The organism is Microbulbifer maximicatervae (SeqCode), assembly GCF_052467065.1.
Genome location: NZ_CP174299.1, coordinates 2,450,001 through 2,507,671 on the forward strand (window position 1 = coordinate 2,450,001; position 57,671 = coordinate 2,507,671).

Consider the following 57,671-nt stretch of genomic DNA (forward strand, 5'->3'; position numbering starts at 1 on the left):
TGGGACTTGCTCCCTAAGCTGAGGCCGGTCGAAGTGACCAGGTGGCTGCGACTGTTTATTAAAAACATAGCACTCTGCAAACTCGTAAGAGGACGTATAGGGTGTGACGCCTGCCCGGTGCCGGAAGGTTAATTGATGGGGTTAGCTTCGGCGAAGCTCTTGATCGAAGCCCCGGTAAACGGCGGCCGTAACTATAACGGTCCTAAGGTAGCGAAATTCCTTGTCGGGTAAGTTCCGACCTGCACGAATGGCGTAACGATGGCCACGCTGTCTCCACCAGAGACTCAGTGAAATTGAAATCGCTGTTAAGATGCAGTGTACCCGCGGCTAGACGGAAAGACCCCGTGAACCTTTACTACAGCTTTGCACTGAACTTTGAGCCTATTTGTGTAGGATAGGTGGGAGGCTTTGAAGCAATGACGCTAGTTGTTGTGGAGCCGTCCTTGAAATACCACCCTGGTATGTTTGAGGTTCTAACTCTGGTCCGTTATCCGGATCGAGGACAGTGTATGGTGGGTAGTTTGACTGGGGCGGTCTCCTCCCAAAGAGTAACGGAGGAGTACGAAGGTGCACTCAGCATGGTCGGAAATCATGCAATGAGCATAATGGTATAAGTGCGCTTGACTGCGAGACAGACATGTCGAGCAGGTACGAAAGTAGGTCATAGTGATCCGGTGGTTCTGTATGGAAGGGCCATCGCTCAACGGATAAAAGGTACTCCGGGGATAACAGGCTGATACCGCCCAAGAGTTCACATCGACGGCGGTGTTTGGCACCTCGATGTCGGCTCATCACATCCTGGGGCTGAAGCCGGTCCCAAGGGTATGGCTGTTCGCCATTTAAAGTGGTACGCGAGCTGGGTTTAGAACGTCGTGAGACAGTTCGGTCCCTATCTGCCGTGGGCGTTGGAGATTTGAGAAGAGTTGCTCCTAGTACGAGAGGACCGGAGTGAACGAACCTCTGGTGTTCCGGTTGTCACGCCAGTGGCATTGCCGGGTAGCTATGTTCGGACGGGATAACCGCTGAAAGCATCTAAGCGGGAAGCCTCCTTCAAGATAAGATCTCCCTGAGGCCTTGAGCCTCCTGAAGGGCCGTGGAAGACTACCACGTTGATAGGCTGGGTGTGGAAGCGTTGTGAGGCGTTGAGCTAACCAGTACTAATTGCCCGTGCGGCTTGACCATACAACAGAGATGGTTACTAACGACTAGCTAAGCTAGCGGATTGTGAGTTAGAGACATACGATCGCTTGCGGTGTATTACTACAGATTATTTTACCGACTTATTTGGGGTTATCGCCGGTCAACAACATGACCGAGGCAAACAGCGATAACGCGGCAGGCCAAGCACATTGCTTATAAGACCAACGCCAACCCAAGCCAGTTTGCCTGACGACCATAGAGTTGTGGAACCACCTGATCCCTTGCCGAACTCAGAAGTGAAACGCAACATCGCCGATGGTAGTGTGGGGCTTCCCCATGTGAGAGTAGGTCATCGTCAGGCTTCTAATCCGAAAAGGGCCACCCAACAGGGTGGCCCTTTTTTTATGGCTGAAAAAATATTTAAAAAAACAAAAAAAACAAAAGACAAAAATAAGAAAGAGAAAGCAGAAAATATTTAGCAAAAATTAAATAGAAAAAATAAAAGTAACTCTGAAAAAATTTAATGCTTAACTTTCTATTTAAAAAATCAGTCAGTAAACAAAAAATAAAAACCTAAAATTACTTGAGCACCTTAAACAGACACTCTCCTAAAAAGCCTATAAAAATAGGTCTTTACCGATCTTCTCTCCAAACGCCTTTGCACTCACTCAAAAAATAATCCAACAAAAATAACCCGCGTAAAAACCAGAAAAGTACCCATACCACTCCCGCCAAAAATTAAAATTAGCCCATAAAAATATCGGTGATTTTTTAGTCTCTGCAGTAATCCCCTGTAACCACGGGGCCTGCAGCCCGTTTATTAAAGTTATGCACAACTCTATCCAGACTTTCTGTTAGTAACCGCTGGCTGTGGAAATCTGCGCAAAAAGTGCTGCTTTTTTACCCGCCTTCAATAGAGCCAAGCAATCACGGGGCTGGCCGGGGATATCCCGGAGTTATACACAGCTCTATCCATGGTTTCTGTTGGTAACAAAGACGCCATAAAACGGACATCAGTTATTAACAGTGTTATGAGCGATAAATCTGTGGATTACTGCGACTGATTGGTACGCCAGTATTCGAGAGAAGAAAAATTTGGGGATAAAAAAAGCCCCACCAGGTGGGGCTTTAAAAATATCGTCTGTATCTTTTATTTATTCAGAGGCAGTAGGAACTCGGCCCAAGTCTCCTTCCATTTCTGTGGTCAGGAAAGACATTACAACCCAGGCCGCTACATTCTGGCGAAGATTCTCAGGGTCGACTTTATCCAGGGTATCGTTGGGTGTGTGGTGATAATCGAAGTAGTCGGTGCCGTCCTGGTATAGACCAAAGGCTGGTACACCGCGCGCAACAAACACACTGCTATCTGGGCCACCGTAAGATTCATTATTTCCGCGCTCAATACCCAGGGGGGCGAGGAGTTGCATCATTTGATCTGCAATATCAAATTTGCTCTCAGGGAGACGGGTATCGAAACGCCAGACTTTCCCTGCTCCAAAGTCTGATTCGGAGACGGCAATAATATTGTCCAGTTCTTTTACGTGTGCCTCAACATATTGCTTAGCACCTACCAATCCGATTTCCTCTGCACCAAACAGCACGACTCGCAAGGTACGACGGGGGCGCTGTGGCAGCTCAGCAATTAGACGTGCAGTTTCCATAACAATGGCAACCCCAGCTCCGTCGTCCAAGGCCCCGGTGCCTTCATCCCAGGAATCCAGGTGCGCACCGATAATCATGACTTCTTCAGGTTGCTCACGGCCAGTAATCTCACCGATGACATTAAAAGAGGGGCCGTCACTCAGTCGCTCAGTTTCAACATCAAGTTTTACCTGGACTGGCTTGCCGCGTTGGAGCATAGCCTCGAGCAGGTTTGCATCAGGAGCGGAAAGTGCGAGTGCAGGAACTGGGTTTTCCACATCATCAACCGACATCATACCGGTGTGGGCAAATCGGTCTGAGTCGGTTCCTACGGAGCGCAACAGCATGGCAGCAGCCCCTTTTTCAGCGGCAGCGCGCATTCCCAACTTGCGGCCTTGCGCCGCAGGGCCGTAGCCTTCTCCCGTGCGCGCTCTCTCCATACGCTTATTGATAAAAGCAATTTTGCCTTTCACTTGGCTGGCTGGGGCCTTCAGCAGGGCCTGCACATCGGGAAACTCGATAATTTCCGCTGTTAACCCTCCCGCAGGAGTGGCGGCGCCATAGCCGAGGGAGGAGACAACTAGTGGCTGGGGGAAAGGGGATATGACTTCGGCGTGAGCATGGCCACGAATCCAGCGGGGTACCTCAATTTGCTCGGTATAGACGCGATCAAAGCCAAATGCCTTCATTTTGTCTTGTGCCCAGGCAACGGCTCTTTCATCGCCCTCAGTGCCTGTCCGTCGTGGTCCAACCTCGACGGTCAAAGACTCTACAATACTGTAGGCGTCGGAGCTTTCCAGTGCCCGGTCACGTAATACTTCCGCCACAGATACATCTTCCTGAGACAGAGGGGCTGCCTGGGCTATTCCCAGTGCCATGGTAGTGATCAGTCCCCCGGTAAGGGAAAGCAGTGGTTTCAACATCGGTCTATCCTTTGTTAATACTCTTCAGTCTTAAGCTTTTGGCTCGTTATTTGATGAGGCCGCGATCAGTTGCTCACGAATTTCACGTAACTTACGCAGGCCTTTTTCTGTAAATAAGTAGGGCGGTTCGCCAGTATATTCGCTGTCTTCAATATTGAGGCAACGTTGTCGCATCTCTTCAAGCTTTGGGTCGTGTCGCATTGGGCAGGCGAGGAGTGCTCGCCATTCAGTATCGCTGGCTTGCCCGGTGATTACATCTTCAAGGCCCTTAACAAAACTGCCTCGGTCCATTCGAAATCTGGGTCTGCGCAGGTGCATAAGAACCCAAACCACAATAACAAAGGCAATGAAAGAAAGAATAAGCGTTGCCAGCCAGGTCACGATATCAATCCTCCACTAATAGTTTTATTGCCACAGCAATGGTGGCAATAATGATTACCGGTTTGATAATACTGGCACCTCTTGCAATCACGAGGTTGGAGCCGAGACGAGCTCCTACAACCTGGGCAAAAGACATAGCGATAGCGAGCAATAGAAAAATATGGCCTCCAGCGATAAAAATTAGCATAGAGGTCACATTGGTAGCGAGCACAATAGGTTTTGTTGATGCCGTAGCCGCACGCATATTGTAGCCGAGTAGCGCTGCGAAGGCGGCTGCACAGATAGACCCCATCCCAGGGCCAAAGAAGCCCCCGTAAAAGCCGAGCCCACCGCCAACAACTAGATTAAAAGTAACGTTACTGATTCTGGGTTTTGAGTCAATGTCGGAAATGCGGGGGGACAGAATAAAGTAGAGGGCAATAGCAATGAGCAGGATGGGAAGTAAGGTATTGAGGCCAGCCTCTCCAAGTGAAGCGACTGTTAAGGTGCCTAGGCAGGAACCGATAATTGCAGCAAGTAGTCCTGGCCAGAGGGGGCGTAAATTCAACTGGCCTTTTTGCAGGAAGTTAATGGTGGATGATAGGGTGCCAAAGACGCTTTGAAACTTATTGGTACCGAGAGCATCGAGTGGGGGAATGCCGGCCCAGAGTAAAGCGGGGAGGGTGATTATTCCCCCTCCCCCGGCGATCGCACTGACAAAGCCTGCGGTAAAGGCGATTACTGTCAGTATCAGGTAGGTATAAGTAGAAAGCTCACTACTTAACTGTATCACGAGTGGACTGGTTACCCCTTTTCAAGAGTACTTTCATTATCGTGGTAATACCCCTGATACTTGCTAAAGCGCTTTTGGATCTCTGCCATATCCTGTTCCAGATCACCGATAGGCTGGTACAGGGAGTCAATGCAAATACGCTTATTGGGAAAGTCCCAGGCAACAAGCAAAATAGGAACTTGAGCGGTATAGGAAATCCTTAAAAAACCGTTCTTCCAGCGCCCTACTTTTTTGCGGGTCCCCTCGGGAGTAATCCCCACCCACATTTTTTCATTTTCCCGGTAACTCGATGCAACTTGTAGAGCGATATTACCTGCGGCGCGCCTATCGGTAGGAACACCTCCAAGCCACATAAATAGTCCTTTAAACGGGAAGAAAAAAGCTTCCTTTTTCATGAGCCAGGAAATTTTAATACCCAATGCCATAATAAATGGCATGGCAACCACAAAATCCCAATTGGATGTGTGGGGAGCCAAAGCCACCATGACTTTTCTTTCTGGAGGGATTTCCCCATCCATTCGCCAGCCGAGCACCTTGATTATCAACTTGCCAATAGCTTTGGTGATGCGATTGCCCAGCCGAGGTACTTCATTGGGTACTTCAGTAGGTATTTCTACAAACTGACTCATTATTTGCCTCTTTCTTACTGCTGTCACACTAAGGTTTCAGCAAAGGTACTTAGCCTTGCTGCTTTAGTGTTCCCGCGTGGCATAAAAGCGAACTTCCGGATAGCGCTCTTCAGCCAATTGTAAATTAACGCGCGTCGGTGCCAGGTAGGTCAGGTGTCCGCTGCCATCGAGTGCCAGGTTGGTACTGGCCTTGCGCTTGAAATTCTCTAGTTCTTTGGCACTTTCACTATCTACCCAGCGCGCAGTGTTCACGTTGACGTTTTCGTAGATGGCTTCAACTTTGTATTCGTCTTTTAATCGGTAAGCGACTACTTCGAACTGTAGTACACCAACTGCGCCCACGATAATGTCGTTGTTATCCAGCGGGAAAAATACCTGGGTGGACCCCTCTTCAGAAAGCTGCTGAAGCCCTTTTTGTAATTGCTTTAATTTGAGAGGGTCTTTTAAACGTATGCGACGGAATAGCTCCGGGGCGAAATTGGGAATGCCGGTAAATTTCAGTGCTTCGCCTTCGGTAAAGGTATCGCCGATCTGGATAGTACCGTGGTTGTGCAAACCAATAATATCGCCGGCAATGGCCTCTTCTACGTGGGTTCGATCGCCAGCCATAAATGTCACCGCATCGGCAATTTTTACATCCTTGCCAATGCGCACATGCTTCATTTTCATACCGCGATTGTAGGTGCCGGAGCAGACACGCATAAAGGCAATTCTATCGCGGTGTTTGGGGTCCATATTCGCTTGGATCTTAAAAACAAAGCCGGAGAATTTATCTTCGCTGGGCTCTACTTTTCTCTCTTTGGTTTCCCGGGATTGGGGTGAGGGCGCCCATTCAACGAAACCATCGAGCATTTCCCTTACGCCAAAGTTACCCAAGGCCGTACCGAAAAATACCGGGGTCAGTTCACCGGCAAGATAAGCTTCCTGGTTAAACTCATGAGTGGCTCCACGAACCAATTCAATCTCTTCCCGAATATCCTCGGCGTACTCGCCAAGTAGTGCGTCAGCCTCAGCGGAGTCCAGACCCTTAATTTGAATATCATCGGGAATTCTGTGGCCCTGACCCTGGGAGAATACATGGATGGTATCGGTGTAGAGGTTATAGACCCCCTTGAAACCTTTTCCTGAACTCAAAGGCCAATTGATAGGGGCAGCCTGGATATTCAGAACTTCTTCAATCTCATCCATTACCTCGATCGGGTCGCGAATATCCCGGTCGAGTTTGTTGATAAATGAGAGAATCGGCGTTGTTCGCAAGCGGCACACATTCATCAACTTGATGGTGCGGTCTTCCACACCTTTGGCCCCGTCAATCACCATCAGTGCGGAGTCGACGGCGGTGAGTACCCGGTAGGTATCTTCAGAGAAGTCTTCGTGTCCCGGTGTATCCAGTAGGTTTACAGTCCTCTCTTTGTAGGGGAACTGCATAACGGAAGAGGTAACAGAAATACCGCGTTCCTGTTCCATCGTCATCCAATCAGAGCGTGCGTGGGGACCTTTTTTCCCCTTAACGGAGCCCGCTTGCTGGATTGCATTCCCGAACAAAAGAAGCTTTTCGGTCACGGTTGTTTTACCGGCGTCCGGGTGGGAAATAATGGCGAAGGTGCGGCGGCCGGCAAAGCCTGCCAGGGAAGAACTTTGACCCATACTTTAAGATTCGATCACTGGATATTCGAAAAAAATAGGGGCGTATTATACACGCAGGCGTTGCTCCGAGGGTGGGGTATACTGCGAAATTAGACTTGTCAGTTTACCAGCTCGGCGAATGGGGTCATGTCAATGGGCTGAGTTGCCAGCGGGACTGGCACACCTGGACAATTTGCTCAAATCCATTTGGATTAACACTGTACTCTGTTGTGGCCAACAGTCATCGAGGGGCTTTTAGCGGTGCAGTGGCAAACTCAGTTATTGAAGGGGAGAGGTTATGAGCCGGGAGCGTTTACAGGCATTGCGGGAAGAGTTGCAGCGGCAGGGTGTCGATGCTTTCTTGGTACCCCGGGCTGATGAGTACCAAAATGAAAGTGTTCCTGCGGCAGATGAGCGACTGCCCTGGCTGACAGGTTTCACTGGTTCCGCAGGAATGGCTGCGGTAGGCAGTCGAGAAGCGGCATTATTTGTTGATGGTCGCTATACCTTGCAGGCGCAGCAACAACTTGGTGATCAACCCATTGAGTTAATGAGCCTCAGTCAAGTCGCGATCATTGAGTGGCTGTGTAGTCAGCTGGATGCCGGTCAGTCTCTGGGGTATGACCCGCGACTGCACACGGAGCCGGGATTGGCCTTGATCAAGAAGCGATTGGCTGAAAGGGATATCCAACTGCAGCCGATGGAACAGAGCCCGATTGATGCCATCTGGAATGACCGCCCCGCATCTCCCTGTGGGCCTGCGCGCCCACACCCCTTCATCTTTACTGGTGAGCATTCCAAAGAGAAACGGCAGAGGATTGCCCGACGTCTCGCAGAAAAACGAGCCGATGCTTTATGGCTACCAAATCCTGAAAGCTGTGCTTGGCTTTTTAATATCCGTGGAGAGGATATTCCGCACTTACCAGTGGCCTTGGCCAATGCAGTCCTTTATCGGGATGGCAGTGCAACTCTTTATTTGGGGGAGGGCGCTGTAGGGGATGCGTTGATTGAGCACTTGGATAAAGATGTAAGTCTAGTCGTGGCCAAAGGGGAATTATTTGAAAATATTAAGCGCCGCCACGTCAATAAAATATGGATAGATCCCCTGATTAGCAACAGTTGGACTTTACAGCAATTGCGGGCACTGGATATTGAACTAATGCTGGAAGGTGACCCGGTCACGGAAGCCAAGGCCTGTAAGAATGCGATTGAACTGGCAGGCAGCCAGGCTGCACACGAAAGGGATGGTGCTGCGGTGTGTGAATTCCTGGCGGAAATACCTGAACAGGTTGCGACAGGCCATTTTGACGAATTGTCCGCAGTAAAGCTTTTACGGAGTAAAAGGGAGGCTCGCGAAGGCTTTCAGGGCAACAGTTTTGAGACAATTTCCGGCTATGGTCCGAATGGGGCCATTGTGCACTATCGGGTGAGCCCTGAATCCAGTTTGGCTATAAAGCCAGAAGGGGTATATCTGTGCGATTCTGGAGGCCAATATCCAGATGGCACCACTGATATTACCCGAACTGTTGCTCTGGGTGAGTTCCCGCCTTCGGCAAAAGAAAATTTTACCCGGGTTTTAAAGGGACATATTGCAATTGCGACTTTGCGATTCCCCAGGGGGACTTGTGGAGAGCAAATTGATGCGCTTGCACGCCGTTCGCTGTGGGAGGTAGGGCTGGATTATGCCCATGGTACCGGTCACGGTGTTGGTAGTTTCTTAAGTGTTCACGAGGGGCCACAGCGGATAGGTAAGGCTGTAACAGGTGTTGCTCTTCAGCCGGGGATGATCGTTTCCAACGAACCGGGGTTTTATCTCACAGGGCAGTACGGCATCCGTATTGAAAATTTGGTGTTTGTGAAAAAGAGCGAAAATTATCCAGATTTTCTAGAATTTGAAGAACTTACGTTAGCTCCGATCGACCGTAATTTGATTGACGTGGCACTACTCACTGAGACTGAACGGGAATGGCTGAATCGTTACCACCAGAGGGTGCGGGATGTGATTACCCCGCTGGTTACTGAAAAAACTGCTGAATGGTTAAAATTGGCTACTGAAGCTTTGTAGTGTGAATCTGGGGGCTGCGTGCCCCCAGGCATAATTAATTTATCTCAAACTTATAGCCAGCACCGTAGACAGAGTGAATTAACTCTTTTTCAGGCATAAGCACTGATATTTTCTTGCGCACTTTTTTGATGTGGCTATCAATAGTTCGGTCGCTGATTACGCGGTAATCGGAATAGATACGGTCCATGATTTGTTCGCGGGAAAAAATTCGACCGGGCTCACTGTAAAGTAGGTCAAATAGGTGGAACTCCAGCGCAGTAAGATTGGCGTCTTTACCTCCGATTCGCAGTTGCCCGGTATTTCTATCTAGTTCGATGCCACCATTTCCGACTTCGCCCTTTTGTGGTCGACGGCGCAACACCGCTTTCACCCGTGCGACGAGTTCCCTGGGGCTGTAGGGTTTACAAACATAGTCGTCGGCACCGGATTCCAGGCCGCGCAAACGATCGGGTTCCTCAATTTGCGCAGTCATTATAATAATTGGAACGTCGTTGCCTTTTTGGCGAATCTCTTCGCAAATCTCCATCCCATGCCGCCCAGGTAGCATCAGGTCGAGAAGGATCAAATCCGGTTTCATAGTTTCCACTTTGGGGACAACCTGATTACCATCAGAAATGATCTCGGCTTGATAGTCGGCGGCATGAAGATAATCCAGTAGTAGGTGCGCAAGTTCGGTTTCATCTTCGACTATTAATATTTTGGCGCTCATAACTTCCTACCATTTAATCCTTTGGCTTAGGGGTAAAAAAATACTTATTTCAAGACCGCCCATAGTGGACGGAGTTGCAGAAATGCTACCCTCGTGTGCTGTAACAATATTTTGGCAAATTGATAGCCCCAAACCCGCACCGCCGGTTTCCCGGCTGCGTGAACTATCTGCTCTATACAGGCGCTCGAACAGGTGTGGTATATCAGCACTGGCAACACCGGGGGCGGAGTCGGCGAAAGTGATAATGGCTGTTCGGGCTTCACAGCGCGCAGTTACTTTGAGTTGTCCCCCACTATCGGTGTAGCGCAGGCTGTTGGTTAACAGGTTGCTAAATAACTGATTGAGGCGTGCTTCATCTGCGTAGACTAACTTATCTTCCGATAGTTGGAGGTCACTGCTTAAGCGAATACCTTTCTGGTCGAATGGAATTTCAAAGTCTTCGATAACACTTCGTAGGATATTCTCCAGGGAGATGTCGGACTTGCAGTAACTTAGTGCCCCCGCGTCGGAGAGAGACAACTCATAGAGATCATCTATCAGGCGGCTCAATTGTTGAATTTTGCTGTGCAGTATGCGCAGGTTCTCTGGTGTGGCTGATCTGATACCGTCTTGAATGGCTTCAATCTGCCCTTTTAATACTGCGAGAGGTGTGCGCAGCTCATGCGAAATATCTGCCATCCATCGGTTTCGGGCATGTTCATTTGCTTCCAGCGTTGCGGCGAGCCGATTAAAGTCAGCACTTAATTGGCCCAGCTCATCTCGCTGCTCTATATCAATACGGGTTTTGAAGTTGCCGGATGTAAGATGGGATGTCGCTTCGGTCAGCTTACGGATGGGCCTTACCAGCTGCCAGGCAAGGGGGATGGCAATGGCTAGTGCCAGAATGAAGGTGGCAACAGAGATAAGAGCGAAAGTCCGCGATTGCTCTTTAACAAACCCTACGGCCAAATCATCATCTAACACGGGTAGTGGATTGATAGCCAGGTAACCAACGGTTTCTCCGTTCACAACCAGAGGCTGCATTACCATGTTCTCAGATCCTGAATAACGACCTATCAGAGGTCTTTTCTCTTTGTTCAACAGGACCAGGCGGGCATTAAGCGACTTGCCCACTGCGTGTTCAGGTGGGGGCTCAGGCGGGCGGCGGGGCCCCCTCGTACCCGGAGGTGGACGATGTGGGGGTGGCATATCCTCAAAGTGACTGGACATCACGCGTCTGTGGAGTCTTTGCCAGCGCCTGCTATTGCCGTCGATAGATTGCCAGCTCCCTTCGCTGGCGTAGATTTCTTGTAACTCATCTACTAAATCGCCGACCTCGCGAAGCTCCTGAGACTGGATATAGGTCATAAAACCATGCTTAAAGCTCCACTGAAAGAATACGAACATTCCGCCAACAGTAATTGCTGTAGTCAATAAGAAAGCGAGGCTTAGTTTATAGCGAATATTTAACGACATAGCCGGTAGCTTGGATTTCAGTAGCCTGTGTTCACAGTGAGCTCAGGTGCATTTTACTCTGTTTCCACTGAGGAAACGCGGCTCAGAAGATCAAGCCTACACTTACTGTAAATATCAGGGCAATCTTTTAACACTCCGAGAGTCTCACGATAAGAGCCCAAGCTAAGGAGCCTCTGAATAACTCCGTAATACCTCTGCGGGTCTTGAAGTCTGCAGATGTTAGGCGCAGCTCGCCGCGAATGGCCTTAGCCCTTTGCAAGAGCTGCAACGCAGCAGATGCGGCCTTCAAGGCCCGCCCTTCGGGGCTTGCAGAGCGATTCACACTCCGCGTTGCGACTTCTTGAAAGGTCTAGACATTCCTGCGAAGCCGCGCCTTGATTGTGAACCGTTCTGCATGCCAGAGGCATCACGGAGTTATTCAGAGGCTCCCTAAGTGCCAATAAGCTTAGCTTGGTTATCCAAAGCTGTTCTTGGGGCCTCCATGCCCTGAGTCGGTAGGAGAGATTGAGTCCTTACTGGTAGTTACTTCTATTATTATCCCGGTTTGCCTGTGCTTACTCCCGGCTTTATTGGAGATGTAGAAAAACGATGCAATATCAGATCGGGCTTATCGAGCCGGATAAATAGAGTTGCAAGAATTCTCTTCCCTCCCCGGCTCCAGGTACTGTGGTCATGGGCGTTAAGAGTGACAGTAATTTGGTTGAAGCCCGATTTAAACAGCTTGTCGGGAAGGTGTAAGTCTGGACCATAGATTCGCTGTATTTTCTTACCGTTGATATAGAGATGGGCATGACCTTCCAGATATTGCTTTGAGGCATCATTGGCGTGGCGAGGGGATTCAAATTCGAACCGGTCGTAGTCTATATGTAGGTTATATCCGGACATTTTATCGCGACTAATGTCCAGTTCGATGCGCGGTGCAGCATTGTGTAAAGGGATCTCGACTACTGGGTGTTGGTCGCCGTTATGGCCCGTGTGTGAGTCTGGCTGTGCTGTAGCAAGGTTGGTTATTCCCCAGATAAAAGACCCGATAAGAACGGCTCGAAGAATTTTCATTATTGTCTCACTCCCAGGTTTGGCGATGGGGCAACATACTTCATTCAAACTGCTGTTGCTGTGAATACTTCTGGTTACCAGTGCTTTTAGTCTATCGGGTGCTATTGCTCCAGTTACTTCCATTACCTGGGGTGTCGGTCCCCGTAAAAACAAGGGACCGCAAAGCTTACACTTACTGCGACTCCAGGGAGATTTCCGGCGTATTAGGAAAGTGGCTTGGCCTTCAATGTTAGTGCACCGCTGAACTACTGTGTTGAGCACTCATTGACAATAGTTTGATCATCTAGCTTGCCGTAAAAGCGGGGGCCAAAAGTATATGGGAAGGCGGGGACAAGCTCACCATCATCATCGACAGTGACAGTCAGGTGGTAATGGTATCCCCTTTCGTCATCTGAGTGACCGTTATGCTGGTCCAAATATACTCCGCCTTCATTAGTCAGGTCTTCGTCCCAGTAATAGTCCTCGTAGAAAAAGCCCGCCGCCGTAGTGAACTCATTGCCTGACAGGGAGGTATAAGAGCCACTTGTCGTGGGACCGGTATTCGATGTTGTTTCGACTCCTTGGGAGAGGTCGTATTCATCCACCAAGAGACAGCTTCTCTCGCCTGCTACGCCGCAACCGCTCTCGGAGCTGGGGTCGTCATAATCTCGTACAGCCCAGCTGCTTTCTGCGAGTTCTCCTTCACTCTGCCAGGGGCCATAGATTGCATAGCCGTCGGCGGTATAGCCGTAGATAGGGGAGTGGTCGTCACCTATATCGCCAACAAGATCGGCTAGGCAATTGCTATAAAAGTGATGGTGGTAATCTCCGTTTGCGGCGTGTCCACCACAGATATCCACATCGTAGACCTCAGCAACCGGTGCCAGGGTTTGCCAGGTGCCATCCACTGATTGACCATCACCCCAATCATAAATAGAGACGCCATTTACCCAGTAGCCCTGTACGCCGAGCCCCGTTGTGCACTCCTCCGTTGCGGGCTCGGGTTCGACAGGGATGTATCCGACATGAGAGACATTCTCTGGGCAAACGAGCCCTGGTGGCCAAAATCCATAGCCGGCATCTACATCACAGGTGCCAATACCCGTATAGCCAATATCCTGCCCAAAGCTGACAATATCTCCAACGCTGACAGTGGGGCTGCCGGTTTCGAAATCAGAGGAGGCTAATGGACGTTCAAGTAGTCCGTCTAGAATACTTTGAGTAATTTCAATCTCGTAGTCGGGAACACCGGTTGCTGAGACAACGGTGTATTCCCGGCCATCTACGGTTTCTGATGCTACGCTCTGGACGTTGACCAGAACCTGCTCATTGCTGTTACTTTCATAAATGTAAGGCGCGCGTTCGTCATCAGTATTCATAATCCAGACACCAGTATCAGTGCTGGAATCTGACTCTTCAGAGGAGGTCTCAGAAGAATCATCGCCATCCTCATCTGAAGAAGAGCCACTATCGCATCCCTGAAGAACTCCGAGAGATATTATCAACGCTAGTGTATAAGAGAGTGTAGGCTGGCCATTCCGGTCAAAAATTTTAATTATTTTCATATCACACCGTGGCATATGGAGGAGTTGCTCCCCGAACCTAGCGCACAAAAGTGAATGAAATGTGGATGGCCTGCTAGCTACATTTTATATCCTCTTTATCGTCTTAATTTTTTTCAGATTTGTGCACTGCGTTCAAAAGCGATACTCCGTGAGTCAGGCAAAAATATCTTATTGCTTTATTGTAAATAGCCTAAGTAGCCTTTAATTAGTGGGCCGGCTATTAATTAAATATTTTTTGGGGTATTAGCTCCAATTCTCTCTTTGAAAAATTCCAGGTCTTAATCTAATTATCAGGTCGGCTGACTTTGGCTATTTGTTTGTTGCCCCCGATAGGTGATGTTGAAAAGCGGTGTAATACCAGCTCTTTCTTATCGAGGTGAACAAATAAGGTTGCCAGTATTCGCTTTCCACCGCGGCTCCAAGTGCTGTGGTCGTGTGCATTGAGAGTCACGGTGACTTGGTTAAAACCGGGTTTTAGTAATTTTCCGGGAATATGTAAATCTGAGCCATAAAGACGTTGGATTTTTTCCCCATTGATGTAAAGGTGGGCGTGCCCCTCCAGAAACTGCTCAGAATCGTCATTGGCAAAGCGAGGGGATTCCAGCTCAAACCGATCGTAGTCAATATGCAGGTTATAGCCGGACATATCGTCGCGGCTCATGTCCAGTTCGATTCTGGGAGCGGCAACATGCAGAGGTATCTCTATCACCGGATGCTGATCGCCATTGTGGCCCGCGTGAGGATTTGGTTGTGCCGCATACGCGGTCATAGAGGCTGAAACAATCCAGGCCAAAGACCCAGCGATAAAGAACCTGTGCATTTTCATTTAACTCTTACTCCCAAGCTTGAATATGAGTTAGCGGCCAACGGTGGTTGAGCAGCGATTGACGATAGTTTGGTCATCCAGTTTGCCGGCAAAGCGCGGGCCGAAGGTAAATGGGAAAGCTGGAATTAGTTGGCCATTGTTATCCTGCGTAACTGTCAGGTGGTAGTGATAACCTCTTTCACTGTCAGTGTGTCCATTGAATTGATCCAAGTATTCGCCACCTCGCGCTGTCAGGCCTTCATCCCAGTAATAATCCTCGTAGAAAAAACCTGCCGGAGTTTCAAATTCGTTTCCGGATTGAGAGGTGTAGCTACCGCTGGTAGTGGGGCCGGTGTTATTTGTATTGGATACGCCGCGATCAATATCATATTCATCGACTAGCAGACAGCTGCGTTGCCCGGCAACGCCACAGCCGGTGTCTGAACGGGGATCGTCGTAATCCCGTATTGCCCAGCTGCTTTTAGCTAGCACACCTGCGTCTTCCCATGGACCGTAAATTGCGTAGCCATCGGCGGTATAGCCGTAGATAGGGGAGTGTCCATCGGCGGTGTCCCCGGCAATTTCAGCCAGGCAATTACTGTAAAAGTGATGGTGGTAATCGCCGTTAGCTGCATGGCCGCCACAGATATCTACGTCATAGACTTCTGCCATGGGAGCCAGGGTATGCCAAGTGTTATTTACTGACTGTCCGTCACTCCACTGGTAAATTGAGGTTCCATTTACCCAGTAACCCTGTACACCGAGCCCAGTTTCACAGCTGTCAGTGGATGCCTCAGGCTCAGCAGGAATATAGCCTACATGGTCGACGTTTTCGGGGCACACGGGACCTGGGGGCCAGAAGCCATAACCGGCTTCTGAGCCGCAGCTGGAATTACTGCGATAGCCGATGTCCTGGCCGAAGCTAACAACCTCACCAGTTTGTACCAAGGGGTAGCCATTGACGAAGTCTGTAGAGGCTTTTGGACGGCTGATGAGTGCGTCTAGTATTTCCTGGGTTATTTCAATCTGGTAGTCCGGGATACCGGTAGCAGATACGCGGGTATATTCCTTTCCGGCAACGGTTACAGATTCAATACTTTGCACATTAACCAGAACCTGCTGATTACTGTTACTTTCGTAAATATAGGGGGCGCGTTCGTTAGTTGAATTGATAATCCAGGTAGTACCAGAGCTCTCTGTTACCGAGCTTTCCTCGTTACCTGAAATTGTCGAATTATCTGAGGAGCCGGAATTCTCTTCGTTAACGTCCGAAGAAGTGTCCTCGTTATTATTCGATGTATTGCTTGTTTCGTCGGTAGTTGTTTCTGTTGGATTATCTACCGTAGTATCTGTTGGACTTTCCTCTTCAACTGTATTGCTGTTTGAGTCGGTGGAGGAATCTGCAGTGTTATTTCTAGTGTTTTCTGAATTTATAGAATTGTTGTTTTGCCAGTTTCTTCCATTGCTATTGCGAACAGGTACTTCCCTAACCGAACGTTGATCGTTGTTATGCCCAGAGTTGGGATTAGGTTGAGCCACAACACTGGCTGCAGTTAGCCAGGCTAATGAGCCGGCAAGAAAGTACCCGTTAATTTTCACGAGAAAGTTACCTCAATTTATCTTTATTGGTTACCGCCCCACGGTTGTTGAGCATCGGCTGACAACAGTTTGATCATCTAATTTTCCGTAAAAGCGCGGTCCAAAAGTGAAGGGAAAGGCGGGGATTAATTGTCCATCGCTATCGACAGTGACGGTAAGATGATAATGGTATCCTCGCTCATCATCCGAATGGCCATTGTACTGATCTAAATAGACTCCACCTTGAGCTGTAAGTTCTTCGTCCCAATAATAATCTTCGTAGAAAAAACCAGCAGCTGTTTCAAATTCATTTCCGGACGCGGAGGTATATGAATCACTTGTAGTTGGGCCAGTATTAGAAGTAGTTTCCACGCCCTGGGAAATATCATATTCATCGATTAATAAGCAGCTGCGCTCGCCGGCGACACCACAGCCACTTTCGGATGAGGCATCATCGTAATCTCGAACAGCCCAACTACTTTCCGCTAATTCACCCTCACTTTCCCAAGGGCCATAAATTGCATAGCCGTCGGCGGTGTAGCCATAAATTGGAGAGTGGTCGTCACCAATATCGCCGACCATCTCTGCGAGGCATTCACTGTAAAAATGGTGGTGATAATCACCGTTTGCCGCGTGACCACCGCAAATATCAACGTCGTAGACTTCAGCTAGGGGGGCGAGTGTATGCCATGTATTATCAACACTCATCCCGTCACTCCATTGATAAATAGAGGTTCCATTTACCCAGTAGCCCTGTACCCCTAAACCAGTTTCACAACTGTCAGTTGCAGGTTCAGGTTCAACGGGAAAATAGCCAACATGGGAAACATTTTCAGGACAGACAGGCCCCGGTGGCCAAAAGCCATAACCAGCTTCTGCACCACAGGACGAATTACTTTTATATCCAATGTCCTGCCCAAAACTGACAATATCACCAACGCTGACATAGGGGCTGCCGGTTAAAAAGTCAGAGGATGCTTTTGGACGTTCCAGGAGTGCATCGAGAACAGTTTGTGTAATTTCGATAGTGTAATTTGGAATACCGGTTGCTGATACAACAGTGTATTCTTTACCGTCGACAGTTTCAGATTCAACGCTCTGAACATTTACTAGTACTTGTTCATTGCTGTTACTTTCATAGATATAGGGTGCGCGCTCCTCATCAGTATTTAGAATCCAAACCCCGCTATCGGTGCTCGAGCCTGAGCTGTCACTATCATCTGATGAATCGTCATCGCCATTATCGTCACCGGAATCTGAGCCGCTGTCGCTAGTATCTTCAGATGACGAATCTGAATCAGATGAAGAGCTGCCGCCTCCACCGCATGCCTGGAGTACGCCGGAAAGTAATACCAGAGATATTACATAAGGCAAAATGGACTTTCGGTCCGTGTCAAAAATTTCCGTTAATTTCATAGCACACCGTGAACTAGATGGGGGTTAGTCCAGAAATTAGCGGATAAAAGTGGAGAAAATGTGGATAAATATTAACCTAATTTGCAAAGGGTTAAATTGGCTCTATATTTCTGCCTAGTTTGTGCGTAAGTTCAAAAGGATGGCTTTTCTTTCGGTATCAACAGTTAAAAAGTTATTTGCTGGAAAATTACTTATCTCGTTAATGACTTTCTTTGTATTTAATTTAAATAAAATATTATTCTTTCGATATTTTTTTGACTAAAAGGTCTAGGGAGCCTCTGAATAACTCCGTAATGCCTCTGCGGGTCTTGAAGGCTGCAGATGTTAGGCGCAGCTCGCCGCGAATGGCCGTAGCCCTTGGCAAGAGCTGCAACGCAGCAGCTGTGGCCTTCAAGGCCCGCCCTTCGGGGCTTGCAGAGCGATTCACACTCCGCGTTGCGACTTCTTGAAAGGTCTAGACATTCCTGCGAAGCCGCGCCTTGATTGTGAACCGCTCTGCATGCCAGAGGTATCACGGAGTTATTCAGAGGCTCCCTAGTAGTTGGCTGGCTGTATCTAGTGAAGCCAGCTACTGAAAGCAGAGACCTGGATTCTGAGACTGTATTTGGGAGAGTCGCCAGTCTGGAAGCTTTAACCGGTTCCAGGCTGGCGTGGGGCTTTATCAATGATTTATAGGTGATATAGGTAAGCTGTTTTCTGCTGGCCTAGTTACATGGGCGGTGGGCCAGGGGGAAAACCTCCGCCGACTTCATCGGAGCAAACATTCACAATTGTCTGGTCATCGAGTTTGCCGTAAAAGCGGGGCCCAAAGGTATAGGGGAATGATGGGGTCAGCTGCCCTTCATCATTCAGTTCTACCGTTAGGTGGTAGTGATAACCCCGCTCGCTGTCACTGTGCCCATTGTATTGATCCAGATAAGTGCCCTCCTGGTCGGTCAAATTGGAGTCCCAGTAATAGTCTTCGTAAAAAAAACCGCTGGTGGTTTGAAAAAGGTTGCCTGATAGGGACGTAAATGTATCGCTGGTACTGGGGCCGGATTCGGCAAGTGAACTTGTGCCTTGTGACAAATCGTATTCATCTGCCAATAAGCAACTGCGCTCGCCGGCAATCCCGCAGCCGCTAGTAGAGTCGGCATCGTCATAGTCTCTAGTGACCCAACTACTTATTGCAAGAACACCCTCGGCCTCCCAAGGGCCATAAATGGGATAGCCATCGGCGGTGAACCCGTAGACGGGAGAGTGGCTATCTCCAGTATCTCCAACCAAGTCTGCCAGGCAATCGCTGTAGAAGTGGTGGTGATAGTCTCCCCGGGCAGCGTGTCCACCACAAATATCAACATCGTACATCTCAGCGACAGGTGCCAAAGTGTGCCAGGTGCCATTCACAGACTGTCCATCGCTCCACTGGTAGATAGAGGTTCCGTTGACCCAATAACCCTGAGGTCCGAGTCCACTCTCACAGTCTTCTTCCGAGACCTCTGGCTCAGTTGGAAAATAGCTGTTGTGGGAAACATTTTCTGGGCAGACCGGGCCCGGCGGCCAGAATCCAAAACCCGCTTCGGCGTAGCAGGTATGTGGATTGCTGCTAAAGCCGATATCCTGACCAAAACTCACGATATCGCCAATTTGTACCGTGGGGCTGCCGTAGACAAAGTCGGTGCTCGCTTTGGGGCGATTGATTAGCTCGTCGTAGATAGCAGTGGTGATTTCAATTTCATAATCCGGGATGCCGGATGCTGTGACTTGAGTGTATTCCCTGCCGTCGACAGTGACAGTTTCGATGCTTTGTACATTGACCAGGACCTGCTCATTACTATTGCTTTCGTAGATGTAAGGCGCCCGTTCATCGTCGATATTTAGCACCCAGGGGCTGCTGTCATCGCCAGTATCGTCATCTGATGGGGGTGGATCTGAATCGTCATTGTCGCACCCTGTTAAAGGTGCACAGACCAGAAGTATTGTCAGTGCGCTGATTAATTGGGTGCGGGTTTGAAGGGGGGAAATCTCCTGAAGCCTCATCGAATCACCATCCATGTTTCGCAGTAAGAAGAAGGCGGGCTATGCTGCTGTCTGCCGGGGTTTGGAGGAGTTTGAAGTTATCGGCAAAAATGGGAAGTAATGTGTACGCTGCCCGTTAAGGCACTGATTTCCTTTTGTTGTGTTTTTGGGGGTGGTGGATAGATGTGGGCCGAATCAGGAGTGGTTCGGCCCACAGATCGATCAGTTGGTTGACAGCTCGGGGCTGGATGTTGTCTCTGCTGTGCGCTGGTGCGTATCGCGGCGCAGCCACCACCAGGAAACAAAGCCGAGAATCAGGTTGGATGCTGCTGTAGCGACAAACAGGCCGGTCATGCCCCACAGGCTGTTTCCAATCCAGGCCAGGGGTAGGTATAGGCCCAGTACCCGCAGGAAAGAAATGACAGTTGCAGGCAGCGGTTTCCCGAGTCCATTGAATGCGGCATTGGCAGACATCACAAAGCCGTAGCCGGCATAGCTGAGAGGTACCAGGGTCAGGTAGGCAACAGCGACGGCGAGAACCTCAGTGGAATCACTGAACAGACTTACGATAGGTTCTGCAACAAAGTAGAGAAGCACCGCCAGTCCCGCTCCAAATACCAGGCAGAACCTTGCCAGTACGCTCACGGTTTCCCGCAGGCGGTCGGTCTTTTCCGCCCCGGCATTCTGTCCCATAAAAGGGCCGACCACAGAGGAAAGTGCGTAAAACACAATAAGTGCCAGGGGTTCTACTCTGAGTGCGACTCCCAGGCCCGCGACGGCATCTTCGCCGTGCACGGCAACGAGTGCAACGACAACTCCTCCCGATACAGGAATAATGACATTGGTGAGCACAGCGGGAAGCCCGACAGCCAACACTTTGCGCCAGGATTCGAGCAGGCCGCTCAGCCGCCATTGTGGGGCTGTCATTAGGTGTTCTTTTTTGATGATGAAGTAAAGTGCAGCAATAAAGCTCAGGGCGCGCACGATAATCGTAGCGATAGCTGCTCCCTGGAGCTCAAGTCGGGGAAAGCCGAAAAGCCCAAAAATCAAAATGGGGTCGAGAATCAGGTTCAGTAGGGCTACCGCCACCATAATACGGCCGGTTACCGCGCTGTTACCAATGGCGCGAAGAGCAGCGAGCGCGACGGTCGGGACAATGACAAAGATGGTTCCCAGGTACCAGGGGATCATGTAATCGGCAATAAGCGGAAGCATATCGGGGCCGGCGCCCAGCAGCTCAAATAGAGGGCGCATGGTGGCCAGGCCGACTGCAGTAATCACAATAGCAATCAGCAGTGCCAGTACAGATGCGTCAGTTACCAGGCGGCGAACGTTCTTTATATCTCCAGCGCCGTAAACCCGGGCTACTGCCGAAGAAGTACCTGCGCCGAGACCGATAGCAAAGCTGTTTATGGCCATCACTACCGGGAAGGTGAAACTCATCGCCGCCAGGGGGCCATCGCCCAGCTGGGAGACAAAATAGGTATCGGCGATATTAAAGGACATGGCGGCGAGAATTCCCCAGACCATGGGTAGTGCCAGTCTCTGTAAGTGACTGGAAACTGAACCTTCCAGCAGTGATGGGCTGCTTTTTGATAGAGACATGTATAACTCTTGTCAATCCAACGAGGGGGTTGGGAAGTCGGGAATAGTGTTACAGAGCAGGAGTGGCTGCCTGCCGTTCAAGGCCTTGTCGGTAAGGCGGGAATTCCGAACGATGGGCTCATTCTACGACTGGGTGTCATTCAGAGCGAGACTCATGAGTACAGCGTCCTCGCGCATGCCATTTTGCGCGGGGTAATAATTTTTGCGTATCCCGTCTTCAGAGAAACCCAGTTTGCGATAGAGGGAGCGCGCAGCGAGATTGGATACCCGCACCTCGAGCAAAACTCGTTCAATTTCGCTGGGCAATTCCGTTTTCACGCTGTTTAGTAGTGCCTCGGCGAGGCCCTGTCGGCGTCGCGCTGGGGATACGGCAATGTCCAGGATTTCTGCCTGGTCAAACAGGCTACTGATCACGCAACAGGCGATAATGTCATCGCCTTGGATCAGGACCCAGCAGTGGTGGCCGGCGCTGAGACTCTGCTGGTATTGGGCTTCACTCCACGGATGACTGTGGGCACTTTTTGCCAACTGGGCCAGAGATGCACAGTCGTCGGCAATGGCGGAGCGCAACTGTAGCTCAGTGTAATTTAAATAGGTCATTCTGCGCGGGTTTCAGTCGGATAACTAGTGCGCAACAGATTCCACAGGGGGCGTTTTAGTTCGGGGGCTCGGAGCAGTTGTGAGAGGCTGGGCGTACTAATTAAGCGGGCCTTCTGCCATTCGACAACCTGGCTTTCCAATGGGGTCGGAGTGCAAAAATCTTGAGCCTCACTGCCCATCAGCCAGATGGATTTAACCGGCATGCGAGAATAAGAGGCCTCTAACCAGCTGGAGAATGTATCCCGAGCCTGTGAGGCGTCTTCGGCTGGACCAAAGCGATTTTCTGTTAAAGGCCATTGCAGGCGCTCCTGTTGTCGGGGGAGCTGGTGCCAGTGCAAGGCGCGGAGAATATTGTTGAACAGGGCTTCCAGGGGAAGCGCTGCACCGGGCTCGTGGCTGTCCACGGCCAGGAGTTCCTCCCCAATACGCCAGCAGTTCAAAACAAAAGGTTTAACACTTTGCTGGGGGGGGGCAACAGGAGCCGGTGTCACTGACACCGTCTCTTGTGGGCGTTTTGTCTGGTCGGTGAGAGCGCTTATTTCATCTAGCACACGGGCGTTGCGCTCCGGATTCTGCACCGGCTGGGTAATTATCTGATCTGCTGAGTGGGGCAGTGGGTTTTGAGCTATTCCACTTGCAACCGGAGGCTGCTGAATCCCAGCAGCCTCTTCGGCGGGAGGCAGTTCGGCCTGGAGAGGATCGGGTGCGAGCGGCAATACGAATCGGGGTACATAGCTTGGAACCCCAAGTACTGATAAATATTCCGCTCGCTGAAGCTCGTTCACTTATACGCCCTGTTTCTTACTCTCACTGCTGGCGAGCAAGTTTAACGCATCCATGTAGGCTTGTGCTGAGGCAATCAGGATATCTGTATCTGCGCCAACGCCGTTGACCAGGCGGCCGTCTTTTTCCAGGCGCACTGTGACGGACCCTTGGGAGTCTGTTCCTTGGGTGACCGCATTTACAGAATAAAGTTTTAAGTCGGCGCCGCTGTTTACCAGCTGTTCAATAGCTTTGAAGGTGGCATCTACGGGGCCGCCACCGCTGGCTTCGGTCTGCCGGAGTTCTCCGTCAATGGTGAGGCTGACAAAGGCCTGTGGGGCTGAGCCGATTTTGGTGCGCACATCCAGGTCGCTCAGTTGGAATCGCTCCACCGGTGACTCACCTCCGCTCACCAGAGAGTGCAGATCTTCGTCAAAGATCTCATGTTTCTTGTCGGCTAGGTCTTTAAAGCGGGCAAATACCTGCTGGAATTCTTCGGTATCGGCGAAATCTACCCCCAGCTCTTCATAGCGGGCGCGGACGGCAGCCCGGCCGGAGTGTTTACCGAGAACCAGACGGTTTTGACCCCAGCCCACATCTTCAGCGCGCATGATTTCGTAGGTCTCGCGGTGTTTCAGAACACCGTCCTGGTGAATACCGGACTCATGGGCAAAGGCATTAGCGCCGACAATGGCCTTGTTGGGCTGTACCGGGAAGCCGGTAATCGACGACACCATTCTCGAAGTGGGCACGATATGGCTGGTATCCAGCCCTGTTTCTACCGGGTAGAGATCCTGGCGGGTTTGTACTGCCATAACGATTTCTTCCAGGGAGGCATTACCGGCGCGCTCTCCCAAGCCATTGATGGTGCATTCCACTTGGCGCACACCGTTCATCACGGCCGACAGGGAGTTGGCAACGGCGAGGCCCAGGTCGTTGTGACAGTGGGTCGAAAAGATGGCTTTGTCGGAGTTGGGAACGTTTTCGATAACACGGCGGAACATAGCCCCATACTCTTCCGGTTCCCCGTAACCAACGGTGTCGGGAATATTGATAGTGCCGGCCCCTGCCGCGATAACCGCTTCGATGATGCGATACATAAATTCCGGCTCGGAGCGGCTGCCATCCTCGAGGGAGAATTCCACATCGTCGGTAAAGTTGCGCGCTGTTTGAACCGCTTTCACTGCCTGCTGCAACACCGCTTCCGGCTCCATTTGCAGCTTGTATTTCATATGGATTGGAGAAGTGGCAATAAATGTGTGGATACGCGAGGCGTTGGCATTCTTCAGGGCTTCGCCAGCGCGCACGATATCGGCATTGACCGCTCGGGCAAGGCTGCAAACCCGTGATTCGGTAACGGCTTCAGCGACGGCCTTGACCGACTCGAAGTCCCCGGGACTGGCAATCGCGAATCCAGCCTCAATGACATCGACACGCATTCTCTCAAGCATGCGGGCGATGCGAATTTTTTCCTCTCTCGTCATAGAGGCGCCAGGACTCTGCTCGCCATCGCGCAGAGTGGTATCAAAAATGACTAACTTATCTTTTTTAGTGCTCATTTTCGTTTGTTCTCCTTATTTGCTTTGAGGCTAAACAGGGGGCCTTGCCGCTGTCTATGCATCGCTCAAATAAAGTTTGGAATTCTGTTGGGGGTGGGGGGGAGAAAAATTATATGCCGCGCAGGGGCAGTCGTAGCGAGAAAGCTAGGGCAAGAAAAGACTGGCGCTGAGTGATAAATGGAGTCTTCATATACAACAGTTTCCGCATTAGGTCGGATTCAGGGCATTATGAAGCGGAATCAATCGGAAGGTCAATGTATATCCTAATATTGGCGTGCTATTTTCTTATTTTGTTATATTGTTTTCGTTGTTGGCTATTTTTTAGTGTTTATATCCTGTTTTTGAAGGGCTGCCCCACTGAGGGTTTCAATGGGGTCCGCTATTAAGGGGTGGCATCGGTCAATTTATGCAGAAACTGCCACAAGTCTCCGTGTAGTTGCTCTACCTCGCTGCGGCTGATACGGCTGTTGTCCAGCTGTGCTGTCACCCACTCTCTGGCTCTTGGTTTAAGGGCAAGGCCTTCCTCTGTCACAGTGATCAGGGTTATCCGTTCATCCTGATTGCTGCGGCGACGCTTGACCAGGCCGTTTTGCTCCATCCGCTTAAGCAGCGGGGTCAAGGTGCCGGAATCCAGCATCAGCCTCTGCCCCAGTGCACTGACGCTCTGCTCTTCTTCCGATGGCGCCTTGGTGTTGGCCCACTCCCACAGAACCATTAAAACCAGATATTGCGGATAGGTGATCCCCAATTCCTTTAGCATCGGCTGGTAGGCGCGGGTCATGGCTCGGGATGCGGCGTAGAGGGCAAAACATAGCTGGCGGTTCAGTGCCAGCTCGCCGGAATCGTCATCACAGATAACCATCAGAGCATGCGCTCGATTTCTGTCTCTAGGGATGCTGGTGCATCCTTCGGCGCGTAGCGTTTAACATTCTCGCCATTCTTGCCGATCAAGAACTTCGTGAAATTCCACTTAATACCCTCGGTTCCCAATAGGCCCGGCGCACGTTTCTTGAGCTCCACAAACAGCGGGTGAGCCTCATCGCCATTGACGTCCAGCTTGGCGTAGACGGGGAAGCTGACTCCAAAGTTAAGTTCACAAAACTCCTGAATTTCCTCATCGCTACCGGGTTCCTGCTTGCCAAATTGATTGCAAGGAAAGCCCAGGACGGTAAATCCACGGTCTTTGTATTTTTTATATAAATCCTCCAGGCCCGCGTATTGCTTGGTGAAGCCACACTTACTGGCCGTGTTAACAACTAGCACCACCTTGTCTTTGTAATCGGCCAGAGTGGTCTTTTGCCCATCAGCGGTTTGCACGGGAATTGAGTAGAGATCGGTCATTGGGAGAGCCTCGATGGTTTGTATTTTGCTAAATTTAGTTGTGCACAATCTTTTTTGCAACCGCTTTATTTGGGAGTAGCCCTTTTGCAGGCTTTATTGTGAGAATGATTACCAATTATATTATGCGCCAGATTGATAAAACCCTTTTGCAATAACAGTAAAGGATTCTCCATGCGCCTCACCTTACACTTGGCCAGCCTGCTAGTGGTGCTACTGGCCATTACGGTTCTACCCGTCCAAGCCCAGGCTCAGGCCTCGGGTCTATCAGAGCAGGAATTGCGCCAGCTGATGCAGATGGCAGAGTACATCGGTGTGGATTATCCGGAAGCGGTGGCAGATGGGGAGATCATTAGTGATGATGAGTTTGCAGAGATGCAGGAGTTCGCCTCGGTACTGATCGATCGCGGCGCACAACTGCAAGAGTCGCCCGAAGCGGCGATGATCCGCACCGAGGCGGATGCGCTGCAAGCGGCGATTCTTCGCAAGGCCAGTGTGCAGGAAGTGCAAGCACATACTGCCAAGTTGCGTCAGGGGCTACTGTCTATCGCCCCCGCGCTATCTTTGCCCACTGCATTGCTGAATGTGGATGAGAGTCGCGCTATCTACCAGGCGCAGTGTGTTACCTGCCATGGTATCGAGGGTAAAGGGGATGGCCCCTTAGCGGCACAGTTGGAGCCGGCGCCGACAAACTTCTACGAGTTGGAGCGCGCTGAAAATCGCTCCCTGCTGGGCCTTTACGATGCTATCAGTAACGGTATCGATGGCACTGCAATGACCGCCTTCAAAAACTTGAATGAGCAGCAGCGCTGGTCCCTGGCATTTTATGTTGGCGGCCTGGCTTTCCAAGGTGAAGCGGAGGAGGGCGAAGGCGTTGAGCCGAGCTTGCAGGATATCGTGATGTACAGCCCCAATGTGCTGCAGAGTGATCGCCCGGAACTGTCCGGCGCGGCAGTTGCTTCCCTGCGTGCCGACCCCACACCCTTCTTTGTTGGTGAGGAAAGCCTCGGTAGCCAGCCGATTGATATAGCCCGTGCGCAACTGGAAAAGTCCCTGGTGGCCTACCAGGAAGGTAACTACGATCACGCTCGCACCCTGGCTATTAGTGCCTACCTGGACGGTTTTGAGATGGCGGAGAGCTCTCTGGATTCCCTCGACGCCGATCTGCGTAAAGCCACTGAACGGGAGCTGCTCGGGCTGCGCAGTCAGCTGAATGCCGATAGTAACCCCGAGCAAGTCGGGGCTCAGGTGCAGGTAATTCTTGAGCAACTGGGGCGTGCCGAATCTTTAATGCAGGAGACAACTCTCTCTGCGGGTGCACTATTTATTGCCAGCTTGGTGATTCTTCTGCGCGAAGGTCTCGAGGCGCTACTGGTAGTGATTGCACTGACAACGATTCTGGTAAAAACCGGTCGTCGCGATGCGTTGAAATTTGTTCACTTCGGTTGGATCAGCGCCGCGGTCGCAGGTGTTGTTACTTGGGTTGCCGCACAGAGTTTGGTTTCCATCAGTGGCGCCAGCCGGGAAGTTATGGAAGGGGTTGCAGCGCTTCTGGCCGCAGTTGTGCTCTTCTATGTGGGTTTCTGGATGCACAGTAAGACCCAGGCGGATCAGTGGCAGCAATATATCCAGAACAGCATTAACCGCAGCCTTAGCGCTGGCGCCCTGTGGGGCATCGCCGGTCTCGCATTTGTCGCTGTGTACCGCGAAATTTTTGAAACCATCCTGTTCTACCAGGCCCTATTGGTGCAAACAGCTTCCAGTCAGTACAGCGCCCTATGGGGTGGCCTCGCTGCCGGTGCTATATTGCTGGTTGTGTTGGGCGTTGCCTTTGTGCGCTTCTCTGCTCGCTTGCCTATAGGCAAGTTCTTCTCCATGACGACCTATTTACTGTTGGCGTTGTCATTTGTTCTTGCGGGCAAGGCTGTCGCGGCGCTGCAAGAAGCGGCGTGGATTGCGATTTCCCCGCTGCCGATAAATCTCAGCTTTGACTGGTTGGGTATCTACCCGACTTGGCAAGGTGTTGCTGTTCAGGGGGCAATACTGGTTGTCGCTCTGTGGTTGCTACTGAAAGGCGGCCGCTCAGATTCCAGTTCCGCTAAAGCGACCTAAATGGCCTTCGGGTACCCGCAACTCTGTGGGTACCCTATTTTTAATAGCCAGCTCCTCTTTATTCAGCACCCTTCAGGTTATCGGATAGCAGCTCTGGAGAAATTTCTGCAAGCGGTATTGGGCTGCCAACCTGTACTATTGTCTTTAGGTTTCGTTTATAGCTAAACGAACCTTGGATCGATAGAGGGATAAGTGGCAATGATGCGCTTTGAAAATTTTCCTTGAGCAGCGTGACAAGCTCTGCAATTTCTTTCCTGCTGTTTTCTTCAATCAGGATGCACAGAAGATCCCTGTTCGCCTCTGCCTTATGAATCGCATTGTGCTTTCTCTTGAGCTCTGAAGCTTCGATTTCATAGTAGTTTTTGGGGAAATAGTCACTTTTGCGTAAAAGTGCGTGAAGCCTAGGGCTGTTAGTAATGGCGTCGCTGGGGATAAAGCGAACCTTGCGTTGCGTTGCCCCGCTAACAATAAATGGGGTTAGCAGGTTAGAGTAGCGGGCAATTAGAAGTGCTGAACCTTCGCTAGGGATTTGCTCAATCCCCTCGTATTTCGTGCGCCTGGGCAGGATATAGGTAAGCCAAGAAAGGGTGTCAAATAACATTTCCGGCATTCGAAAAAGCAGGAGTACTAAAAGAGCGAAATTTAGTATGGCCAGCAGGGTAAATACCTGGGGAATTGTCATTCCCACAGGCCCGAGTAGCCCAATAATAGAAAAAGAAATAATGACTACAAATACGGCATTAAGGACATTATTTACAGAGATAACCTGCGCTCGAATTTGTTCTGCTGTTCTTTCCTGAATAATGGTGTATAGCGGTACGATAAAAATACCGCCAGCAACACCGATAAAAGTCGTGATAAATAAGATGGTCAGTCCACCATCACTCTGTAGAAATTGGCTAAGGGATGCGTTGGAGAGCATTTGATAGTTTCCCGATAGGATGCCCAACCAAAGTCCCGCCACCGTCATTCCCAGCCCGCCGGCTGCCACCAAGCCCAGTTCAATACGCCCGCGAGACAAGCTCTCACACATTAGTGAGCCTATAGCAACGCCAACAGTTAGGCAGCAGAGTAGAATCGTGATTATTGGTTCACTGGCGCCAAGCACATTTCTTACAAAGCTGGGAACCTGGGTTAGGTATGCCGTGCTAAATAACCAGAACCAGGAGTTTGCAATAATTGCGTAAAAAACGGTGGGTGTTTTAATCACTTCCCGCATAATTCTCAGCGTTTGGCTGATGGGGTTCCAATCTATTTTTAAATTGGGGGCTGAGGAAGGAGCCGGAGGGATTGCCCTACTGGCGAGATAGCCTAGTACGGCGACAGTGACCATCACCAAGCTCAGATATAACAGCCCAGGTTTTCCCTGGCCCACATCACCGGCTAGGAGGGTGCCGACAATTGTTCCAACGAGTACTCCGGAAAAGGATGCAACTTGGGCTAAACCATTTCCTCCAAGCAATTCTGATTGCTTTAGGTGCTGAGGTAAGATGGCATATCTGACAGGGCTAAAGAAAGCTGTGTGGGTGGCAAAAAGTATCAATACAATGAAACTTAAAACTCGGTCATCAGTGAGTAGCGCAATGGCCCCGAGGATACCGATTAGTATTTCGGCGGCTTTAATAATTCTTATGACTCGACCCTTTTCATACTTGTCAGCTAATTGTCCAGCGGCGAGTGAAAATAGAAAATACGGTATGACATAAAGGCTACTGGCGAGATTAATTAGTGTATTGGCTTCTGCTTTGGCTAAATGAAATGCCAGTATGACTAGCAGGGAGTTTTTAAACAGGTTGTCATTAAAAACACTGCTTAACAGTGAGAGAAACAGTGGCATAAAGCGGCGACTGGCGAGGAGCTTGAACTGGTTGCTTTGAGCCATGGTTAGGCCTTCGTCCCTGTGCCGCCCTTAGCAGCTATGTATTTCTATTCTCGCTATCAGAATAGGTGATCGGAATGATTTAAGGAGGGGCTGGCATCCTGAGGGAGGAGAAGAATTTATGTGCCTACCAGTGAAGTAGGCACATATCCTTGTTGGTCAAGAAAAAGGGGAGGCTAGCGTTTCTCTCCGCGCAAGCCCAGCACTTGGCGGTATAGAGCCTCTGCCTTGGCACCGGCTGCTTCGACAGGCCTGCCGGCAACGACGCTCACCCGCGACCAAAAACGCTTGGGCAATGTAGTGAAGGCATGACCGCCTTTATGACTGAAAAAGCTTCCCCAGAGACCTTGGAGGGCCATAGGGATTACAGGGACAGGGGTTCTCTCCAGAATTTTTTCTATGCCTGCTTTAAATGGCTGTAGTTCTCCGTCTTTCGTCAACTGACCTTCGGGGAATATGCAGAGAAGATCTCCATCTTTTAGCCCGTCCTCAATGGCTTGAAAAGCCTGTTCATACCCTTTGGGGTCTTTCTGCTTGGAGCAAATTGGAATTGCCCTGCCTGTTTTGAAGACGAAGTGCAAAATTGGAATTTCATAAATGGGCTTGTACATAATAAAGCGGATAGGACGGCGGACAGCGCCGGCGAGTAATAGTGCGTCAACATAACTCACATGATTGCAAGCGATTAGGGCTGGTCCCTCTGTGGGTATCTGTTCAAGCCCTTGGTGCTTTACCCGGTACATGGTGTGGGAAAGGGCCCAGATCAAAAAGCGCATAGCAAATTCTGGCACTTTGGCGAACACAAAAATGGCGACCGCCGCATTCATAAGGGCAATAACAAGAAAGAACTGCGGTATGGTCGCGTCCAGCATATTGAGGAATAGAATTCCAAGTAGCGCTGAAGCCACCATAAAGAGGGCGTTCAAAATATTGTTTACGGAGATAATTTGTGCACGAATTGCCGGGTCGGATCGATCCTGGATCATGGTGTACAGAGGAACGATGTAAAGACCCCCAAACATCCCCAGTAGTACCAGACAACTGAGAAGAGAGTATGCACCATCGGTACTTAGAAATGCGGTAAAGCTGGCTTCATGGAGTTCTGCAAAGTTTCCCCCGACGATACCCAGGGCGATACCACTTATGGTAAGTCCAGCAGCACCAACAGGCACCAGGCCAAGTTCAATAAATCCACTGGAGAGGCGCTCGCAGATTAAGGACCCAATGGCAATACCAATGGTAAAACTGCACAGCAGTAATGTAACCACTGATTCACTGCCACCTAGGACATTCTTGGTAAAACTGGGAATTTGTGTCAGATAGGCCGCCCCCATTAACCAAAACCAAGATATTCCAATAATGGAGTAGAAAATTGAGGGAGTATTCGCGCTGGCACGGAGTATTTTATGGGTTTGAGTAATGGGGTTAGGGTTTATTTTGAGATTGGGTGTGGGGGCTGGCGCTGCGGGGATTGAGCGGCTGGCCAGATATCCCAGGGTAGCTGCGCCCATAATTACCAGGCCTAAGTAGAGAATTCCCTGTTGCCCATGGCCTGTGAGGCCTGCGAGTAGGCTACCGACAATTGTTCCCGTTAAAATGGCCACAAATGTCCCCATTTCCACCAGAGCATTGCCCCCTATCAGTTCGGAACGCTTCAAGTGTTGAGGGATAATCGCGTACTTCACCGGGCCAAAAAAGGCGGACTGTATGCCCAAGAGAAAGAGCACAGTTAAACAGAGTGCGTTGCTTCCGCTAAAAAGGGCGAAAACACCCAGTGCACCGATAGCGATCTCTCCTAGCTTAATCCAGCGTATTAACCTCCCCTTGTCGTATTTGTCCGCGATCTGGCCGGCGGAGGCAGAAAATAAGAAAAAGGGAAGAATAAACAAACCAGCAGCCAAGTTAATTAGTGCGTTTGCTTCACTTTCCACCAGGCGAAAGGCGATCATGACAATTAGGGCGTTTTTATAAACATTGTCATTGAAGGCGCCCAGGAATTGGGTGCTGAAGAACGGCAAAAAGCGGCGGCTAGTGAGAAGATGAAACTGAGACTGGTTAGCCATTGGCAACTCTCTTCTTATTTAAGTGAGCTAATGGTAAGTCATACTGCCGACGGGAGGTATCCCCATGATAGAGGGTAAATTGGTACGCTAGATTAGGGGTTGTTGGGGGAGAGGTAGAATTGGTTGAAGGGAAACCCGGCCGCGTGGGCGGCCAGGTGAGGGTACCGGTTTACCAGACAGTTACCCTTTCCTCTTCAGGCAGGTACATACCGTCGCCTTCCTTAATATCGAATGCTTCGTAGAAAGCATCGATATTTGGTAGTACGCCTTTCACACGATATTCAGCGGGAGAGTGACTATCTACCTTCAAACGTCCACTGAGGGCTTTATCGCGCATCTTGCTGCGCCACACCTGAGCCCAGCCCATAAAGACCCTCTGATCGCCGGTAAAGCCGTCAATAACAGGTGCCTCTTCGCCATCTAGAGACATTTTATAAGCTTTATAGGCAATTCCCAGGCCTGATAAATCGCCGATATTCTCGCCCAGGGTCAGCTCGCCGTTGATGTGTTCACCCTCAAGCGGCTCGTAGGCGTTGTACTGGGATACGAGCTTGCTGGTAAGCTGCTCAAAATTGTTGCGGTCGGAGTCGGTCCACCAGTTGTTGAGATAGCCGCGTCCATCAAATTTACTGCCTTTATCATCGAACCCGTGTCCAATCTCGTGGCCGATTACACCGCCGATACCGCCGTAGTTGACAGCATCATCCGCATTCATATTAAAGAATGGTGGTTGCAGAATCGCTGCAGGGAATACGATTTCATTCATGGCTGGGTTGTAGTAAGCATTCACAGTCTGTGGGCTCATGCCCCACTCATCGCGATCAATCGGCTTGCCCAGCTTATTGCGATCGTATGAGGACTCAAACAAGTTAGCTGCCAGAACGTTGCCAATCAGGTCATCGGATTTAACTGTCAAGTTACTGTAGTCACGCCACTTGTCTGGGTAGCCGATTTTGGTGGAAAAATTGCTTAGCTTAAACAGAGCCTGCTTTTTGGTATCTTCGCCCATCCACTCGAGGGATTCGATGGATTCCCGGTAGGCGGCCTTCAGATTGTCCACAAGTACAACCATTCGCTCTTTAGCTTCAGGCGGGAAGTGCTTTTCTACGTAGCGCTTACCGACCAGCTCGCCTACAGAACCATTGACAAATTGCACGCCGCGCTTCCAGCGGGGTTCCATTTGTTCAATACCGTGAACGGTGGTGCCGTAGAAGTCGAAGCGCAGTTGTGCGATTTCGTCATGCATGTAGGGCGCCATTGCATTAAGCACTTTGACCTTCAGGTAGCGCTTCCAGGTTGCCAGCTCAGTATTGGCAATAATCTCATTGGCCGCTTCCAGGTATTCAGGCTGGCCGACAATAAAACTATCTGCTTTCTTCAATTGGGCTTTGGCTAGGTAGCTGTCCCAATCTACAACGGGCATTAGCTCTTTAAGTTCAGCAACAGTTTTCTTGTTGTAGTACTTTTCCGGGTCCCGGTTATCAACGCGGCTGCGATGGTGTTTTGCCAAACTCTCCTCAAGTTTGAAGATCTTGTTGGAAAAGTCTTCAGCCTCTTTAAGTCCTGCGAGGCCTTGAAGATCAGCGAGGTAGGTTACATAGGCTTCGCGGAGTTTCTTACTCTTCTCAGTGTCCTCGAAGTAGTAGTCGCGATCAGGGAGTCCAAGGCCTGCCTGCCACAGGAAAGTCATGTAGTTTTCTACTTGCTTCAGGTCCTGCCAGATGCTTCCACCAAATGGTACATCGTAGCCGACGGTATCCGCATAGGCGAAGAAATCGGTAAGATCCTTGCGGTTTTTAATTGCATCGACTTTGGCGAGTTCGCCGGAAACCGCGGAGAGCCCTTTTTTCTCGATCAGCTTTTTATCCATAAAGCTGTTGTAGAGATCTCCAATTTGCTTGGCATCGGCGCTCTTGGCTCCCTGGCTGGCTTCCATAATCAGAGCTTTGACTTGCTCGGTACTTTGGTCTCTTAGAATAGAGAAACCACCCCAGCGGGACTTGTCCGCAGGGATTTCAGTATTCTTCAGCCAAGTGCCGTTTACATAAGCAAAGAAGTCGTCTTGAGGCCGTACACTGGTATCCATAGCGCCCAGGTCGATACCCGAGGAAAGCTGAACCTGCTCAGCGGTAGCTTTACTACCGGTGGAGTGGTCGTGAGCGACAGCAAACAGAGGGAACTGGGCTCCCGCCAGGGTACCGGCAATAGCGAGTGGTAATAGTAACTTTTTCATTTTTGCTCTTTTGGCTGAATATCCGCCGAGCATACTAAAAGCAGGGGGTGAGCTGGGGCAAGAGGGCTGCGCCTAGCCGGGGATAAGTTGCGTTGGAGTGAGTTTAACCAAAAGCCCCGCATCGCGGGGCTTTTGGTACAAGTTGAGTAGCTATTTAATCTGGCAGGCGGAAAGTGATAGGGATAGAAAAGTTATAAGTATCTGTACCTAGCTGCGCAGGGACTCCAGGGTAGGGTCCAGCTCTGCGTACAGCAGCTTGGGCCTCCCGGTTAAGGCTGGCATGACGGGATTCCTGTACCGGTTGGATATCTCGTACCTGGCCTTGAGAATCAATAGTCACATTGAGGCGTACACTGCCTTCATGGCCCCGCTCTTGGGCTCGTTTGGGGTAGCGAATGTAGCGGAACGTGTGACGCAGCAAACTGGAGTGGTAGATCTGGCGTGCCAGAATCATATCAGCCGTCAGGGGAGCCTCTTCCTCCTCTTCCATCATATCTTCGGCATCTGCAGCCAGGAGCGGGCCATCCTCAGGAGGTACCGTAATAAGCTCAATCTCTTCCTCAGCTTGTGCTGGAACGGCCCCCCCTTCCGGTTGAGGTCCCTGTTCACTGTCCTCTTGAATACTATCAGCCTCAGTTACAACCGCTGCTGCGGGAGCGGTTGCGGCTAGGGCCAGAGTTGGAGGCGGAAGATCAGCAATTTCAATAGCCGGTTTAGGTTTAGTGGCTTCAGTTGGCGCCTCTTCCGCGGCAGTGGCCTCTTCCTGGCTTATTTGCTTGAGTTGTAATTCGGCAACTCTCTCGCTTGTTGGGGCCAGGGACTCGAATGTAGTTACCAGGCTACCTGACACTTGGCCGGCGGAAAGCAACCCATCTTTAAAGTCAGTAGAGGGAGGGACAGAGCCAATCCAGGCTCGTAGCAAGGTATTGAAGAAGTCGGGGTCAGCAATCTCTCCAAGTCGAATACTGTTGAGGGAGATTGTTGTCGAGCCGGTATCGGCGGCGAACTCGATACTCAATTGATCACCGTGAGCAAAGCGCCCCTTAAACAGATTGGCAAAGGTCACCATGTTTTCTGCCTGGCTGCTGAGCGTATCTCCGCGGTTGTTAATCGCAATGGCTTCCATCCATTGATTGCGGAGTCGCCGTGCCGGCAGACTTTTGGTGATAACACGAACCTCCAAGCGCCGAGGAATATTGTTATCGAGTAGTGTGCTGGAATCCCGGGTTAGATTTTCCGAGTATATTGCAGCGACATAAATGTCTTTATTAAATTGTTTTTCTAGTGCAAGACCGTTTAAAAGTGGTGCAGCTTTCGCAGTGAGAGCAAATGTAAACACCCAAAAGGAGAGGACAATTTTTATCGATTTCATTGTTCTACGGTGTCTCAGTAGCAGGAGCAAAATGTTCCGCTAAGTAAGAATTCAGGGGCCCCAACCCCAATGCACACAAGTCAGATTAAAAAGTGCGCGCCCAAAGCTTGTGAGAGTACAATGTACTACTCACTACACCTAACTCTACTGTAACTGGAACGGAGTTCAAGCCTGATAAGGTCAGACTGTCCTCATTCGCCCAAGTTAAAGGGTTGGTAAGGAAACGATTGTCACACTTAGAAACAGGTGTGCTAGGTCGATATCGTTTAGAATGGCACTTTGCAGAGTGGCTTAGGCCACTCTTTTCAGGAAAATGGAATAGTTTTCACTAAATTTGAATTGTGCATGGAAATTAAACCTCTTAGCGAGTATCCACGGGATGCTGTGGATCGTCTTCTCAATGTCATCCATCTATTTCGGGATATTCGTGCCTCGAGTGAGTGGCAATACGATGTATTGCTAAAGCGCTCCCGGTTGGTCAGCCTTCAGTCGGGTGAACAGCTGCTGCGTGCAGGGGATGTGGATCAATGGGTCTACTTCTTGTTACGCGGTGAGTTACATGTGAAGGTGAACAGTCCCGCAGCTGAGGAGGCTCCGGGAAATGAGCGTCCTTTGGCGGTAATACGTCCAGGTGAGTTATTTGGTGATTTGTCGATGCTATTGGCGGAGCCCCGCAGTGCCGATGTATTTGCCGCGAATAATAGCCAGGATACTCAGGTTCTAGGCGTTGATTGTACGCTGTTTGGTGACCTGGAAGACTTATCACTTTTACAGTTGCCGGCAAAACTGGTTTTCTATCGCAATATGGTGCATTCATTGCGTTGGAAACTGGAGGTCTATAGGTCCAAGTATCCGGGGCATCAGTTGGCGAATAGCCATAGAAAGCTGAAACTTTATACGGGACCAAAAAATAGCCGGGAAGAGTTAATTGCCTTAGCGGAACAGGCGAAAGCTTTGGCTCAAATTCTGCTCGACTGGAATGCGGAGTTTGGTTCTGGTGAGCTGGTTGATGATGAATCCGACATGCTTGGATTTCTGGAATCTATGCTGTCGTAGAGTTTTCCCGTTCAAACCAAGGGCGAGAGAATTATTTCCTCGCTCCTGACTGCTCCCCCTCCTTTTTGTACTTATTTTTATTGGCACATGTGTACACCTTTCTTAAAGGGGGACTATCTGCTGATTCCAGTCTAAATTTGTAGATCACTCGTATATTTCATTTGCCCGACATTAACCACGTATTTATTGACAGAATTCGAGTAGGACACAGCGGAGCTTTTTATAAGTCGCTGTGATTGTGTAAAAATCGCTTCGCTTCAGTTGTTATCGCAGATCCCTTCGATTGGATTTAAGACCCCTTTTGCGATGGCGCATCATTGCCCAACAGGTTTAGTAAGTTATGAATGTATTGGCATCAATCTGGTCAAGGCGCAATTACCGGATGGCAATTATTGTTTCGGTGATCGCTATTTTATGGCTGCTGAGTGGGCAGTTATTCTCCGATGCAGAGGATGAGCAGTCAGAATCTAAAGAGGTAACTGCCAAGAAGCCAGAGCCTGAATTGCGAATTCAAGCCCAAATCATTGAGTCCAGCCCATACGCCACTCAGATACTAGTGAATGGGCGCACTGAGGCTAACCGGCATGTACGTTTGCGCGCTGAACTGGATGGCATTATTGCTGCACTTCCAGTTGCGGAAGGGCAGACAGTTAGACAAGGGGATGTCATTTGCGAAATCGAGGCTGAAGATCGTATTGAGCAACTGGCATTAGCTGAAGCGGCAAAACGCAAAGCAGAAATAGACTTTGCCGGTGCCGAGAAACTTAAGAAAAAAGGACTGCAGTCGGATACCGCAATGGCCCAGCAGCAAGTTGAGCTTGCCCGAACCAAGGCGGAGTACACACGTGCCAAAGTGACGGTAGAGAAACTGCAAATTCGTGCACCATTTGCTGGAGTAGTGAATAGCCGAGCGGTGGAGCTGGGAGATTTTATTCGCCGGGGAGAGGAATGCGCGACCATTCTTGACTTGGATCCCATCCTAATTGTTGGCGAAGTTTCAGAGGATCAAGTGGGGAGCCTTGTTGAGGGCGGGCCGGCGAGAGCCCAATTACAAAGAGGACTGTTAGTAGACGGATACCTTCGTTATATCAGTCAACAGGCGCAGGAAATTACTCGGGCTTACCGAGTGGAGGTAGCAGTAGATAATCCAGGTAATCAACTTCCCGGAGGCTTGAGTGGTCAGCTGGTCCTCCCGACCGGTGAAATTACGGCCCACCATATTAATGCATCTCTACTCACGCTGGATGATAGCGGTGAATTGGGGGTGCGGACTCTCAATGATAAAAACCGAGTGCAATTTATCAATGTTTCATTGGTTGGGGATGGTGATGGCGGCGTCTGGGTTTCTGGACTGCCTGACACAGTCACTCTGATTACTGTGGGACAAGAATATGTTACTACGGGAGATTTGGTTCGTGCAGAAATACTGAAAACTGGGGAAGAGTTTTCCCGGGAGAACCAAGCGAAGGAAGCTTCCCCAGTAGATTCCGCTGAGGTGACTCCGGTATCCGAAACTTCAGTGATTCCCGAGGGGGATTCGCGATGAAGATGTTGGAAAGCGCTATTCAAAGAAATCGCAGCACAATATGCCTGATGCTGCTGATTGTTTTAATTGGCATAGTTGCTCGCGCAGCGATGACAATTGAATCAAGCCCTGAGGTGAACCCCCCATTTGTAATTGTACAGGTCACTCATGAGGGAATTTCCCCAGAGGATGGTGTACGCCTGTTGGTCCGCCCTCTGGAGAAGGAAATTCGTGCGGTAGAAGGGGTTGTCGAGGTGATTGCTGTCGCCCGGGAATCCCTTGCATATATCGTGATTGAATTTGACTCTGCCATTGGTGTAGATGATGCCGTCGATGATATTCGCAATGCTGTAGAGCGGGCCAGGGCTGAGCTGCCCCGGGATGCCGATGAGCCCACCGTGGAGGAAGTATCCGCTCAACCTTTCCCCACCATTGTCGTTACCCTATCCGGTGAGCAAGTGAATGAACGGGTTTTACTGCGCTCGGCTGAATTGCTTAAGCGGAAGATAGAGAGTATCCCTGAGGTGCTCGGTGCAGATCTCCACGGTAATAGGGAGGAGGTCGTTGAGGCAGTGATTGATCCGGTGCGACTGGAGCACTATCAAATCACCAGTGCGGAGTTAATCAACGCGGTATTGGGGAACAATCTGTTAATTCCTGCAGGGGAGTTGGAAACCAATCGGGGCCGTTTTTCAGTGAAAGTCCCTGGGTTGATAGAGACCGCCCAGGATGTTTATGAAATTCCGCTCAAGAAGTCACGCGATGGAGTTGTGACCTTGGGTGCTGTTACAGATATTCGCAGAACCTTCAAGGATGCAGTGAGCTACACCAGTATCAATGGCCGTCCGGGGCTCGCTATTAATGTTGAAAAGCGCAACGATGCCAGCTCTGTCGATGTCGCGGATCGAGTCCGGGAAGTTGTTCAGGCTGAATTTGGTGTTTTGCCGCAGGGAATTACGGTTGAGTTTGTTTTTGACCAATCTGATTTTGCGCGGGATATGGTCAGTGAGATGCAGGGAAACATCCTGACCGCGATGCTATTGGTAATGATTATTGTCGTTGCTGCGCTCGGCTTTCGCTCGGGAATTCTGGTGGGACTGGGAGTGCCCTTCTCTTTGCTGTTTGGTTCCATCATCACCTGGTATCTGGGTTATTCGTTTAACTTTATGGTGATGTTCGGAATGTTGCTGGCTCTCGGTATGTTAATTGATGGCTCCATTGTGATTACCGAGTTTGCCGATCGGAAAATGGCTGAAGGCTTGTCAGCAAGGGAGTCCTATATTGCATCAGTCAGTCGGATGTTCTGGCCGGTAGTTGCCTCAACGGCGACTACCCTTGCAGCATTTTTGCCGATTATGCTGTGGCCTGGAGTGGTGGGAGACTTCATGCGTTACCTGCCCGTTACAGTATTTGCAGTATTGGCGGGGTCACTCTTGTACGCCCTTTTTTTTGCTCCTGTGCTGGGTTCACTGTTTGGCAAAAGCGCGATGGATGCCTCTACTCGTAACTACCTGAGCCAGTTAGAGGATGGCTTACCTCGAGCCCTGCCTGGAATTACCGGCTGGTATGCGCGTATTCTTGAGAAGGTTCTGCAGCGCCCATTGAGTGGGTTCTTAACCACTATTGCCATTCTGGTTGCCATCTTTATTGGCTTTGTCAATTTTGGTGCGGGTGTTGAATTTTTCACGGATACAGAAGAGCAATACGGCAATGTAGAAATCAGGGCCCAGGGCAATTTGTCCATGGAGGAGAAAAAAGCCCTGGTGGTGCAAGTGGAAAGAGCCGTGCTTAGTGTGCCTGAGGTTCGAATAGCTCACACTACAATTGGTTCTGGCGGAATTTCTGGAAATTCTGATCGTTCCCCAGATCAAATCGCCAATATGTTAGTGGAGCTTTATCCCGCAGAGGAACGCGAGCGACGGAGCCGCGACATTTTTGCCGATATCCGTTCCCGCACTTCAGATTTTGCCGGAATTAAAGTAACCGCAAATGTAATGGAGGGAGGACCGCCGGTAGGCAAGGATATTGTTCTGGAGTTGCGCAGTCAGAACTATGAGCAGCTACTGCTGGAAACCTGGCGACTACACCGTGCAATGGAGGAAATTGGCGGGTTGCGAGATATTGTAAACACCGCGCCACTACCTGGCATCGAGTGGGAAGTGAAAGTCGATCGAGCCAAGGCTGCCCTATATGGTGCCGATCTCACTGAAGTTGGCAGGGCGGTGCAGTTGGTTACCAATGGCGTCCGGGTTGCAGAATATCGACCCGATGATACGGATGAAGAAGTAGATATACGTATCAGGTACCCCAGAAGTGCCAGAGGCATAGCCGCGCTCGATCAGCTAAAAGTTAATACCGTGCAGGGTACTGTTCCGATTAGCAGTTTCGTACACACGGAAGCCATGCCCAAGGTCGATAAGATTGAGCGAATCGACGGAATTACTCGCATGCAAATTAAGGCTGATGCGCAAGAGGGGATTCTGCCGGATGACAAAGTGAAGGAAATAAGGAAGTGGTTGCAGAGCAATCCGGTGGATAACCGGGTTGAGCTGCTATTCCGTGGGGCGGATGAGGAGCAGAATGAGTCTTTTAAATTCCTAGGTATAGCCTTCCTCCTGGCCCTGTTTTTAATGTTTATCCTGTTAGTAACACAGTTCAACAGCTTCTATCAGTCTTTATTAGTACTTTCATCTGTGATTATGTCCACTTTGGGAGTGATGTTTGGTCTGCTAATAACACAAAGCACCTTCAGTGTGATTATGACTGGAGTGGGTATTGTGGCGCTGGCTGGAATCGTGGTGAACAATAATATTGTACTGATAGATACTTATAACTTCGTGCGTAAGAATGAGCCGAGCCTCACACCAACGGAAGCAGCAGTAAAGGCATCGACACAGAGGCTGAGACCGGTCTTTTTGACAACGGCAACAACTATCCTCGGGTTGTTGCCCCTGGCGCTAGGCGTCAGTGTGGATATGGTCGGACGCAATATTGTTGTCGATGGAGTGATAGCCTCTTTTTGGGTGAAGCTAGCCAGTGCAATTGTTTACGGGCTTACCTTTTCCACTTTGCTGACGTTATTGGTTACACCCATTATGTTAGTACTACCGGGCCGCTCCAAGAAGAGGGGTAATCCAGAGGGGGCTATTGAGTCGGTAACGAGTTAGTGACGGCTATATAAGTACTGTAATCATACTTAGTGATCACAAAATTCGGGGGCTTAGGCCCCCGTTTTTATAGCGGGGAATTTATGAATAAGGCTAAATGGCCGAATGAAATTTTAGAGCGTAGTGGACAGCTTAAGGAGAGTTTATCGGGGCCTTTCAAGGAGCTGTTGCGTGAGCATCAATTACCATGCGATTTCCTCCAGGTACTCGAACAACTTTTTCTTCCCCTAGGAGTTTGGGTACTGACTCGTCATAAGCGCAGTAATCCATTAATAATTGGGGTTAGCGGGGGGCAGGGTACCGGCAAGTCGACCCTGGCAGATGTGTGGCAATGTATTTACCAGGCGATGGGCTATCGCTGCTGTGTTTTGTCTCTGGATGATATCTATTTAACGCTGGAGCAGCGCCGCAGGCTGGCTATACAGGTACACCCTTTACTCGAAACTCGTGGTGTGCCGGGAACCCATGATATCGGCTTGGGGATCAGCACGCTCAAGGCCCTGTGTACAGCCAATACTGATTCCGCTATCGCATTACCTAGGTTTGATAAAGGACGTGATGATCGGATCCCTGAGCACTTGTGGCCCGTATTCAAGGGGCAAGTTGATGTTGTTATCTTCGAAGGATGGTGCCTAGGGGCCAGGCCTTCAGAAGGGCATGAAGGACCGCTCAATGAACTGGAGTGCAGGGAAGATAGTACTGGCGAATGGCGAAGTTATGTTAATCAACAGTTGGAAGATTCTTATCGAGATCTTTTTTCGCTTATCGATGTATGGGTGATGCTCAAAGCGCCGAGTATGGAATGTATCATTGAGTGGCGTAAGTTACAGGAGCATAAACTCAGGGTTCGCTCCGGAATGGGGATGACAGATCAACAAATTGTTCAGTTTGTACAACACTACGAAAGAGTGACGCGGAGCTTACTAGAGGATATGCCGGGCTGGGCAGATTGTGTTATTGAATTGGGGGAGGACCATCAGGTGAAGGGCTTGCGGATGCAGTAAGGTCGGTTTAAACCCTGGCGAGGCCAGGGTTTAAACTAACTGAATAAATCAGTTTTGCTTAAGCGCTGGCTTACTTAGCCTTGGGCGGACGACCGCGACCGCGCTTTACAGGAGCAGCTTCAGTTGCTGCTGCGGCTTCTGCTTTTTTGGGGCGCCCTGGCTTTTTCTTAGCGGCTTCCGCTTTTGCTGGGCGACCGGGCTTCTTTTGTGCGGATTCTGCCTTAGGTGGGCGGCCACGACCGCGTTTTACAGGAGCAGCATCAGTTGCTGCGGCGGCTGCGGTCTCTGCTTTTTTGGGGCGGCCGGGCTTTTTCTTAGCGGCTTCAGTTTTTGCAGGGCGACCGGGCTTCTTTTTGGCTTCAGTGGCGTCTTTTTTGGGACGGCCAGGCTTTTTCTTAGCTTCTTCGGTCTTAGCGGGACGACCAGGCTTCTTCTTGGCTTCTTCAGTTTTAGCTGGGCGGCCGGGCTTTTTCTTAGCTGCAGTGGCTTTCTTCTTGTCAGCAGCAGCGGCTTTTTTAGCGGCAGCAGCAGTTTTCTTCGCTTCGGCAGCGGCTTTTTTCTTTTCAGCAGCAGCCAGTTTCTTAGCTACAGCAGCTTCTTCTTTAGCGACGATCTTAGCTACCTGAGAAGCCAGCTTGTTGGCGGCTTTGATCTCAGCCAATGCATCTTTGGCTTCAGTTGCGGCAGTTTTGGCTTCAGTTGCAGCAGTTTTAGCTGCAGCGGCGGCTTCACGTGCTTTTTTCAACTGTTGCTGTTGAGCAGCAGTCTTTTTCTTAGCTCTAACAGTCGCTACTTTATCTTGAGTAGTTTTTGCTTTAGCGGCAGCCTTCTTGGCACTGTTTGCCAATTTCTCGGCTTTGACAGTCAGGTCTTTTTCCTGCTTAAGGCGGGCAGTTTCCAGTTTAGCGGTAAGGGAGCGTAGCTCCGCTTCCATTTTTGCGATGTCGCTGGTAGCGACTTGAGCAGCTTTTTTAGTAGCCATTTAAATATCCCTGCAAAATGAATTGTTTTAGTAAGTGGGGGCATTCCTATCAATTATTCTCAGCCATCTTTAACGGAATTAGGCACCGTCCAAGATGCATGTTTTCGGCAGAAAACAATTGATAGTGAGTCCCCCCAAGCTAGCGGCGCTAATTGCAGCTTATTTGTATACCTAATTGCAAGTCCTTTAGATGGTTTTTTTCTATTTAATGTAAAAAAAATGGCTTTTTTTTACATATTTTTCAATTGGGGGCCGTTTGAACTGTGTTTTTGATCTTTTTGGGAACTTGAAAGCACTCATTACTGGTGATTCTTTAACTTCAATATTCTTTGTATCAAGTCAGTATCAGTGGCGTTAAATAGTTGAGTAATTTTGTAAGCTTTATGAACCTGTTGGTTTAGTTGTTTTGGCTTTTATAGTTGGATTTTGATGGTGGCAGATAGTTTCTGTTCATCAATTAACAGAGAGCCGGATTAACAAAACTTAACTGCGAGCTTTTGCCTGCGTCAATTAGCGGGCAACCTCCATAGCTGGTTGTGTAACCTTGCGTATTGAAGTGTGATATTCAAATTGCGGAAAGTTGGCAAGTGTCAAGATGTCAGAGACAGCTTGAGTCCTATTGCCGTACCCTGGTATTTAGTAAGGAATTAAAAACTGGGGGAGAACTCACACTCATGTACGGGATCTAGTGCCCCGTATATAAGTACCAACCGGTTGGGGTATTTGGGGCCTTGGCTGCCGGGATCTGCCATTACTGCTGCGAGGTTTACTTTTACATGGCGGAAAGTAAACCAGTGATAAATCTAGTTATAACCATGTATATAATGGGACGGAACTGTATTAGTTTGTGCTCTTCAGTCGAGGTCTTTTTAATTACCGAGAAAGCGAGCGCTTGGTCTCCAGTCATTTGTTTTGCTATCACGTGACATCCCTGCTCGTCATAAAAGAAGTAGAGGGCAGTTATTCAGAGGCAAGTAATACCAGAAGCTATTTGAATGCAGTCCTGATTATCCGTGCGTTGATCAACAATCTTAATGATATTTTTATGGGCAATGCTTCTGCTTTGGAGTGGCTGCTCTTACCAAAGGCAACCTTATGAGTTTTGCAATGGGAGAGGGAGAGGACTGACCCAGTAACAGAATATCTCTGTCACTGGGGTGATATGGAGTCAATCGTGTAGCTTTATAGTGGCCCGTAGGGCAAATAACGATTGTTGGAATTCTGGCGAATCCATAACAGTTGTTCTTTTGTTAATGGCGTCGAGCGTTGCTTGAGTACTTTGGCGAGGGGAATTACTGCAGACTCAGCGCCGGCGTCCCAGCCTGGCAGATTCATTTCTGCCAAAGTAAAGAAGCGGATCAGTTGCCATAGCTGGGCACTGTTCCAATGTTCGCTCTCTTCAATCCAGTGTTGGAAGGGAAGGCGAATAAGTGTGGAGGGTACTTTTTCAAACGCTCCTACTGATTCTGTAAAAGGTTTATCTGACTCTGCAATTTCGATAAGTCTGAGCAACTGCTCCCGGTTGAATTCTTCACTGGTTTCATTTTGTGGGCCACTTACCTGTGGCTCCCAGGCTCCTACGCTCATACTTACTCCTTATAAAGGTCCGGTTTCTTGCTGTTGCATTATAGCGAGGGGGGCTGTGTTCAGGGGGATCTTACTCTAGATAACAATGAATAAAGAGGTCTTTGAATTAATCCACATTACTTCTTCGAATCTAATGAATCGTTTTGTAGTAATTTTGGAAGTCTTTATAAAGGAGTTGGGTTGCGATAACAGGGACTAAACCTACGGGAAAATCAAATCTGTCGGTGCTTATTTGAGATACTATAGAAGAGACTCTTGATATTGAGGTTCAAATGGAATTTATTGCTAAAGCACTGCCGGCGACAAAGCGAGTGGCTCTGGTAGCCCATGACAACCGTAAAGATGCCATGATTCAGTGGTGTCTCAGACATCACAATTTGCTCAAACAACACCAGTTATTGGCTACGGGGACTACTGGTGGAAAAATTGAAGATGCGACGGGTTTAAGTGTCGAAAAGCTCTTAAGTGGCCCTCTGGGAGGTGATCAGCAGCTCGGAGCGAGGATTAGCGAGGGGCAGGTGGATTTACTGATATTCTTCTGGGACCCCTTTGAGCCCATGCCCCATGACCCAGACGTCAAGGCACTACTGCGTATTGCTGCAGCGTGGAATATCCCAGTGGCTTGCAACCAGAGCAGTGCAGATATGGTGGTACAGTCACCATTGATGGACCAATCCTTCGAGCATGAGGTGCCTGACTATCACAGCTATCTAGCAGGACGTTAGTCGGAATTTTTGCTTAAAATTTGATCTTTTCTGTCGGCTCGATTCTGTAACTTATTGATTTTTAAAGTTTATTTATCTCTGTTATCGCTCGCACTTGCAATGCTTGCGAAATCGCGGCAATCTTGCCCACCAGATTAGACCGGTCAATCCGGCACCCCTGATATTTGAAAATTGCACGGTGTTTTATGAGTAGACGACGCGGAAAGGCCGTAGAAGAAGAAAAGGCAGATATCGACCTGACGCCCATGTTGGACGTTGTGTTTATCATGTTGATCTTCTTTATCGTGACTGCTTCATTTGTTAAAGAGAAGGCGCTGGATGTGAATGTGCCTGATCCGAATGAGACCAGCAATGCTGAGCCAGATCCTACCAAGCAGAATATTCTGTTGATGGTTAGCGCAAATGATGAAATCACCATGGCGGATGGCAGCCGTATTGACAGCCGTGCTGTACGGGCCCGTATCGCCCAGATGTATGCGGAGAACCCGCAGGCAATGGTGATTGTGCGTGCACACAACAAGTCTAGTGCGGATACTTACGTACAGATTGCGGATGCCGCGAAGGAAGTGAGCCTGGGTATTCAGGTCTCCCTGGTACCTTACGAGGACTAAGTTCCCGGTGAGTTACCCGCGCTTAAAAAGCCAGCATATTGCTGGCTTTTTTCATTTGTGAATTATGGTTTTGAACTGGTCACAAATTGGGGGGGTACTTAAGTACCCCCTCAAATGAAATCCGATATCAGAATTCTGAACGAATTGCCCAGAGGTCGGGGAAAACCGGTCTAAATAGGGTTCCCTGTAAATAACCTACTCCGCTCGATCCACCAGTCCCCATTTTCCTGCCAATTGTTCGCTCGACCATTTTTACATGTCGGTAACGCCACTGTTGTAACGAAGTATCGATGTCCACCAAAGCCTCACAGATTTCACTTACCAGTGGATCATTGCGATAGATATCGATCAGTATTTTCTGGACGGCTGAAGAAGGCTCTGCAACTTGGCTAAAATCCCTTTCAAGCTCATTAGCGGGTACCTTATGCCCTTCGTGAACCAAAAAGTTTAGGAAAGCATCCCAAAGGGTCGGCGCCTCAAGGCGCTTCATCAAGCGCTGGTAGTGCTCTGAGCCAGGGGTATAGTTTTCCAGTTTTTTCGGGTCCTTGGCTCCGTAAAGAAATTCCAACTCGCGAAACTGGTACGACTGAAAACCACTAGCCGTGGATAGTCGATCGCGGAAAGACATAAACTCCAGTGGGGTTAGGGTTTCCAGGATATCGACCTGTTGAATCAAAGTACGATAAATCGTGTCGACACGTTTAAGTGTATGCAATGCGCGATTGCGTTCACCTGCGTTGAACAGTCGCACCAGGAAATCCAGTTCATGCAACATTTGCTTGAACCAGAGCTCGTAGCTTTGATGAATAGTAATGAAAAGTAGTTCGTCGTGCTCGGGACCATCGGAAAGGGGTTTTTGGCACTGCAAAAGCTCGTCTACTTTTAGGTAAGAGCTATAAGTTATTGTCATAGTCAGCTGCTTCCTGAGTGTGTTTTGACCAGTTACAAAATAATGCTCTCTTTAGCCGGTGTGGATCAAAACAAAAATTACGGCAAAGTGATTTATATTGGACCCATTATAAAGCCCGGAGCTCTTTGAATGGAAAACCCAGCGCAAAACCTACGTGTCAATGGCTCTCGCCTTTGGGATAGCCTGATGGAAATTGCTGAGATAGGCGCGACCCCAGCGGGCGGATGCAATCGACAAGCCCTGACAGATGAAGACCGTGAAGGGCGCGACCTTTTCGTGCGCTGGTGCCGAGATATAGGCTGTGAGGTCAGAGTGGACCAGATGGGCAACATTTTTGCCCGCCGACCGGGAGCAGATAACAGCTTGCCTGCGGTAGTGACTGGTTCTCATTTGGATACCCAGCCCACGGGTGGCAAATTTGACGGTGTATATGGCGTACTTGCCGGCCTGGAAGTTCTGCGCACTCTAGAGGATCAAGGTATCAGGACCAAGGCCCCATTAGAGGTGGTTGTATGGACTAATGAGGAGGGTGCGCGCTTCTCTCCTGCAATGGTGGGCTCCGGAGTTTGGGCTGGTGAATTTAGCTTGGAGTATGGGCACAGCCGCGCGGATAAATCGGGTATCACCATCGGTGAAGAGTTGGAGCGGATCGGCTATCTCGGTACTGAGCCCGCTCAGCCGAGGGCTATTAAAGCTTCATTTGAAGCGCATATCGAGCAGGGCCCGATCCTCGAAAAACAGGATCAGGTAATTGGTGTTGTCACCGGTGTACAGGGTATTCGCTGGTATGACGTAACTTTTTACGGAACGCCTTGCCATGCGGGTCCAACTCCGATGGAGGACCGCCGCGATCCGGTCCAGGCAATGTCCATTCTGTGCGAGCGCATGTATCGCGAAGTCCGGGAGTATTCAGAAGATGCGCGTATGACCTGTGGGGATTTAAGGGCGGCGCCGGGCAGCCGAAATACAGTTCCTGAAGAGGTTGTGCTGGCACTGGACCTCCGTCACCCGTTACCTGAAGGGTTAAACCATCTGCATAAAGCCTTGTATAAGGCGGCTGAAAGAGTACAGGAAGAGACAGGTACCAGAGTCGATATTCGTGAAGAGTGGTACTCACCTCCCGTCGCCTTTGATAAGCATTGCATTGATTCGGTTAGCAGTGCTGTGCAGACCTTGGGATATAGCAATCGCAAGATGGTTTCAGGTGCTGGGCACGATTCCGTATATGTTTCCCGAGTCGCCCCTGTCTCTATGATCTTTGTGCCCTGTGAAGGAGGGCTGTCGCACAATGAAGCAGAATCGGCGGAGCCGGATCATCTTGAGGCGGGTTGTAATGTGTTGCTTCACGCAATGCTAAACAGTGCGGAGCAGGCTTAAGTAGCAGTAAAACAAGTGCTTCTGTCAACTGTCGGCGTTGCACTGTCTTTGTTTTGGCATAGTTGATAACAAGTTGGAATTTAGGCGAATGAGTAATTTTACTTTGAAGCACCGTCAGGATAACGGCGGTACGGCACCCCTGAGTGAGTGGGGGATGGATTCGGAATACGGTGTACTGCGGGATGTTTTAATTGGGCCTGTGGATAACTTCAGTTGGCGCACTGGTAACGCGAGCGCACGACGTGCTGAGCGCCTCGGAATGAAGTTTGATCACAAGGTGGCAGTGGCACAGCATGGAGAGATGCTCGATGCTTACCGCCACGCAGGAGTGAATACGCACCTAATTCCAGCAGACAGCACATTGCCCTACCAAATTTACGGTCGCGATTCTTCGGTAATGACCCCTTGGGGGCCTATCGTGACACAGATGTTCAGCCCTTGGCGCCGTGGTGAGTGGGCGCCCATAGTGAAGAAATATGCAGAGCTGGATATCCCTATTTACGACATTATCACCGCAGGCTCTCTGGAGGGCGGTGATTTTATGGTGTTAGAGCCCGGCGTTATTCTGTGTGGCTACTCTGGCGAGCGCACCAGCCCGCAGGGATTTGAGCAGATGAAAAGTTGGGTGGAAAAAGAGGGCTGGGAAGTTAAAGGCTACCAGTTCGATCCGTTCTTCCTGCATATTGATGTGATGGTAGCCATGCTTGCGGAAAAGCTGGCAGCAATTTGTGTTGATGCTGTTGAGCCGGAGCTGGTGCAGTGGTTTAAAAGCCGAAATATAGAGATTATCGATATTCCCTTCCCGCAGGTATTGGAACTTGGAGTGAATGTCGTTGCCCTGGGGAACGATCGAGTGATGCTACCTAAGGCCAATACCGGACTGGCGGAGAAGTGTCGCGCACATGGCCTGGAAGTTATCGACCCGGATATTTCAATGATTACTCCGGGGGGCGGTGGCGTTCATTGCATGTGCCAACCTCTGCGCCGGGATTCAGCCAATAAAGTTTGATTACTATTGCTGGTTATCTAGAGGGCCCGGTCACTGGTGACCGGGTTAATCCCGTCAACGAAAGTGGTTGATTAGGAACTCGAACCTCTGGGAGTAGCGGTTAATATGAATCTCCTAAATAGATGGCCTACAGCGGATTAAAAGTGGCTTCCGTTGGGGTTCCATAATTAGGCTACTGAGAGTAGCCCAATCTACTTCTTACCCCGGAGAACAATATGCAAAGCGAATGCGCTGAAATTCAGGCTCAGCTTAAGGACCGCATCCTCGAGATTACGATTAATCGACCCGGGCGCAAAAATGCCCTGACTATGGCCATGTATACCGCGATGGCAGGGTTATTGAATAGCGCAGCTACAAACCCGGATGTTCGCGTCGCGATTATTACCGGTGCTGAGGGCATCTTCACCAGTGGTAACGACCTGACAGATTTCCTGGGCGGCTCTGCCGAAGGGGAGGAGTCTCCGGTTTTCCAGTTTATGAGTGCTCTTTACCACTTCCCCAAGCCGGTAGTTGCAGCTGTTAATGGCCCTGCAGTAGGTATTGGTACGACCATGCTGTTGCATTGCGACCTGTCTTTTGCTGGAGACGACGCCATGTTCCAGATGCCGTTTGTGGACCTGGGGCTGTGTCCAGAGTATGGCTCCAGCTACTTGTTGCCCAGGATCGCCGGCCATGCCAAAGCTTCTGAACTGTTATTGTTGAGCAAGCGTTTTAGTGCTCAGGAAGCCGTTGAGATTGGTATCTGTAATGCCGCAGTGGCGCCAGAACAGGCCATAGTTCGAGCACGTGAAGCCGCAGCTGAGTTAGCGAGGAAAGCTCCGGCCGCCCTGCGTTTAACTAAGCAGCTTTTGCGCAGAGCAACTCAAGAGAAAGGGTTAGAGTTTATTCAAGACGAAGGCCGTTACTTTAAGGAGCGCCTCGCATCTGATGAGTTTAAAGAGGCTGCTATGGCCTTTATGGAGAAGAGACCAGCGGACTTCTCCAAGTTTGATTAAGTAAAAAAGGCCGCACTATGCGGCCTTTTTTTGATTTCATTTTTTAACGATCCCTATGTCCCCGGGAAAGATAATTAACGGCTCTGTCGGGGTGGTCGGTAAAGAGACCGTCAATTCGCAGCTGATATACAGCGAAATGCAGGAAGTCCTCGAAGCTTTCAAATTCTTCGGGAACCTTGCCTGTATCGGCGCGGAAGGTGTAGGGGTGAACTTCTAGCTGTCTGCGGTGTGCCCGGCGGACAACACTGTTAGCTCTTGGTTGGCCATCCGTTACTTCCATTAACATAGGATACCAGGGGCCAATCCCATCTGCGTAGGTGGCGATTTTCCGCAAGCCCCCCTGTTGCAGCATCCAGTCATAATTGTACTTTTCAATTTCTCCATTCACTTCGACCAATTTTTCCCCCCAGTCGGTGGCGGCGATCAATTGAACTAATGATAGATCCATCCCCATGGAGGGCATCAATTCAAATTTAACTCGCTGGAGCTCTTCTGCGTCAAAGCACTGGAAGAAAACTTTGTGATCGCGATCGGTATAGCCGTATTTCTTGAGTGATTGCAAAGCAATAGAGGCAATATCTTTTCCTTCCCAGTGATGGAAGTAGGGTTTTTTAATCTCCGGGTAGATGCCAATATCGTAGCCCAGAGATCGGTTAAGCCCCTGAATTAATTCCAGTTCTTCCTCAAAGGTGGACAGCTTAAAGCTAGATTTCCATATTGGAAATCTCTCGGGATATTTTGCTTGAAGTCCATCCTCACTATCTATGAAGGGCTCTGATACCTGAAGCTGTTTAAGTTCGGTCAGGGTAAAATCGATAGTGTAAAAGTGACCATCATCGCGAGCGCGCTGGGGAAAAACGTTGGCGACATTAGTTACGCTATCTAGATAAATATCGTGCATTACGATCAAGTGATCATCTTTGCTGAGTACCAAATCTTGCTCGATATAGTCTGGACGCATACCGTAAGCCAGCGCTTTGGATTCGAGGGTGTGTTCAGGTAGGTAGGCTGAGGCACCTCTATGAGCTACCACAATAGTTTGTTTATTTCTCTGATCAAAGTTATCCGCGCAGGTTAGTGTTGCGGCTATAGAAAAGCCAATCAACACTACTGATAGAATGTTTTTTAACATGTGATAAAGGCCCGTGATGAATTGTGGGGCACTTTCTAGCAGAGAAATATGACAGGGATATAACTGAATACGAGAGCCCCGTTGGGGCGAGGCTTTCGCAGAGCTATTCAGCGCGGCTTCGTCTATCTGATAGGCATTACGAACCCTGGAGACTCTAATTTTTTCTCTCTTGAAGCTTGGCTTTGAAGGCTGCTCGATTTTCTTCTTGAAGTTTTTTGAACTCTGCTAATTGTTGATCCGTCAATACGGTGGACATTTCACTGAGCGTAGATTTTCTGATAGCGGCCATTTCTTTACCTAACTGGCGCTTCTCACGAAAGCTCATCTTTTGGATAGCGCCAGAGGGACTTTCTATGTTAACGCCGTATTTTGCAAGTACTTGGCGGCGCTGTTCATTGGCTGATTCCAGGATTGGCTTTACTTTTTCTACCTGCTCATCAGAGAGGTTAAGCTTGGCTTTAGTTGCCTCTAAACGCTCCGCAAGTTGTGCGGCATGGTCATTATCTGCCCAAGCTAGGGTATTTGCAGAAATGGCAATTATTGCAGCGATTACCAAACTGAATAATTTCTTCATTGTGACTTCCTCGTTAATGAGTAAATGCCGTTGCTGTGAGGAGTATGATAATGGCTAGATTGTAAGCCAGTGCCATCCAACGCAAGGAAGTGTAAATTCCCTATTCCCTCTCATATGGACTGAGATATTCCAGGATATCCACAGTCAGATACTTCTACTCAAGATAATTCTAGACAATTCTGGATGGCTAGTGCGCCTAGGTAAGTCAATAGAAGGTAAACCGATATCCAGTCAGCTCGGAAACCATGAATCGATGAGGGTTAATAGTCAGCAAGCAAAGATTGTCGCCTACAGAGGAACCGGTGGAATAGAGGGTAAGTAGTAGCACTCTATAAAGGGCTTGATTATAAATTGGTGTATCGTCTTGGACCGCTGGTTTAGGTATTAGCAGGAAGTTAAGCATTCTAAAACGGCGCTATTTCAGCGCCGTCAAAATTTAATCAAGACTTGAGGCAGGTAAAATTGCGTTATTACAGTGCAACGCTTTGCTATGCCGCGATGATGCCTGCCAAAAGCGTCTTAATCCCCTTCACACAGTGGCTTCGTGAGACCATAGATAGTCGGCATAGATTTCCCGAAGGTCTTTTTTGCTGACTTTGCCTGTAGCCGTATGGGGGATTTCCTTGGCAATGACACAGTCATCGGGAATCCACCAGTTGGCAAAATGCCCTTTAAAGGATGCCAGAATCTCCTCAGTTTTTAGTGTTTTGCCTTCAGCGGGAACAATGATCAGGAGAGGCCGCTCAGCCCACTTTTCATGGGCAACCCCAATAACAGCGGCTTCGGCTACTCCCGCCTGTGTCATAGCAAAATTCTCCAGCTCAATAGAGGAAATCCACTCGCCGCCGGACTTGATAACATCCTTAGTGCGATCAGTGATTGTCAGGTAGCCGTCAGTATCGATCGTGGCAACGTCGCCAGTATCAAACCAGCCGTCTTCGGTAAGTGCTGACTCTTTGGATTGGTAGTAGCGCTCACAGACCCAGGGACCACGCACTTGTAGGGCTCCAAAAGCCAGCCCGTCTTGTGCCAAGGTATTTCCCTCTGGGTCTACAATACGCATCTCGACCCCAAAGCCCGCTCGGCCCTGCTTGAGCCTGAGGGCCTGTGCTTCGTCTTTAGAGAGGTTCTCAGGTATGCGGGCATTGTAGGTTCCCAGTGGACTCATCTCAGTCATGCCCCAGGCGTGATGGGTATATACCCCATGCTTTTGCTCGAATTCCTCCATAATACTCCAGGGGCAAGCCGATCCACCCACGACTACTCGATTCAAGCTGGGTAGGGTCTCTTCACTTTCCCGCAGGTATTTGAGTAGGGCGAGCCAAACGGTTGGAACGCCGGCAGCGATAGTAACTGCTTCCTTTTGAATTAATTGACTGAGCGTTTCTCCACACCCCATTTTGGGGCCAGGTAACACGAGTTTTGCTCCAACAGCCGGTGCCGCATAGGGTATTGACCAGGCGTTGACGTGAAACATGGGGACAACAGGCAATATGGCTTCGTCCCTTCTAATCGCAAAGACATCTGGCATCAATACGCCGTAGGTATGCAGCATCAGAGAGCGATGGGAATAAAGCACCCCTTTGGGATTGCCTGTTGTTCCTGATGTATAACAGAGTGCTGCTGCACTCTCTTCCTCTAATTCCGGCCATTGAAACTCAGTGGGCTCTGCTGCAATCAATGTTTCATAGCAGTAAACATTGCTCAGGCTTGTGGTGGGCATATGTGCTTTATCAGTTAGCACAATGATGCCTTCAATCGAATCTAGATATTCTGCCATGGATTCGATTAGGGGCATAAATAGTGGATCAATAAACAGCCATCGATCTGCGGCATGCTCAATAATGTAAGATATTTGCTCAGGGAAAAGCCGGGGGTTAATGGTATGGCAAACGAGCCCGCTGCAAGAAGTTGCGTAGTAGAGTTCAAAATGCCGGTGATCGTTCCAGGCAAGAGTACCAATTCGATCTCCATCATTGGCTCCAAGCTTTTGTAGTGCATTTGCCAATTGCGAGACTCGCTCAAAAGCTTGTTGATAGCTATAACGAAAATCGGGGTTATCCAAGGTAACTGAAACAATCTCACTATCCGGTGAGTTGCTTAGAGCATGCTTCATAATACCGGTGAGGATGAGCTGGGATTGCATCATCATGCCGTTCATCACTTACTCCTTATTATTATCTTTTATTTTCAGATAGACACTAACCCTCCAAAATTTTGGAGGATGATAGAAAAAGGATTAGGGGCTGATTCTAATAAAATTATTGAACGATCTTTATCCATTCTCCGGGCTTGGGTTCTCCTCGGGGATAATAACCATTTAACAGGCGTAATTGCTCCTCTGCATATTCGCCGATTTCCATATGTTTTGCCAGGGAGGCAAAGGTGGTTTTTTCATTGGCCTGGACGTAGCGCAAGCGTTTGATGTCCTTCTCTTCTACAATGTCAGTTTGTCGTAGCGGCCTGAAGCTTCTAATGCTAGTCAGGAATAAATTGTCATATTTATCAATAGCTTCTGGATCTGAGTCTTCATCATTTGTGACTTTTCCCTGCAGTACAAATTGTCTGCTACCATAAAAAATTACCGCAATTCTGTCTGGATCTGCATCCTCTTTTTCAAGCGGTGGAATTTTTCCGGTATGGCCTTCAAGTCGATATTGATTGAGTTTCTCCCCTTTTTCCAGTTGTCGTAGATCGAACTCTGAACGCAGAGCCATATCAGCGGGCTGGTTGCCATCACGTTGGGTCACTGTAATGGTAATTTGTGCACTTTTATCAGGTGCAGAGCCGACAATGGCTGAACGTTGATTTTCTACCAACCAGCCATCGGGAAATAGAAGGGAGAAACCCAGCCGCTTGTGATTGTAGCGATTTTTAGTGGACTGCTGTGTGTTTTGTCCATATACAAGGCCATCTGTTTTTTCCCGATAGTATTCTACTTTGGTTTCTTTGTTATCTTCGGGGAGCTGGCCCGCAGCGTTTACAACTTCCTGTAGGCGAAGGTCATTTCTCGGGTGAGATGCAAAAACACCATGGTAAGTTTGCGGTTTCTTGCCCTCAATACGGGCACGGCGTCGGGCAAATGTCTCCTGATCCTTTAATAGCCCAATAACATTGATCATGGCCTGGGGATCATAACCAGCGTTGAACATATACTGGGCGCCGAAGCGATCCGCTTCCAGTTCCATCTCGCGGCCGTAGCCCTTCACAGCAGCGGTGCTATATAAATTTGCAACATCTCCGACTACACCACTACCGGTAACCAAAACTGACAGTACTGATACAACGCTGGCTCCGGTCGCAGCTGTTTTTTGCCTTACCGCATGACGGGCGGTGATATGGCCAATCTCGTGAGCTAGTACAGCGGCCATTTCAGCTTCTGAGTGCAGGTAAGTTAGAAGGCCTCGGTTGATGTAGATATACCCACCGGGAAGGGCAAATGCGTTGATATCCTGGCTGTCGATGATCGTAAATTGGTACTTGATATCCGGTCTGTCACTGGCGGCGGCAACTTTTTGGCCGACATGATTGACATAAGCGGTTAGGACTGGGTCTTTATAGATTGGAGTACTCTCTATCAGTTTTTCATGCATCTCTTTACCGATAGAGATTTCCTTGTCCTCTGACATTAGAACCAGGTCAGGCTTATTGGTGGCAGGGTTAAATGCACAGCCTGCACTGAGTATTAGGATAGCGCTGGCAAAAACACGCTCGATGAATTTCATTACCCCTGGCCTCCCGTAGCGTCTTAATTTTTATGAACTGGGTGTTACTGCTGGCATCAAGAATTGTTGGAGCTGCAGCGCCATTCCTTTACAGGCATTATTCTGGACCCTGGCGATTAGTGGTATTGGAACCACGATTGCGGGCATATAGGAAGTTCCTTTGGCATCTGCACTAAGTTTCCCAGACAGTTCGCGGTCCCTGAAATCCCATACTGCCGCTTCGTAGTCAGATTCTTTATCCCAAGTCCCAAAGCCAAAGCACCCTGCACCGCCGGTACTGATGGTACAGCTGATAGACCCGGCACTGGCTGTGGTCTCTGTCGAACCATCAATCCAGACGATGTACTTCACTCCATAGGTTTCCATTCGCTCACGCACACTTTCATTTTCCATCAGGCGATCTAGGGAGCGAACATGCATAGGTGCTGTCCTGGGTTCAAACCAGGGGTACATAAGATCGACAAAGTCTTGCTCTGGAATAATGTTTACACCTAACTCAGGGTTGTGTAGTTCTCTACCAACACAGGCAATTAAATCAGGCTCTGTTTCATATTCACTGGAGTGACGGCGGCCCAGGATGACGACGGAATCTCCTTCGGCAAGCTCACCGTCGGAGCGCCGATACTCATCAATTACGACAGTGGTACAACCGCTAATAAAGATTATCGCTGCAACTAGAAGTGGCTTGAACACGATTTACTCCTCTTATTCAGCCTTTTTGGCTTTCACCTTGATTTCTCTCAGTGATAGCGATCGGCGTTTCCCTGAGAGAAAGGCCTGTAGTTCAGGAACTTTCCCAAACCCGGTATAGAGATTTGCTCCGGCATCGCGCAGGGCGATATTTATCGCCTGAGTTAATGCCTGTTCCTGGGACTGTAAAAATGCGGTAGGGGTTTTTCCGTAAGCGGTTATTACCCAGTTAGCAACCTGTCCGCCACTGGGGTCAAATGCGGTCATGTTGTATTTAATCCATACCTCAAAAATATTGACCCTTGTCTCTCTGGGCATTGTGAACTGCAGCTCTCGCACTTCTGGAACTATCACCAGTTCGACATTGGCGGGGACTTCTTGTGGATAACTGGATAGAGATACGGTATCGGTAAACATGGAACCCAATACTGTTTCAAACAGATTTTTTTGTGCTCTGCCTGTGCTTATATTCCATTCTTCACGATCTTCACTGTCTTCTTTATAAGTGAAACTTTTAAAGTCCTCACTGAGGTAGAAGCCTACAGTTATTGGCAATTGATCGCCTATTGGGGCTGGGTAATTGCCATCCACCTGTACTGTATGACTGCAAGCACCCAGGAAGAAACTTACAAGAATAAGTACCTTTAGGTGTCCAAAGGAAGTCGACCTATACCTCATATGTTCCTCCTTGAATCATTTAACTAGCGAAAGTCATTCAACCCCACGAAAGTGCCGCCATTTCGATAGGTGAGTTCGCGCATAAGGGCCGCAAAGCGCAGTCCTGTGGTTTGTAGGTGTGGAGGGCGAGAGAACTGTACAGGGAATCCTACGGCATGGATTCTGATATTTCGTTTTCCCTCACCGTGCTTAGCATTTACCCGTTCGACAGCTAACATAACCCTGCGGATTGATTTTCCGGTGAATTCATCGCCAAGCACATAAATACTGATTTTCTTACTGGGATCATAAAAGCTGCGGACCGCTTTCTGGATACCTTCAACAGGGCTGGAGTTACTAAAAGGATTCCAGGACTTCAACCGCTTTAGTATCGCTTGGCGGCGTCCTGGGGTATCAGGTATCCACTTGTTTCGATAATTGAAGAACATATAGTCCCCCATATCATTCATGACCTGGATACCTTTAACATTGGGATAAAGGTCTAGAGTATTGACCATCTCCGCCATCATTCGGTCCCAGCCGTAATTAAACATACTGCCGGAGGTGTCGATAATGAAGAGAATGTATTCGCTGTCGACAGGAATTCCGCCAATAACATTGTTTTTACGCTGGTAGTTCTCGCCCAGTAGGCGACGCATTTCATCAGTGATGGATTGTAGTGCA

44 protein-coding genes and 2 rRNA genes (2 of these 46 cut by a window edge) are annotated in these 57,671 nt (G+C 49.5%); 13 read left to right on the forward strand and 33 right to left on the reverse strand.

All coding sequences use genetic code 11. The annotated features are described in order from the left end of the window. Together ACJJI1_RS10855 and rrf are read left to right on the forward strand one after the other, a co-directional pair. Positions 1-1,182: ribosomal RNA gene (locus ACJJI1_RS10855) — 23S ribosomal RNA — on the forward strand; it begins 1,700 nt to the left of the window's first position. A gap of 203 nt (positions 1,183-1,385) precedes the next feature. After that, positions 1,386-1,501, forward strand: a 5S ribosomal RNA gene (gene rrf, locus ACJJI1_RS10860). Positions 1,502-2,294: 793 nt separating this feature from the next. Here rrf and ACJJI1_RS10865 read toward each other — a convergent pair. The 5 genes from ACJJI1_RS10865 to ACJJI1_RS10885 all read right to left on the reverse strand — a co-directional run bounded on the left by ACJJI1_RS10865 (position 2,295) and on the right by ACJJI1_RS10885 (position 7,133). Beyond that, positions 2,295-3,704, reverse strand: a complete 1,410-nt coding sequence (locus tag ACJJI1_RS10865; RefSeq protein WP_444906451.1) for a M20/M25/M40 family metallo-hydrolase — start codon at positions 3,702-3,704, stop codon at positions 2,295-2,297. 30 nt (positions 3,705-3,734) lie between these two features. Continuing rightward, on the reverse strand, positions 3,735-4,085 hold the full coding sequence (locus ACJJI1_RS10870; RefSeq protein ID WP_282934336.1) for a hypothetical protein: 351 nt from the start codon (positions 4,083-4,085) through the stop codon (positions 3,735-3,737). A gap of 4 nt (positions 4,086-4,089) precedes the next feature. Then, positions 4,090-4,857, reverse strand: a complete 768-nt coding sequence (locus ACJJI1_RS10875) for a TSUP family transporter (RefSeq protein WP_444892752.1) — start codon at positions 4,855-4,857, stop codon at positions 4,090-4,092. Between the two features lie 11 nt (positions 4,858-4,868). Then, complete coding sequence (locus tag ACJJI1_RS10880) at positions 4,869-5,486, reverse strand: 1-acyl-sn-glycerol-3-phosphate acyltransferase (RefSeq protein WP_444906448.1); 618 nt, start codon at positions 5,484-5,486, stop codon at positions 4,869-4,871. Positions 5,487-5,549: 63 nt separating this feature from the next. Beyond that, positions 5,550-7,133, reverse strand: coding sequence for a peptide chain release factor 3 (locus tag ACJJI1_RS10885; protein ID WP_444959307.1), 1,584 nt, complete (start codon positions 7,131-7,133; stop codon positions 5,550-5,552). A 277-nt stretch (positions 7,134-7,410) separates the two neighbouring features. Here ACJJI1_RS10885 and ACJJI1_RS10890 point away from each other — a divergent pair, with 277 nt between their 5' ends. After that, on the forward strand, positions 7,411-9,177 hold the full coding sequence (locus ACJJI1_RS10890; protein WP_444895236.1) for an aminopeptidase P family protein: 1,767 nt from the start codon (positions 7,411-7,413) through the stop codon (positions 9,175-9,177). A 34-nt stretch (positions 9,178-9,211) separates the two neighbouring features. Here ACJJI1_RS10890 and ACJJI1_RS10895 read toward each other — a convergent pair whose 3' ends face one another. From ACJJI1_RS10895 to ACJJI1_RS10960, 14 genes are all read right to left on the reverse strand, one after another. Next, positions 9,212-9,886 carry a response regulator gene (locus ACJJI1_RS10895; RefSeq protein ID WP_444895235.1) on the reverse strand — a complete coding sequence of 225 codons (675 nt, stop codon included), beginning with the start codon at positions 9,884-9,886 and terminating at the stop codon, positions 9,212-9,214. A 6-nt stretch (positions 9,887-9,892) separates the two neighbouring features. Next, complete coding sequence (locus ACJJI1_RS10900) at positions 9,893-11,341, reverse strand: ATP-binding protein (protein ID WP_444895234.1); 1,449 nt, start codon at positions 11,339-11,341, stop codon at positions 9,893-9,895. A gap of 534 nt (positions 11,342-11,875) precedes the next feature. Then, positions 11,876-12,397, reverse strand: coding sequence for a hypothetical protein (locus ACJJI1_RS10905; protein WP_444895233.1), 522 nt, complete (start codon positions 12,395-12,397; stop codon positions 11,876-11,878). Between the two features lie 245 nt (positions 12,398-12,642). Then, positions 12,643-13,941 (reverse strand): YHYH protein, encoded by a 1,299-nt coding sequence (locus ACJJI1_RS10910; protein ID WP_444959308.1) that lies wholly within the window; start codon positions 13,939-13,941, stop codon positions 12,643-12,645. Positions 13,942-14,224: 283 nt separating this feature from the next. Beyond that, positions 14,225-14,767, reverse strand: a complete 543-nt coding sequence (locus tag ACJJI1_RS10915; protein ID WP_444895231.1) for a hypothetical protein — start codon at positions 14,765-14,767, stop codon at positions 14,225-14,227. A gap of 30 nt (positions 14,768-14,797) precedes the next feature. Beyond that, a complete protein-coding gene (locus ACJJI1_RS10920) occupies positions 14,798-16,345 on the reverse strand; it encodes a YHYH protein (RefSeq protein ID WP_444959309.1) in 1,548 nt (515 codons plus the stop codon). A 30-nt stretch (positions 16,346-16,375) separates the two neighbouring features. Beyond that, positions 16,376-17,740, reverse strand: a complete 1,365-nt coding sequence (locus ACJJI1_RS10925) for a YHYH protein (RefSeq protein WP_444959310.1) — start codon at positions 17,738-17,740, stop codon at positions 16,376-16,378. Between the two features lie 708 nt (positions 17,741-18,448). Beyond that, positions 18,449-19,759, reverse strand: a complete 1,311-nt coding sequence (locus ACJJI1_RS10930) for a YHYH protein (RefSeq protein WP_444959311.1) — start codon at positions 19,757-19,759, stop codon at positions 18,449-18,451. Between the two features lie 201 nt (positions 19,760-19,960). Next, positions 19,961-21,343 (reverse strand): MATE family efflux transporter, encoded by a 1,383-nt coding sequence (locus ACJJI1_RS10935; RefSeq protein ID WP_444959312.1) that lies wholly within the window; start codon positions 21,341-21,343, stop codon positions 19,961-19,963. Between the two features lie 123 nt (positions 21,344-21,466). Further along, complete coding sequence (rimI, locus tag ACJJI1_RS10940) at positions 21,467-21,943, reverse strand: ribosomal protein S18-alanine N-acetyltransferase (protein ID WP_444959313.1); 477 nt, start codon at positions 21,941-21,943, stop codon at positions 21,467-21,469. Then, positions 21,940-22,728 (reverse strand): uracil-DNA glycosylase family protein, encoded by a 789-nt coding sequence (locus ACJJI1_RS10945; RefSeq protein ID WP_444959314.1) that lies wholly within the window; start codon positions 22,726-22,728, stop codon positions 21,940-21,942. The genes rimI and ACJJI1_RS10945 overlap by 4 nt, the downstream gene beginning before the upstream one ends. Beyond that, positions 22,729-24,264 (reverse strand): 2-isopropylmalate synthase, encoded by a 1,536-nt coding sequence (locus ACJJI1_RS10950; RefSeq protein ID WP_444906436.1) that lies wholly within the window; start codon positions 24,262-24,264, stop codon positions 22,729-22,731. It lies immediately after the preceding gene. 382 nt (positions 24,265-24,646) lie between these two features. Next, complete coding sequence (locus ACJJI1_RS10955) at positions 24,647-25,126, reverse strand: MarR family winged helix-turn-helix transcriptional regulator (protein ID WP_444959315.1); 480 nt, start codon at positions 25,124-25,126, stop codon at positions 24,647-24,649. After that, positions 25,126-25,605 (reverse strand): glutathione peroxidase, encoded by a 480-nt coding sequence (locus tag ACJJI1_RS10960; RefSeq protein ID WP_282934317.1) that lies wholly within the window; start codon positions 25,603-25,605, stop codon positions 25,126-25,128. The genes ACJJI1_RS10955 and ACJJI1_RS10960 overlap by 1 nt, the downstream gene beginning before the upstream one ends. Positions 25,606-25,776: 171 nt before the next feature. Here ACJJI1_RS10960 and ACJJI1_RS10965 point away from each other — a divergent pair, with 171 nt between their 5' ends. Next, positions 25,777-27,714 carry a cytochrome c/FTR1 family iron permease gene (locus ACJJI1_RS10965; protein WP_444959316.1) on the forward strand — a complete coding sequence of 646 codons (1,938 nt, stop codon included), beginning with the start codon at positions 25,777-25,779 and terminating at the stop codon, positions 27,712-27,714. A gap of 58 nt (positions 27,715-27,772) precedes the next feature. Here ACJJI1_RS10965 and ACJJI1_RS10970 read toward each other — a convergent pair whose 3' ends face one another. From ACJJI1_RS10970 to ACJJI1_RS10985, 4 genes are all read right to left on the reverse strand, one after another. Further along, positions 27,773-29,596, reverse strand: a complete 1,824-nt coding sequence (locus ACJJI1_RS10970; RefSeq protein ID WP_444959317.1) for an MFS transporter — start codon at positions 29,594-29,596, stop codon at positions 27,773-27,775. A gap of 173 nt (positions 29,597-29,769) precedes the next feature. After that, positions 29,770-31,656 carry an MFS transporter gene (locus ACJJI1_RS10975; protein ID WP_444912099.1) on the reverse strand — a complete coding sequence of 629 codons (1,887 nt, stop codon included), beginning with the start codon at positions 31,654-31,656 and terminating at the stop codon, positions 29,770-29,772. Between the two features lie 169 nt (positions 31,657-31,825). After that, positions 31,826-33,889 (reverse strand): M13 family metallopeptidase, encoded by a 2,064-nt coding sequence (locus tag ACJJI1_RS10980; protein ID WP_444959318.1) that lies wholly within the window; start codon positions 33,887-33,889, stop codon positions 31,826-31,828. Between the two features lie 154 nt (positions 33,890-34,043). Beyond that, positions 34,044-35,261: a TonB family protein gene (locus ACJJI1_RS10985; protein WP_444959319.1), complete on the reverse strand. Its 1,218-nt coding sequence runs from the start codon at positions 35,259-35,261 to the stop codon at positions 34,044-34,046. A gap of 345 nt (positions 35,262-35,606) precedes the next feature. On the opposite strand from ACJJI1_RS10985, the gene ACJJI1_RS10990 reads away from it, so the two are divergent. From ACJJI1_RS10990 to ACJJI1_RS11005, 4 genes are all read left to right on the forward strand, one after another. Next, entirely contained in the window at positions 35,607-36,317 is a 711-nt protein-coding gene (locus ACJJI1_RS10990) for a Crp/Fnr family transcriptional regulator (RefSeq protein ID WP_413664353.1), read from the forward strand. 382 nt (positions 36,318-36,699) lie between these two features. Continuing rightward, a complete protein-coding gene (locus ACJJI1_RS10995) occupies positions 36,700-37,863 on the forward strand; it encodes an efflux RND transporter periplasmic adaptor subunit (RefSeq protein WP_413664354.1) in 1,164 nt (387 codons plus the stop codon). After that, the gene (locus ACJJI1_RS11000) at positions 37,860-41,009 is read left to right on the forward strand and encodes an efflux RND transporter permease subunit (RefSeq protein WP_444959320.1); all 3,150 of its coding nucleotides are present in this window, start codon (positions 37,860-37,862) and stop codon (positions 41,007-41,009) included. Before ACJJI1_RS10995 ends, ACJJI1_RS11000 begins: the two co-directional genes overlap by 4 nt. 83 nt (positions 41,010-41,092) lie before the next feature. Next, entirely contained in the window at positions 41,093-42,013 is a 921-nt protein-coding gene (locus ACJJI1_RS11005; protein ID WP_444912105.1) for a phosphoribulokinase, read from the forward strand. Between the two features lie 70 nt (positions 42,014-42,083). Here ACJJI1_RS11005 and ACJJI1_RS11010 read toward each other — a convergent pair whose 3' ends face one another. After that, complete coding sequence (locus ACJJI1_RS11010; protein WP_444912106.1) at positions 42,084-42,995, reverse strand: hypothetical protein; 912 nt, start codon at positions 42,993-42,995, stop codon at positions 42,084-42,086. Between the two features lie 1,182 nt (positions 42,996-44,177). Next, entirely contained in the window at positions 44,178-44,582 is a 405-nt protein-coding gene (locus ACJJI1_RS11015; RefSeq protein WP_282934304.1) for a hypothetical protein, read from the reverse strand. 272 nt (positions 44,583-44,854) lie between these two features. Here ACJJI1_RS11015 and ACJJI1_RS11020 point away from each other — a divergent pair, with 272 nt between their 5' ends. Together ACJJI1_RS11020 and ACJJI1_RS11025 are read left to right on the forward strand one after the other, a co-directional pair. Then, positions 44,855-45,307 carry a methylglyoxal synthase gene (locus ACJJI1_RS11020; protein ID WP_444940042.1) on the forward strand — a complete coding sequence of 151 codons (453 nt, stop codon included), beginning with the start codon at positions 44,855-44,857 and terminating at the stop codon, positions 45,305-45,307. A 185-nt stretch (positions 45,308-45,492) separates the two neighbouring features. Next, positions 45,493-45,918, forward strand: a complete 426-nt coding sequence (locus ACJJI1_RS11025; RefSeq protein ID WP_413664360.1) for an ExbD/TolR family protein — start codon at positions 45,493-45,495, stop codon at positions 45,916-45,918. A 127-nt stretch (positions 45,919-46,045) separates the two neighbouring features. Here ACJJI1_RS11025 and ACJJI1_RS11030 read toward each other — a convergent pair whose 3' ends face one another. Continuing rightward, entirely contained in the window at positions 46,046-46,828 is a 783-nt protein-coding gene (locus ACJJI1_RS11030) for a tryptophan 2,3-dioxygenase (RefSeq protein WP_413664361.1), read from the reverse strand. A 129-nt stretch (positions 46,829-46,957) separates the two neighbouring features. On the opposite strand from ACJJI1_RS11030, the gene ACJJI1_RS11035 reads away from it, so the two are divergent. The 3 genes from ACJJI1_RS11035 to ACJJI1_RS11045 all read left to right on the forward strand — a co-directional run bounded on the left by ACJJI1_RS11035 (position 46,958) and on the right by ACJJI1_RS11045 (position 50,209). Next, positions 46,958-48,205: a Zn-dependent hydrolase gene (locus tag ACJJI1_RS11035; RefSeq protein ID WP_444895215.1), complete on the forward strand. Its 1,248-nt coding sequence runs from the start codon at positions 46,958-46,960 to the stop codon at positions 48,203-48,205. A gap of 88 nt (positions 48,206-48,293) precedes the next feature. Further along, positions 48,294-49,214, forward strand: coding sequence for a dimethylarginine dimethylaminohydrolase family protein (locus ACJJI1_RS11040; RefSeq protein WP_444914776.1), 921 nt, complete (start codon positions 48,294-48,296; stop codon positions 49,212-49,214). 215 nt (positions 49,215-49,429) lie between these two features. Beyond that, positions 49,430-50,209 carry an enoyl-CoA hydratase gene (locus ACJJI1_RS11045; RefSeq protein ID WP_444892773.1) on the forward strand — a complete coding sequence of 260 codons (780 nt, stop codon included), beginning with the start codon at positions 49,430-49,432 and terminating at the stop codon, positions 50,207-50,209. A gap of 43 nt (positions 50,210-50,252) precedes the next feature. Here the strand turns inward: ACJJI1_RS11045 and glpQ are convergent, their stop codons facing one another. From glpQ to ACJJI1_RS11080, 7 genes are all read right to left on the reverse strand, one after another. Further along, a complete protein-coding gene (glpQ, locus tag ACJJI1_RS11050) occupies positions 50,253-51,341 on the reverse strand; it encodes a glycerophosphodiester phosphodiesterase (RefSeq protein WP_444959321.1) in 1,089 nt (362 codons plus the stop codon). Between the two features lie 154 nt (positions 51,342-51,495). Further along, positions 51,496-51,915, reverse strand: coding sequence for a hypothetical protein (locus ACJJI1_RS11055; protein ID WP_444959322.1), 420 nt, complete (start codon positions 51,913-51,915; stop codon positions 51,496-51,498). Between the two features lie 529 nt (positions 51,916-52,444). Then, positions 52,445-54,076 carry a long-chain fatty acid--CoA ligase gene (locus tag ACJJI1_RS11060; protein ID WP_444959323.1) on the reverse strand — a complete coding sequence of 544 codons (1,632 nt, stop codon included), beginning with the start codon at positions 54,074-54,076 and terminating at the stop codon, positions 52,445-52,447. Between the two features lie 100 nt (positions 54,077-54,176). Then, positions 54,177-55,640 carry a M48 family metalloprotease gene (locus ACJJI1_RS11065; protein WP_413664368.1) on the reverse strand — a complete coding sequence of 488 codons (1,464 nt, stop codon included), beginning with the start codon at positions 55,638-55,640 and terminating at the stop codon, positions 54,177-54,179. 30 nt (positions 55,641-55,670) lie between these two features. Continuing rightward, positions 55,671-56,333, reverse strand: coding sequence for a hypothetical protein (locus tag ACJJI1_RS11070; protein ID WP_413664369.1), 663 nt, complete (start codon positions 56,331-56,333; stop codon positions 55,671-55,673). Between the two features lie 12 nt (positions 56,334-56,345). Then, on the reverse strand, positions 56,346-57,008 hold the full coding sequence (locus tag ACJJI1_RS11075) for a hypothetical protein (RefSeq protein ID WP_282934292.1): 663 nt from the start codon (positions 57,006-57,008) through the stop codon (positions 56,346-56,348). Between the two features lie 23 nt (positions 57,009-57,031). Beyond that, positions 57,032-57,671 carry the 3' portion of a VWA domain-containing protein gene (locus ACJJI1_RS11080; protein ID WP_413664370.1) on the reverse strand. 365 nt of this gene lie beyond the right edge of the window, so only the last 640 of its 1,005 coding nucleotides appear in the window; the start codon falls outside the window, past its right edge; its stop codon occupies positions 57,032-57,034.

What these genes read in the sequence shown, in the direction of transcription:
- ACJJI1_RS11025 (WP_413664360.1), top strand. Translation starts at nt 45,493, where the DNA reads ATGAGTAGACGACGCGGAAAGGCCGTAGAAGAAGAAAAGGCAGATATC.
- ACJJI1_RS10930 (WP_444959311.1), bottom strand. Translation starts at nt 19,759, where the DNA reads ATGAGGCTTCAGGAGATTTCCCCCCTTCAAACCCGCACCCAATTAATC.
- glpQ (WP_444959321.1), bottom strand. Translation starts at nt 51,341, where the DNA reads ATGTTAAAAAACATTCTATCAGTAGTGTTGATTGGCTTTTCTATAGCC.
- ACJJI1_RS10865 (WP_444906451.1), bottom strand. Translation starts at nt 3,704, where the DNA reads ATGTTGAAACCACTGCTTTCCCTTACCGGGGGACTGATCACTACCATG.
- ACJJI1_RS11005 (WP_444912105.1), top strand. Translation starts at nt 41,093, where the DNA reads ATGAATAAGGCTAAATGGCCGAATGAAATTTTAGAGCGTAGTGGACAG.
- ACJJI1_RS10990 (WP_413664353.1), top strand. Translation starts at nt 35,607, where the DNA reads ATGGAAATTAAACCTCTTAGCGAGTATCCACGGGATGCTGTGGATCGT.
- ACJJI1_RS11020 (WP_444940042.1), top strand. Translation starts at nt 44,855, where the DNA reads ATGGAATTTATTGCTAAAGCACTGCCGGCGACAAAGCGAGTGGCTCTG.
- ACJJI1_RS10955 (WP_444959315.1), bottom strand. Translation starts at nt 25,126, where the DNA reads ATGGTTATCTGTGATGACGATTCCGGCGAGCTGGCACTGAACCGCCAG.
- ACJJI1_RS11055 (WP_444959322.1), bottom strand. Translation starts at nt 51,915, where the DNA reads ATGAAGAAATTATTCAGTTTGGTAATCGCTGCAATAATTGCCATTTCT.
- ACJJI1_RS11010 (WP_444912106.1), bottom strand. Translation starts at nt 42,995, where the DNA reads ATGGCTACTAAAAAAGCTGCTCAAGTCGCTACCAGCGACATCGCAAAA.
- ACJJI1_RS10980 (WP_444959318.1), bottom strand. Translation starts at nt 33,889, where the DNA reads ATGAAAAAGTTACTATTACCACTCGCTATTGCCGGTACCCTGGCGGGA.
- ACJJI1_RS11035 (WP_444895215.1), top strand. Translation starts at nt 46,958, where the DNA reads ATGGAAAACCCAGCGCAAAACCTACGTGTCAATGGCTCTCGCCTTTGG.
- ACJJI1_RS10995 (WP_413664354.1), top strand. Translation starts at nt 36,700, where the DNA reads ATGGCAATTATTGTTTCGGTGATCGCTATTTTATGGCTGCTGAGTGGG.
- ACJJI1_RS11060 (WP_444959323.1), bottom strand. Translation starts at nt 54,076, where the DNA reads ATGAACGGCATGATGATGCAATCCCAGCTCATCCTCACCGGTATTATG.
- ACJJI1_RS10910 (WP_444959308.1), bottom strand. Translation starts at nt 13,941, where the DNA reads ATGAAAATAATTAAAATTTTTGACCGGAATGGCCAGCCTACACTCTCT.
- ACJJI1_RS11015 (WP_282934304.1), bottom strand. Translation starts at nt 44,582, where the DNA reads ATGAGCGTAGGAGCCTGGGAGCCACAGGTAAGTGGCCCACAAAATGAA.
- ACJJI1_RS11000 (WP_444959320.1), top strand. Translation starts at nt 37,860, where the DNA reads ATGAAGATGTTGGAAAGCGCTATTCAAAGAAATCGCAGCACAATATGC.
- ACJJI1_RS10950 (WP_444906436.1), bottom strand. Translation starts at nt 24,264, where the DNA reads ATGAGCACTAAAAAAGATAAGTTAGTCATTTTTGATACCACTCTGCGC.
- ACJJI1_RS10895 (WP_444895235.1), bottom strand. Translation starts at nt 9,886, where the DNA reads ATGAGCGCCAAAATATTAATAGTCGAAGATGAAACCGAACTTGCGCAC.
- ACJJI1_RS11040 (WP_444914776.1), top strand. Translation starts at nt 48,294, where the DNA reads ATGAGTAATTTTACTTTGAAGCACCGTCAGGATAACGGCGGTACGGCA.
- ACJJI1_RS10915 (WP_444895231.1), bottom strand. Translation starts at nt 14,767, where the DNA reads ATGAAAATGCACAGGTTCTTTATCGCTGGGTCTTTGGCCTGGATTGTT.
- rimI (WP_444959313.1), bottom strand. Translation starts at nt 21,943, where the DNA reads ATGACCTATTTAAATTACACTGAGCTACAGTTGCGCTCCGCCATTGCC.
- ACJJI1_RS10885 (WP_444959307.1), bottom strand. Translation starts at nt 7,133, where the DNA reads ATGGGTCAAAGTTCTTCCCTGGCAGGCTTTGCCGGCCGCCGCACCTTC.
- ACJJI1_RS10935 (WP_444959312.1), bottom strand. Translation starts at nt 21,343, where the DNA reads ATGTCTCTATCAAAAAGCAGCCCATCACTGCTGGAAGGTTCAGTTTCC.
- ACJJI1_RS11045 (WP_444892773.1), top strand. Translation starts at nt 49,430, where the DNA reads ATGCAAAGCGAATGCGCTGAAATTCAGGCTCAGCTTAAGGACCGCATC.
- ACJJI1_RS10970 (WP_444959317.1), bottom strand. Translation starts at nt 29,596, where the DNA reads ATGGCTCAAAGCAACCAGTTCAAGCTCCTCGCCAGTCGCCGCTTTATG.
- ACJJI1_RS11065 (WP_413664368.1), bottom strand. Translation starts at nt 55,640, where the DNA reads ATGAAATTCATCGAGCGTGTTTTTGCCAGCGCTATCCTAATACTCAGT.
- ACJJI1_RS10900 (WP_444895234.1), bottom strand. Translation starts at nt 11,341, where the DNA reads ATGTCGTTAAATATTCGCTATAAACTAAGCCTCGCTTTCTTATTGACT.
- ACJJI1_RS10925 (WP_444959310.1), bottom strand. Translation starts at nt 17,740, where the DNA reads ATGAAATTAACGGAAATTTTTGACACGGACCGAAAGTCCATTTTGCCT.
- ACJJI1_RS10975 (WP_444912099.1), bottom strand. Translation starts at nt 31,656, where the DNA reads ATGGCTAACCAGTCTCAGTTTCATCTTCTCACTAGCCGCCGCTTTTTG.
- ACJJI1_RS11030 (WP_413664361.1), bottom strand. Translation starts at nt 46,828, where the DNA reads ATGACAATAACTTATAGCTCTTACCTAAAAGTAGACGAGCTTTTGCAG.
- ACJJI1_RS10960 (WP_282934317.1), bottom strand. Translation starts at nt 25,605, where the DNA reads ATGACCGATCTCTACTCAATTCCCGTGCAAACCGCTGATGGGCAAAAG.
- ACJJI1_RS11075 (WP_282934292.1), bottom strand. Translation starts at nt 57,008, where the DNA reads ATGAGGTATAGGTCGACTTCCTTTGGACACCTAAAGGTACTTATTCTT.
- ACJJI1_RS10880 (WP_444906448.1), bottom strand. Translation starts at nt 5,486, where the DNA reads ATGAGTCAGTTTGTAGAAATACCTACTGAAGTACCCAATGAAGTACCT.
- ACJJI1_RS10890 (WP_444895236.1), top strand. Translation starts at nt 7,411, where the DNA reads ATGAGCCGGGAGCGTTTACAGGCATTGCGGGAAGAGTTGCAGCGGCAG.
- ACJJI1_RS10905 (WP_444895233.1), bottom strand. Translation starts at nt 12,397, where the DNA reads ATGAAAATTCTTCGAGCCGTTCTTATCGGGTCTTTTATCTGGGGAATA.
- ACJJI1_RS10965 (WP_444959316.1), top strand. Translation starts at nt 25,777, where the DNA reads ATGCGCCTCACCTTACACTTGGCCAGCCTGCTAGTGGTGCTACTGGCC.
- ACJJI1_RS10985 (WP_444959319.1), bottom strand. Translation starts at nt 35,261, where the DNA reads ATGAAATCGATAAAAATTGTCCTCTCCTTTTGGGTGTTTACATTTGCT.